General features: G+C 68.5%; 61 protein-coding genes and 3 pseudogenes (1 of these 64 cut by a window edge). 32 read left to right on the top strand and 32 right to left on the bottom strand.

Annotated elements, in window-relative coordinates:
• Both DDV73_RS02655 and DDV73_RS02650 read left to right on the top strand, forming a co-directional pair.
• A protein-coding gene (locus tag DDV73_RS02655) for a DUF2855 family protein (protein WP_161962267.1) crosses the window boundary here: on the top strand, positions 1-303 show its end. It extends 765 nt beyond the left edge of the window; the window shows 303 of its 1,068 coding nt (coding positions 766-1,068); its start codon lies beyond the left edge, outside the window; its stop codon occupies positions 301-303.
• 10 nt (positions 304-313) lie between these two features.
• Positions 314-865: an isochorismatase family protein gene (locus tag DDV73_RS02650; RefSeq protein WP_109505694.1), complete on the top strand. Its 552-nt coding sequence runs from the start codon at positions 314-316 to the stop codon at positions 863-865.
• Here the strand turns inward: DDV73_RS02650 and DDV73_RS02645 are convergent.
• Positions 852-1,574 (bottom strand): VOC family protein, encoded by a 723-nt coding sequence (locus tag DDV73_RS02645; RefSeq protein ID WP_109505693.1) that lies wholly within the window; start codon positions 1,572-1,574, stop codon positions 852-854. The two genes, DDV73_RS02650 and DDV73_RS02645, sit on opposite strands and share 14 nt — an antisense overlap.
• A gap of 95 nt (positions 1,575-1,669) precedes the next feature.
• On the opposite strand from DDV73_RS02645, the gene DDV73_RS02640 reads away from it, so the two are divergent.
• The 4 genes from DDV73_RS02640 (at position 1,670) to DDV73_RS02630 (ending at position 4,312) form a co-directional block, all read left to right on the top strand.
• A complete protein-coding gene (locus DDV73_RS02640; protein ID WP_109505692.1) occupies positions 1,670-2,659 on the top strand; it encodes an RNA polymerase subunit sigma-70 in 990 nt (329 codons plus the stop codon).
• 4 nt (positions 2,660-2,663) lie between these two features.
• Positions 2,664-2,918 carry a hypothetical protein gene (locus DDV73_RS28350; RefSeq protein WP_170126001.1) on the top strand — a complete coding sequence of 85 codons (255 nt, stop codon included), beginning with the start codon at positions 2,664-2,666 and terminating at the stop codon, positions 2,916-2,918.
• 21 nt (positions 2,919-2,939) lie between these two features.
• Positions 2,940-3,386, top strand: coding sequence for a DUF6069 family protein (locus DDV73_RS28345; RefSeq protein WP_206050668.1), 447 nt, complete (start codon positions 2,940-2,942; stop codon positions 3,384-3,386).
• Between the two features lie 155 nt (positions 3,387-3,541).
• Positions 3,542-4,312: a class I SAM-dependent methyltransferase gene (locus DDV73_RS02630; protein ID WP_206050667.1), complete on the top strand. Its 771-nt coding sequence runs from the start codon at positions 3,542-3,544 to the stop codon at positions 4,310-4,312.
• A 30-nt stretch (positions 4,313-4,342) separates the two neighbouring features.
• On the opposite strand, the gene DDV73_RS02625 is transcribed toward DDV73_RS02630, so the two are convergent.
• The gene (locus DDV73_RS02625) at positions 4,343-6,493 is read right to left on the bottom strand and encodes a PASTA domain-containing protein (protein ID WP_154402580.1); all 2,151 of its coding nucleotides are present in this window, start codon (positions 6,491-6,493) and stop codon (positions 4,343-4,345) included.
• Between the two features lie 195 nt (positions 6,494-6,688).
• On the opposite strand from DDV73_RS02625, the pseudogene DDV73_RS02620 reads away from it, so the two are divergent.
• Positions 6,689-7,254: pseudogene (locus DDV73_RS02620) on the top strand (dihydrofolate reductase family protein).
• A gap of 29 nt (positions 7,255-7,283) precedes the next feature.
• Here the strand turns inward: DDV73_RS02620 and DDV73_RS02615 are convergent.
• The gene (locus DDV73_RS02615; RefSeq protein WP_109505689.1) at positions 7,284-8,036 is read right to left on the bottom strand and encodes a class I SAM-dependent DNA methyltransferase; all 753 of its coding nucleotides are present in this window, start codon (positions 8,034-8,036) and stop codon (positions 7,284-7,286) included.
• Between the two features lie 137 nt (positions 8,037-8,173).
• On the opposite strand from DDV73_RS02615, the gene DDV73_RS02610 reads away from it, so the two are divergent.
• Positions 8,174-8,929, top strand: a complete 756-nt coding sequence (locus DDV73_RS02610) for a class I SAM-dependent methyltransferase (protein WP_109505688.1) — start codon at positions 8,174-8,176, stop codon at positions 8,927-8,929.
• A gap of 217 nt (positions 8,930-9,146) precedes the next feature.
• Positions 9,147-9,348: pseudogene (locus DDV73_RS02605) on the top strand (ISL3 family transposase); the annotation flags it as partial.
• Positions 9,349-9,397: 49 nt separating this feature from the next.
• Here the strand turns inward: DDV73_RS02605 and DDV73_RS02600 are convergent.
• Complete coding sequence (locus DDV73_RS02600; protein WP_015882578.1) at positions 9,398-9,904, bottom strand: DinB family protein; 507 nt, start codon at positions 9,902-9,904, stop codon at positions 9,398-9,400.
• 163 nt (positions 9,905-10,067) lie between these two features.
• Between DDV73_RS02600 and DDV73_RS02595 the strand changes: the two are divergent.
• A pseudogene (locus tag DDV73_RS02595) lies at positions 10,068-10,813 on the top strand (ISL3 family transposase); the annotation flags it as partial.
• Between the two features lie 124 nt (positions 10,814-10,937).
• On the opposite strand, the gene DDV73_RS02590 reads toward DDV73_RS02595, so the two are convergent.
• Both DDV73_RS02590 and DDV73_RS02585 read right to left on the bottom strand, forming a co-directional pair.
• Complete coding sequence (locus DDV73_RS02590; RefSeq protein WP_109505687.1) at positions 10,938-11,429, bottom strand: GNAT family N-acetyltransferase; 492 nt, start codon at positions 11,427-11,429, stop codon at positions 10,938-10,940.
• An 18-nt stretch (positions 11,430-11,447) separates the two neighbouring features.
• On the bottom strand, positions 11,448-12,875 hold the full coding sequence (locus tag DDV73_RS02585) for a recombinase XerD (RefSeq protein WP_170125999.1): 1,428 nt from the start codon (positions 12,873-12,875) through the stop codon (positions 11,448-11,450).
• 217 nt (positions 12,876-13,092) lie between these two features.
• Between DDV73_RS02585 and DDV73_RS28595 the strand changes: the two genes are divergently transcribed.
• From DDV73_RS28595 to DDV73_RS02565, 5 genes are all read left to right on the top strand, one after another.
• Positions 13,093-14,841, top strand: a complete 1,749-nt coding sequence (locus DDV73_RS28595) for a DUF4158 domain-containing protein (RefSeq protein ID WP_206050666.1) — start codon at positions 13,093-13,095, stop codon at positions 14,839-14,841.
• Between the two features lie 5 nt (positions 14,842-14,846).
• Positions 14,847-16,055, top strand: a complete 1,209-nt coding sequence (locus tag DDV73_RS28590) for a Tn3 family transposase (RefSeq protein ID WP_206050665.1) — start codon at positions 14,847-14,849, stop codon at positions 16,053-16,055.
• Between the two features lie 364 nt (positions 16,056-16,419).
• On the top strand, positions 16,420-17,157 hold the full coding sequence (locus DDV73_RS02575; RefSeq protein WP_109505685.1) for a recombinase family protein: 738 nt from the start codon (positions 16,420-16,422) through the stop codon (positions 17,155-17,157).
• Between the two features lie 20 nt (positions 17,158-17,177).
• Positions 17,178-17,669, top strand: a complete 492-nt coding sequence (locus tag DDV73_RS02570) for a SigE family RNA polymerase sigma factor (RefSeq protein WP_240617065.1) — start codon at positions 17,178-17,180, stop codon at positions 17,667-17,669.
• Between the two features lie 166 nt (positions 17,670-17,835).
• Complete coding sequence (locus tag DDV73_RS02565) at positions 17,836-18,324, top strand: hypothetical protein (protein WP_154402579.1); 489 nt, start codon at positions 17,836-17,838, stop codon at positions 18,322-18,324.
• A gap of 9 nt (positions 18,325-18,333) precedes the next feature.
• Here the strand turns inward: DDV73_RS02565 and DDV73_RS02560 are convergent, their stop codons facing one another.
• The 4 genes from DDV73_RS02560 to DDV73_RS02545 form a co-directional block, all read right to left on the bottom strand.
• Positions 18,334-18,930 (bottom strand): hypothetical protein, encoded by a 597-nt coding sequence (locus DDV73_RS02560; protein ID WP_154402578.1) that lies wholly within the window; start codon positions 18,928-18,930, stop codon positions 18,334-18,336.
• On the bottom strand, positions 18,923-19,507 hold the full coding sequence (locus tag DDV73_RS02555; protein WP_154402577.1) for a hypothetical protein: 585 nt from the start codon (positions 19,505-19,507) through the stop codon (positions 18,923-18,925). The genes DDV73_RS02560 and DDV73_RS02555 overlap by 8 nt, the downstream gene beginning before the upstream one ends.
• A gap of 444 nt (positions 19,508-19,951) precedes the next feature.
• Positions 19,952-20,284, bottom strand: coding sequence for a helix-turn-helix domain-containing protein (locus DDV73_RS02550; RefSeq protein ID WP_109505681.1), 333 nt, complete (start codon positions 20,282-20,284; stop codon positions 19,952-19,954).
• Complete coding sequence (locus DDV73_RS02545; protein ID WP_109505680.1) at positions 20,281-21,384, bottom strand: tyrosine-type recombinase/integrase; 1,104 nt, start codon at positions 21,382-21,384, stop codon at positions 20,281-20,283. Before DDV73_RS02545 ends, DDV73_RS02550 begins: the two co-directional genes overlap by 4 nt.
• Positions 21,385-22,107: 723 nt before the next feature.
• Here DDV73_RS02545 and DDV73_RS02540 point away from each other — a divergent pair.
• Together DDV73_RS02540 and DDV73_RS02535 are read left to right on the top strand one after the other, a co-directional pair.
• Positions 22,108-22,680 (top strand): dihydrofolate reductase family protein, encoded by a 573-nt coding sequence (locus DDV73_RS02540; RefSeq protein WP_109505679.1) that lies wholly within the window; start codon positions 22,108-22,110, stop codon positions 22,678-22,680.
• Positions 22,681-23,014: 334 nt separating this feature from the next.
• A complete protein-coding gene (locus tag DDV73_RS02535) occupies positions 23,015-23,671 on the top strand; it encodes an HAD family hydrolase (protein WP_109505678.1) in 657 nt (218 codons plus the stop codon).
• A 115-nt stretch (positions 23,672-23,786) separates the two neighbouring features.
• Here the strand turns inward: DDV73_RS02535 and DDV73_RS02530 are convergent, their stop codons facing one another.
• Both DDV73_RS02530 and DDV73_RS29655 read right to left on the bottom strand, forming a co-directional pair.
• Positions 23,787-24,473 (bottom strand): HAD family hydrolase, encoded by a 687-nt coding sequence (locus tag DDV73_RS02530; RefSeq protein ID WP_109505677.1) that lies wholly within the window; start codon positions 24,471-24,473, stop codon positions 23,787-23,789.
• Between the two features lie 266 nt (positions 24,474-24,739).
• Positions 24,740-26,185 (bottom strand): GTP cyclohydrolase I, encoded by a 1,446-nt coding sequence (locus DDV73_RS29655; protein ID WP_420818464.1) that lies wholly within the window; start codon positions 26,183-26,185, stop codon positions 24,740-24,742.
• A 261-nt stretch (positions 26,186-26,446) separates the two neighbouring features.
• Between DDV73_RS29655 and DDV73_RS02515 the strand changes: the two genes are divergently transcribed.
• Positions 26,447-27,070 (top strand): helix-turn-helix domain-containing protein, encoded by a 624-nt coding sequence (locus DDV73_RS02515; RefSeq protein WP_240617064.1) that lies wholly within the window; start codon positions 26,447-26,449, stop codon positions 27,068-27,070.
• On the opposite strand, the gene DDV73_RS02510 is transcribed toward DDV73_RS02515, so the two are convergent.
• Together DDV73_RS02510 and DDV73_RS02505 are read right to left on the bottom strand one after the other, a co-directional pair.
• Positions 26,958-27,455: a DUF488 domain-containing protein gene (locus DDV73_RS02510; protein ID WP_240617063.1), complete on the bottom strand. Its 498-nt coding sequence runs from the start codon at positions 27,453-27,455 to the stop codon at positions 26,958-26,960. The two genes, DDV73_RS02515 and DDV73_RS02510, sit on opposite strands and share 113 nt — an antisense overlap.
• Positions 27,456-27,476: 21 nt before the next feature.
• Positions 27,477-27,872: a RidA family protein gene (locus tag DDV73_RS02505; RefSeq protein WP_109505784.1), complete on the bottom strand. Its 396-nt coding sequence runs from the start codon at positions 27,870-27,872 to the stop codon at positions 27,477-27,479.
• Between the two features lie 118 nt (positions 27,873-27,990).
• Between DDV73_RS02505 and DDV73_RS02500 the strand changes: the two genes are divergently transcribed.
• Positions 27,991-28,977, top strand: coding sequence for a helix-turn-helix transcriptional regulator (locus DDV73_RS02500; protein WP_109505675.1), 987 nt, complete (start codon positions 27,991-27,993; stop codon positions 28,975-28,977).
• On the opposite strand, the gene vanX is transcribed toward DDV73_RS02500, so the two are convergent.
• The 3 genes from vanX to DDV73_RS02485 are packed head-to-tail and all read right to left on the bottom strand — an operon-like array spanning position 28,950 to position 31,657.
• The gene (vanX, locus tag DDV73_RS02495; protein ID WP_109505674.1) at positions 28,950-29,561 is read right to left on the bottom strand and encodes a D-Ala-D-Ala dipeptidase VanX; all 612 of its coding nucleotides are present in this window, start codon (positions 29,559-29,561) and stop codon (positions 28,950-28,952) included. The genes DDV73_RS02500 and vanX overlap by 28 nt on opposite strands.
• Positions 29,551-30,612 (bottom strand): D-alanine--(R)-lactate ligase, encoded by a 1,062-nt coding sequence (gene vanA, locus DDV73_RS02490; RefSeq protein ID WP_109505673.1) that lies wholly within the window; start codon positions 30,610-30,612, stop codon positions 29,551-29,553. Before vanA ends, vanX begins: the two co-directional genes overlap by 11 nt.
• Entirely contained in the window at positions 30,605-31,657 is a 1,053-nt protein-coding gene (locus DDV73_RS02485; RefSeq protein WP_109505672.1) for a D-isomer specific 2-hydroxyacid dehydrogenase family protein, read from the bottom strand. Before DDV73_RS02485 ends, vanA begins: the two co-directional genes overlap by 8 nt.
• A gap of 89 nt (positions 31,658-31,746) precedes the next feature.
• On the opposite strand from DDV73_RS02485, the gene vanR-Sc reads away from it, so the two are divergent.
• Positions 31,747-32,418 (top strand): VanSc-type vancomycin resistance response regulator transcription factor VanR, encoded by a 672-nt coding sequence (gene vanR-Sc / locus DDV73_RS02480; RefSeq protein ID WP_109505671.1) that lies wholly within the window; start codon positions 31,747-31,749, stop codon positions 32,416-32,418.
• Positions 32,411-33,514, top strand: coding sequence for a sensor histidine kinase (locus DDV73_RS02475; protein WP_109505670.1), 1,104 nt, complete (start codon positions 32,411-32,413; stop codon positions 33,512-33,514). Before vanR-Sc ends, DDV73_RS02475 begins: the two co-directional genes overlap by 8 nt.
• 16 nt (positions 33,515-33,530) lie before the next feature.
• Here the strand turns inward: DDV73_RS02475 and DDV73_RS02470 are convergent, their stop codons facing one another.
• The gene (locus DDV73_RS02470; protein ID WP_154402576.1) at positions 33,531-34,466 is read right to left on the bottom strand and encodes an SMP-30/gluconolactonase/LRE family protein; all 936 of its coding nucleotides are present in this window, start codon (positions 34,464-34,466) and stop codon (positions 33,531-33,533) included.
• A gap of 94 nt (positions 34,467-34,560) precedes the next feature.
• Positions 34,561-35,358, bottom strand: a complete 798-nt coding sequence (locus DDV73_RS02465) for an AfsR/SARP family transcriptional regulator (RefSeq protein WP_154402575.1) — start codon at positions 35,356-35,358, stop codon at positions 34,561-34,563.
• 444 nt (positions 35,359-35,802) lie between these two features.
• Here DDV73_RS02465 and DDV73_RS02460 point away from each other — a divergent pair, with 444 nt between their 5' ends.
• Both DDV73_RS02460 and DDV73_RS02455 read left to right on the top strand, forming a co-directional pair.
• Positions 35,803-36,885, top strand: coding sequence for a hypothetical protein (locus DDV73_RS02460; protein ID WP_109505667.1), 1,083 nt, complete (start codon positions 35,803-35,805; stop codon positions 36,883-36,885).
• A 44-nt stretch (positions 36,886-36,929) separates the two neighbouring features.
• On the top strand, positions 36,930-37,286 hold the full coding sequence (locus DDV73_RS02455; protein WP_109505666.1) for a hypothetical protein: 357 nt from the start codon (positions 36,930-36,932) through the stop codon (positions 37,284-37,286).
• A 59-nt stretch (positions 37,287-37,345) separates the two neighbouring features.
• On the opposite strand, the gene DDV73_RS02450 is transcribed toward DDV73_RS02455, so the two are convergent.
• Both DDV73_RS02450 and DDV73_RS29430 read right to left on the bottom strand, forming a co-directional pair.
• Positions 37,346-37,660 carry a hypothetical protein gene (locus DDV73_RS02450; RefSeq protein ID WP_154402574.1) on the bottom strand — a complete coding sequence of 105 codons (315 nt, stop codon included), beginning with the start codon at positions 37,658-37,660 and terminating at the stop codon, positions 37,346-37,348.
• Positions 37,661-37,751: 91 nt separating this feature from the next.
• A complete protein-coding gene (locus tag DDV73_RS29430; protein WP_276310076.1) occupies positions 37,752-37,877 on the bottom strand; it encodes a hypothetical protein in 126 nt (41 codons plus the stop codon).
• Between the two features lie 177 nt (positions 37,878-38,054).
• Between DDV73_RS29430 and DDV73_RS02445 the strand changes: the two genes are divergently transcribed.
• On the top strand, positions 38,055-38,453 hold the full coding sequence (locus tag DDV73_RS02445) for a VOC family protein (RefSeq protein ID WP_109505783.1): 399 nt from the start codon (positions 38,055-38,057) through the stop codon (positions 38,451-38,453).
• A 7-nt stretch (positions 38,454-38,460) separates the two neighbouring features.
• Positions 38,461-38,838: a VOC family protein gene (locus DDV73_RS02440; RefSeq protein WP_109505664.1), complete on the top strand. Its 378-nt coding sequence runs from the start codon at positions 38,461-38,463 to the stop codon at positions 38,836-38,838.
• A 17-nt stretch (positions 38,839-38,855) separates the two neighbouring features.
• Here the strand turns inward: DDV73_RS02440 and DDV73_RS02435 are convergent, their stop codons facing one another.
• From DDV73_RS02435 to DDV73_RS02410, 6 genes are all read right to left on the bottom strand, one after another.
• Positions 38,856-39,317 (bottom strand): GNAT family N-acetyltransferase, encoded by a 462-nt coding sequence (locus DDV73_RS02435; RefSeq protein ID WP_109505663.1) that lies wholly within the window; start codon positions 39,315-39,317, stop codon positions 38,856-38,858.
• A 13-nt stretch (positions 39,318-39,330) separates the two neighbouring features.
• The gene (locus DDV73_RS02430; protein WP_240617062.1) at positions 39,331-39,927 is read right to left on the bottom strand and encodes a TetR/AcrR family transcriptional regulator; all 597 of its coding nucleotides are present in this window, start codon (positions 39,925-39,927) and stop codon (positions 39,331-39,333) included.
• 54 nt (positions 39,928-39,981) lie between these two features.
• A complete protein-coding gene (locus DDV73_RS02425) occupies positions 39,982-40,389 on the bottom strand; it encodes a hypothetical protein (RefSeq protein WP_109505662.1) in 408 nt (135 codons plus the stop codon).
• Complete coding sequence (locus DDV73_RS02420) at positions 40,386-41,795, bottom strand: MFS transporter (RefSeq protein ID WP_109505661.1); 1,410 nt, start codon at positions 41,793-41,795, stop codon at positions 40,386-40,388. The genes DDV73_RS02425 and DDV73_RS02420 overlap by 4 nt, the downstream gene beginning before the upstream one ends.
• Positions 41,796-41,885: 90 nt before the next feature.
• On the bottom strand, positions 41,886-42,278 hold the full coding sequence (locus DDV73_RS02415; RefSeq protein ID WP_109505660.1) for a VOC family protein: 393 nt from the start codon (positions 42,276-42,278) through the stop codon (positions 41,886-41,888).
• 79 nt (positions 42,279-42,357) lie between these two features.
• Positions 42,358-45,468 carry an ATP-binding protein gene (locus tag DDV73_RS02410; protein ID WP_161962266.1) on the bottom strand — a complete coding sequence of 1,037 codons (3,111 nt, stop codon included), beginning with the start codon at positions 45,466-45,468 and terminating at the stop codon, positions 42,358-42,360.
• 96 nt (positions 45,469-45,564) lie between these two features.
• Between DDV73_RS02410 and DDV73_RS02405 the strand changes: the two genes are divergently transcribed.
• From DDV73_RS02405 to DDV73_RS02380, 7 genes are all read left to right on the top strand, one after another.
• Positions 45,565-45,945: a cupin domain-containing protein gene (locus DDV73_RS02405; RefSeq protein WP_109505658.1), complete on the top strand. Its 381-nt coding sequence runs from the start codon at positions 45,565-45,567 to the stop codon at positions 45,943-45,945.
• Positions 45,945-46,298, top strand: a complete 354-nt coding sequence (locus tag DDV73_RS02400) for a nuclear transport factor 2 family protein (RefSeq protein WP_109505657.1) — start codon at positions 45,945-45,947, stop codon at positions 46,296-46,298. The genes DDV73_RS02405 and DDV73_RS02400 overlap by 1 nt, the downstream gene beginning before the upstream one ends.
• 89 nt (positions 46,299-46,387) lie before the next feature.
• Positions 46,388-46,768 carry a VOC family protein gene (locus DDV73_RS02395; protein ID WP_109505656.1) on the top strand — a complete coding sequence of 127 codons (381 nt, stop codon included), beginning with the start codon at positions 46,388-46,390 and terminating at the stop codon, positions 46,766-46,768.
• Between the two features lie 154 nt (positions 46,769-46,922).
• On the top strand, positions 46,923-47,075 hold the full coding sequence (locus tag DDV73_RS28335) for a hypothetical protein (RefSeq protein ID WP_170125998.1): 153 nt from the start codon (positions 46,923-46,925) through the stop codon (positions 47,073-47,075).
• A gap of 16 nt (positions 47,076-47,091) precedes the next feature.
• A complete protein-coding gene (locus DDV73_RS02390) occupies positions 47,092-47,976 on the top strand; it encodes a PhzF family phenazine biosynthesis protein (protein ID WP_109505655.1) in 885 nt (294 codons plus the stop codon).
• A gap of 48 nt (positions 47,977-48,024) precedes the next feature.
• A complete protein-coding gene (locus DDV73_RS02385) occupies positions 48,025-48,471 on the top strand; it encodes a VOC family protein (RefSeq protein WP_109505654.1) in 447 nt (148 codons plus the stop codon).
• A complete protein-coding gene (locus DDV73_RS02380) occupies positions 48,468-49,043 on the top strand; it encodes a dihydrofolate reductase family protein (protein ID WP_109505653.1) in 576 nt (191 codons plus the stop codon). The genes DDV73_RS02385 and DDV73_RS02380 overlap by 4 nt, the downstream gene beginning before the upstream one ends.
• A 5-nt stretch (positions 49,044-49,048) precedes the next feature.
• Here DDV73_RS02380 and DDV73_RS02375 read toward each other — a convergent pair whose 3' ends face one another.
• The 5 genes from DDV73_RS02375 to DDV73_RS02355 form a co-directional block, all read right to left on the bottom strand.
• Positions 49,049-51,430 carry an ATP-binding cassette domain-containing protein gene (locus tag DDV73_RS02375; protein ID WP_206050664.1) on the bottom strand — a complete coding sequence of 794 codons (2,382 nt, stop codon included), beginning with the start codon at positions 51,428-51,430 and terminating at the stop codon, positions 49,049-49,051.
• Between the two features lie 30 nt (positions 51,431-51,460).
• Positions 51,461-51,901, bottom strand: a complete 441-nt coding sequence (locus DDV73_RS02370; RefSeq protein WP_109505780.1) for an iron chaperone — start codon at positions 51,899-51,901, stop codon at positions 51,461-51,463.
• 68 nt (positions 51,902-51,969) lie between these two features.
• Positions 51,970-52,608, bottom strand: a complete 639-nt coding sequence (locus DDV73_RS02365) for a VOC family protein (RefSeq protein WP_109505652.1) — start codon at positions 52,606-52,608, stop codon at positions 51,970-51,972.
• Between the two features lie 169 nt (positions 52,609-52,777).
• Entirely contained in the window at positions 52,778-53,188 is a 411-nt protein-coding gene (locus tag DDV73_RS02360) for a VOC family protein (protein ID WP_109505651.1), read from the bottom strand.
• Positions 53,172-53,774: a nucleoside/nucleotide kinase family protein gene (locus DDV73_RS02355; RefSeq protein ID WP_206050663.1), complete on the bottom strand. Its 603-nt coding sequence runs from the start codon at positions 53,772-53,774 to the stop codon at positions 53,172-53,174. The genes DDV73_RS02360 and DDV73_RS02355 overlap by 17 nt, the downstream gene beginning before the upstream one ends.
• Positions 53,775-53,878: the final 104 nt, after the last annotated feature.

The following is a 53,878-nucleotide window of genomic DNA, read 5'->3' as shown; positions in this document are numbered from 1 at the left end:
GGGGTCGGCATCACCCACGCCGCCGGCGCGGCCGAGCTGAGCGGGGGAGCGGCGGCGGAGTCGGAGTTTTTCTTCGCGCCGACCTACCTGGAGCGGCGTACTGCCGAGCTGGGTGCCGCCGAGCTCCGCGGTCGGATCGGCGCGGCCGAGTCGGCCTACGTCGACGCCGTCGCGCGCAGCTGGCCGATCCAGCGGGTGGCCGGGCCCGACGCGGTGCGCCAGGCGTGGCTCGACCAGGTCGCCGGCCACGCCGACCCCAGGGGAGGTGTCGTGCTCACGTTCGCCCAAGAACCGCTTGAGTAGAGGAGATGGCATGTCCACACTGGCCGACCGGCCCGCCACCGCGCTGCTGGTGATCGACGTACAGAACGGCGTCATCGACCAGTCCATCGAGCGCGACGCCACCGTCGCCAACTTCGTGACGCTCGTGGAGAAGGCGCGTGCCGCGGAGACCCCGATCGTCTGGGTCCAGCACTCCAGCGACGAGATGCCGAAGGGGAGCGATCCCTGGCAGTACGTCCCCGAGCTCCCGCACGGGGAGTCCGACGCGGTGGTTCACAAGAACTTCGGCGACGCCTTCGAGGCCACCGACCTGGAAGAGGTCCTGGCCGCCGCCGGCATCGGTCACCTGGTCGTCGCGGGCTCCCAGAGCGACGGCTGCGTGCGCGCGACCATCCACAGCGCCTTCACCCGCGGCTACGACGTGACGCTGGTCGGCGACGCCCACACGACCGAGGACCTGACGGCGTACGGCGCGCCGGCACCCGCCGATGTCGTCGCCCACACGAACCTGTACTGGCGATTCATGGGCGCTCCCGGCAAGACCGCTGCCGTGACCGAGACCGCTGAGGTCAGCTTCGGCTGAGGACGCAGAACTCGTTGCCGTCCGGGTCGGCAAGCACCACCCAGTCGACGTCACCCTGACCGATGTCGAGCCGGGTCGCGCCGAGTGAGATGAGCCGGTCGACCTCGGCCTGCTGGTCGCCGTCGGCAGGGGGAGCGAGGTCGAAGTGCAACCTGTTCTTCCCGAGCTTCGGTGCCACCGGGGGACCGCCCCAGGTGATCTTCGGGCCGCCGTGCGGGGACCGGATCGCGGTCTCCTCGTCCTGATCCCAGACCAGTGGCCAGCCCAGGGCCTTGCTCCAGAAGTAGCCGACCTCCTGGGTGCCGTCGGAGGCCAGCGCGCCGATGAACCCGCAGTCGGCGAGGAAGTTGTTGCCCGGCTCGATGACGCAGAACTCGTTGCCCTCGGGGTCGGCGAGCACCACGTGCTCCTCTTCCGGTAGCTGGCCGACGTCGATGTGCCGGCCGCCGAGGCTCAGGGCTCGGTCAACCGTCGCCTGCTGGTCCTCGAGCGAGGCGCTGGTCAGGTCGAAGTGCATCTGGTTCGGACCGGCCTTCTGCGCCTGACTCGGGTTGAAGCGGAGCCGGAACCCGGTGTCGTCGTTCGGCCACAGCTCGACGCTGCCCTGCGCGCCGTCGTGCACCTCGAAGCCGAGGACGCCGGCCCAGAAGGCCGCCAGCTGGGCCGGGTCGTTCGCATCGAAGCTGAGCGCAAAGAGCTGAGTGGTCATCGCAGCTCACGCTAGGGCCGGGAGCTCGCCGGAGCAACGCGATTAAGAGTGATGAGTTGTCGCGCCAGTACCCGTCATACGTACGACGGGACAGGATGAGACGGAAGGATGACGCGATGGATACGGACATGCGGCTGGTTGACGAGTCGGCGTTCTCGGGGCTCGCGGAGCGGCACCGGCGCGAGCTGCACGTGCACTGCTACCGGATGCTCGGGTCGTTCGAGGACGCCGAGGACACCGTGCAGGAGACGTTCCTGCGTGCCTGGCGGCGGCGGGAGACCTTCGAAGGGCGGTCGACGTTCCGGGCCTGGCTGTACCGGATCGCCACCAACGCCTGCCTGGACCTGCTCGCCAAGCGGCGCCCGGAGCCCGCGACCGGCGGCGAGGTGCTGTGGCTCCAGCCGTACCCGGATCGGCTGCTCGACGAGCTGGCCGCGGGTGAGGCGGACGAGCCCGAGGCCGTCGCCGTCGCGCGGGAGACGACCGAGCTGGCGTACCTGGTCGCGGTCCAGCACCTCGCACCGCGCCCGCGGGCCGTGCTCATACTGCGCGACGTGCTCGGCTGGCCGGCGAAGGACGTCGCGGAGCTCCTCGGGGACTCCGTCAACTCCGTGAACAGTGCGCTGCAGCGGGCCCGCGCAGGCATGCGCGAGCACTTGCCGGCTGAGCGGCAGGACTGGACCGGGGGCGAGGAGGACGCCGCGACCCGCGACCTCGTGCGCCGCTACACCGACGCCAGCGTGGCCACGGACGTGAAGAGCGTCGCCGCGCTGCTGCGCGAGGATGTCCGCTTCTCGATGCCGCCCACGCCGGGTCTGTACGTCGGCCGCGACGCGGTCGTGAGCAACTGGATCGGGGAGGGCTTCGGGACCATGGAGCGCCTCCGCAGCGTCCTCACCTCCGTGAACCGGCAGCCCGCCATCGCCTTCTACGACTGGCGGGAGCAGGAGGGCGCATACCTGCCCTTGACGATCGACGTGCTGCGCATCACCGGTGGGGCGATCGCCGAGATCGTCACCTTCCACGAAGACCAGTTCCCGCGGCTGGGGCTCCCGGAGCGCCTGCCGACCGACGGTACCGAGTAGTCCCGTGCGCACGATCGCGCTGCGCGGAGGGGCGCGGGTCGCGGTGGTCGCAGGGGAGTGGCACGACGCGTTCGGCGTCATCGCCCGTGGCCGGGTGCAGCTTGAGCTGCGCGACGGCGAGCTCGGACCGGTGCTCGGACGTGATGCCGGGTTCTGGCTCCGTGGCACGGGTGTCCGCGCCCTGCGGAACCCCGGCCGCCGTACGGCCGAGGTGCACATCGTCACCCCAGCCGCATCCCATCAATCAGCTATCGAATGACGGAGGAATGAGATGCACAGCATGAACGACACAGCAGTAGTCGCACGCCCGGCGTCGGGTAACACCAGCAACGTGCACCGACTACGTGGGCTGGCCGGCACCGGCCTGGCCGCCACCTGCGCAGCCATCGCGGCCACCACGATCGTCGCTGCACTGGCGCGGGCCGCCGGCGTCGACTTCGAGATCACCGAGGGCGGCGAGACGATCCCGTTGGGCGGGTTCGCCGTGGTGACCGGCTTCTTCTCGGTCGTGGGCATCGTCATCGCCGCCGGCCTCCTGCGCTGGAGCGCCCGCCCCGCCGAGAGATTCGTGCAGACCACGGTGTCGCTGACCGCGATCTCGTTGGTCCCGCCACTCATCTCCGGGGCCGCCGCGGCCACCGTCGTAGCCCTGATCGGACTGCACCTCGTCCCAGCTGCGGTGATGATCCCCGCCCTGGCGCGGAGCCTGCGCACCCGGACCGTCTGAGGATCCAGTGCCGCGCACCGCATGGTGCGCGGCACTGGCCGATCTCGCGGGCTATCGGAGCGGCTGGGAAGTGCCCGTGGTGGAGTCCCAAGGGACGCGCTAAGTTCTGCTTCGTGGCGACTGCAGACGACTCACGGGAGGCGACGAGCTCGCACATGAACAATCCTGGGGATCCGAGCCATGCTTGGCCAGAACTCGCTCCAGACTACGAGCGGGCGCGAAGCAGGGACGACTCGTTAGAGCGGCTTGTCGAATGGCCTGCGCAGCGAGCCATGCTGGGCAGCATCAGCGGGCGGTCGGTGCTCGATGTCGGTTGCGGCAACGGCGGCAAGCTCGCCGAGCTGGTCGGAGAGGGTGCGACCGCTGCCCTAGGTGTCGATGTCAGCGGCAACTTCCTGAGTGCGCCGCCGCCTGGAATGGAGTTCATTCGAGGCGATCTCAATGACCTGGATTCGATGCCAGAGCTCTCCGGTCGCACGTTCGACCGCATCTTGTTCCTGCAGTCCTTGGGATACGCGAGGGATCCCGTCCGAACCCTCCGAGCGGCCCGGGCGATGCTGGCCGACAATGGATTCATCCTGCTGACCAGGACCCAACCGGTCCGATATGCCGTCGAACGGGCCGAGCAGAACGGCACTTCGTTGGGCGAGGAGTACTTTTCCCAAGCCTCATACACCTACCGCACTGGATGGAACGAGCAGATCGCCCTTACGAAGCCCACCTACACAATGTCTGATCTGATCAACGTGTTCAGCGCGGCCGGGCTCTGGATCGAGACCGCAGACGAGCCGCAGTTGTCCGAGGCCGCCAGACGCCGTTACCCGCACAAGCAGGCGTGGATGAACAAGTACCTCGGCATCCTGATCTTCAAGCTCCGGCCCCATCACGGCCGGGGAGACCTCTCTCGTTCCTGCCACTCGGGATAGATGCTCCAGCCGTTGCCCCGACCTAGGTCGTCACTCCTCCGGTGTCCCGGTGAGCACCGGATCCACCAGGACTGCGTCACCGAACTGCGTGGACTCGACCGAGTCCACAACGATCCGGATCACCTCGGCACCCGCACCGTCGCTGAGGTCGGCCGAGAATTCGCGCACGATGCCGTCCGTGCCGTCGACGGAGGCCCGGACCAGCTCCAGGGTTTCGCCGTCCGGCATCACCGCCTCGATGACCACGTCTGCGGTTCCGGGGCCGTCGGCGAGGAAGCCCACGCGAGCGATGAGCAGGTCTCCGTCGATCAGCGCCGCGGGAAGCTCGAACTCACCGGCCACCACGCCGCCAGGTACCTCCTCGGGATGCATGCGCAGGTCGTCGGAGGCGGGGGTGCCGTCCTCGAGGTTGTCCGAGGTGAGCAGGGCTAGGCCCCGGGTGGGGTCGGAGTCATCGCCGAAGTCGATCTCTCCGGTTTCTGTCGACCAGGTCGCGTCCTCCGCGGCCTCGGCCAGGTCAAAGGGCGTGGTCGGACCGGTCGACACCAACAGGGTGATCGGATCATCGCCGACTGCCTCCGTGCCGTCGGCGGGGTCGGTGCCGATCGCATCACCCGAGGGGACCTCGTTGTGCGCCACCTCGCGTGTGTCGACCTCGGTAAAGCCCGTGTCTTCGAGCAGGTCCTCGGCGTCGGCCCCGGAGAGTCCACCGACGTCCGGCACGACGATGGGGCCGCCGCCGTCGCCGCCATCCTCCTTCGGGCCCTTGGAGATGACCAGGGCGACTGTTTCGCCGCGAGCCAGAGTGGTCCCGGCCTCCGGCGCCGACCTGATCACCTGTCCGGCAGGGACCGCGTCATCGAAGATGGGTTCGGTACGCCGGGCCTCCAGGCCCACGTCATCAAGTGCCTGCTCGGCCTCGTCAGCGGTCAGCCCCACAAGGGCGGGGACCACCGGCGCCTTGCCCTCCGGCCCGGAGGAGACGAACACCTTGACCGTCTCGCCGACCTCCACGTCCGTGTCGGCGGCCGGGTCGGTGCGGGTGACCAGCCCGGCCTTGACGTCTTCGCTCTTCTCCCGTTCGACGTCCGCCTCGAGTCCTGCCGCCTCGATCTTCTCCACAGCCTCGGCCTGCGGGTCGCCTGCCACGGCCGGCACCGCAGCTGTCTCAGCGCCGGTGAAGTACATGACCGCGGCGACAATCAGGCCGATCAGTGCGATGACCGCGACTGGGAGCCAGCGCGGGAACACCGGCTTCTGGATCCGGGTGCCGGTCAAGGTCTGGGTGTCGGCCTGACCGGGCTGCGCCGTACCCGCCCATGCTCCGGCGGCGTGGGTTGGCCCGCCGTCCGGTGGCCCGCTCGTGTACGGCGTACCGCTCAGTGACGTGCGCACGTCCACCGTGAACGGCAACGTCTGGGGCGCTCCGAACCAGCTCCGCTTGGTCTGGCCGGTCAAGGTCTCGGTGGCCATCTGGCCGGGGGCCAACGCGGTCGCGGTCGCACCACCGCGGAAGCCGATCTCCCGGGTGGGGTCGTCGGGGCTGGCGAACACCTGCACCAGGGCATTTCCCCGGTTCTCCAGGCGGAGGCTGTTGTTGAACCTGGTGCCCCGCCCCTTGGTGCGCGCGGGATCCAACGCCGCGGCGACGTCGGCGAACCCGGCCACGGTGACCGTGCCCTCGATCTGGTCGCGCTCCGGACTCACCGTGGAGGCGACCTCGACGATCCAGCGGTGCGATCCGGCGTTCGGCTGGACCGCCCGAGGAGGAGCGAACGTCACCTGGGTGCGCGCCTCGTTGCCTGGATAGACCTGAAGCTGGGGGACCGACACGGTCGCGAAGAAGGCGGCCTCGCCGCCGACCCGGACGACGAACTGCTCCACCAGCGAGCCGGTGTTGCGGACGATGACCTCGAAGATGCCAACCTCGCCTGGCGCCACGTCGAGGTGAGTGTCCGAGACCTGCATCGCCAGTCCGGTGGTGACCTTGCCGACTGGCGGGCGGTCGGCCGGCCTGCGCTCTTCGGCGGGCTGGCGGCCGACAGCTTCGGGCGACGGCCGGACGGGGTGGATCCGGGTCCCGATCCTCGTCTGGTCCCAGCCGACGTACACGCCGCAGGAGTCACAGAATTCCGCGCGCGGCTCGATCTGCCCACCGCAATCCGGGCAGACGTCAGGCATATGCACCCCCAAGGGACTGGAATCTCCATGATGATCTGCCCAATGTGATCCGGCATGCCCGATCAGGCGAAGTCTGGGGCAGTGCTAGGAGGAGGCTGGCGCGGTGGTCAACCAGGCGTCGTGTGGTCTGACCGATGAACTTTCCGCGCCATGTTGGCCTGTACGCCGATTGCCGACTCACGGGAGGCTGACGCCATGCGGACGCTGACCTTTGGCATGAACGTGAGCCTCGACGGCTACATCGCCGCGCCCGGTGACGACCTCGGCTGGAGCGTGCCAAGCCACGAGGTGTTCAAGTTCTGGTCCGACCGGGTAGGGGCGACGGACCTGGCGCTGTACGGGCGCAAGGTGTGGGAGGCGATGAGCTCCCACTGGCCGACCGCCGCCCAGCAGCCCGGCGCCACACCGGCGCACATCGAGTTCGCCGGCCGCTGGCTGAACATGCCCAAGGTGGTGTTCTCCTCCACGATCAGCACGGTCGACTGGAACGCCCGCCTGGTCACCGGTGACGCGGTCTCCGAGATCACCCGGCTCAAGGCCGAGGATGGCGGCCCCATGGACATCGTCGGCGCCACCCTTGCCGCGGCGGCGATGCGGGGCCGGGCTGATCGACGAGTACGTGTTTGGTCACCCACCCGGTCCTGGTGGGCAGCGGGATACCCTTCTTCACGGTCCTGGACAACTGGGTGAACCTGAAGCTGGTAGAGACCCGGACGTTTCCCGGCGGCGTGCTCCTGACCAGGTACGAGACCAGGCGCTGAGTACTGGGCCGCTGGCTCGCTGCGCCGGGTCAGGCTGACTCGCAGATGCACAGTTGAAGCGCCGAGGTTCCGGTGAACGGTTGACCGGACCAGTCGCCGAAGCGGTCAACGAGCTGTAGCCCGCCGAGCGAGATGACCAGGGGGAGTTCCTGGGGAAAGATGCTCCGGATCTCCAGCGGGACAACGACAAAGTCAGGCTCTGCCGCAGTCGAGAAGTGCCAAGTTCCACGAGTGACTTGGTCAGCTGCGTCGTACTTTTCCGCGACATCGACACTCACGTCGCCGCGGTCGGGGTCCACGAACGACAACGACTCCCGGGTACGCCGTACGCCATCAGCATCGGACAGGAGACCCACACTCGGATTGAAGACGTCGAAGACGAACCGCCCTCCGGGTGCCAAGTGCTTGCGCACCGACTCGAAGCAACTCGCCAGGCTTGCCGCTTCGTGCAGATGGAGCAACGAGTTTGCTGCGATGAACACGAGGTCAAATGTGCGTCCCAGATCGAACTCGCGCATGTCGCCCTGCACCCATTCGACCGCGACGCCGCGCTCGCCGGCCTTGCGCTCGGCCTCGGCCAGCATCTGCGCTGAGAGATCTACGCCGACGCTTGGTCGCCCATCCGCGGCGATCGGAATGAGCTTGTCTCCGGTGCCGCACCCGAGTTCCAACACGGTCCCGCCTTGCCGCTCGGCCTGAGCCCTGTAGAACTCAACCGCCGGCCCGCTGCCGGGGAACATCAGGTCATAGATCTTCGAGTGCGAGTAGAAGTCCTCACTCATGAAACGGACATCCCTTCGTTAGTTCGTGTGGCTGCCTCCATTGTTCCGGCGACCGCGACGTGTGGATGTGGGGGAGAGGCCAATTGGCCTCGGGATACCCGCTGTAGAGGTCGACGTCATCCATCCAAGATGGATCCATGGTGACCGGTGACATGCCCCATCGCTGGTACGAGGACTACGAGCGTGGCCGGCCGGGCTACCCGGACCAGGTCGTTGACCTCGCCGAACTCGCGTCGCCTGCGATGGTGCTGGAACTTGCTGCGGGCACGGGCAAGCTCACCCGTCAGCTGGCTTCGAAGATGGCGCACCTGGTGGTCGTCGAGCCGGACCCTGGCATGCGTCGCCTGCTTGTTCCGGCTTGTCCAGGCGTCGAGGCGATCGACGGCACTGCGGAACGGATCCCGCTCGCGAACGACGCGGTCGACGCGGTCTTCGTCGCCCAGGCCTTCCACTGGTTCGACAACGAGGCCGCATTGGCGGAGATCGCACGCGTCCTGCGACCGGGCGGGGCCCTCGTGGTGATGTGGAACGTGGCGAACGGACCGGTCGTCCCCTCCGTCACGGCCGTCGAAGAACTTCTCGCGCCGATCTGGCCTCAAGACTCCGGGTTTCCGCTCGACATGATGAGTGGCGCCTGGACACCCGGTGCCTGGAACCTGCCCTTCGCCGAAAAGACTTTCAACCAGATACGCGAGGCGCTGCTGGCGAATCGTCAGACCGTCGACCCGCAGGCCCTGGTGGCCTTCTTCGGCTCCATGGGCTGGATCGCGAATCTTCCTGACGAGGAACGGCAGCCACTCGTTGACGCCATGAGGTCTCACCTCACAGCCGCTGAGTATGTGCTGCCCTGGCAGACACGCGTGCAGTGGACTCGGCTCAGCGCACCGAGGTGACCGGCGCGTCGCTGCTGGGGTAGTGGTTCAAGCCCAGCCGCGTTGATTCATCTGACGCAATATGCAGACTACTGGACACGCTGCGTATCAAGTCCGATCGTATTCGGCCCTGATCAGACGGAGGAGCAAACTGGCTCTTCGCAGTTGAGGGTGTAGTCCGGTCGGCGCGTCGGTGGCCGGGTAGGGGTCGAGGTCTCCCGAGGATGGAGGTGACTATGATCTTGGGCTCGAAGTGCTCGGGCAGCGGTTGGAGCCCGATCGGGCGATTCTCCGGTGCCGGGTTGTCGAGCCCGTCAGATGGTGTCGTCGCTGCGGATGCCAGGGCGCGGCCAGGGACACGGTGGTCCGGCGGTTGGCGCACGAGCCGTTCGGGTGGCGGCCCACGGTGTTGGAGGTCAGCCTCCGCCGATACCGGTGTAACGCCGCCTCCGACGACCGGAACACGGACCGACGACGTGCCGCGAGCCGTCAGTCGCCGACGCTGCCGTCGATCATCTCGCGCAGGATGTCCGCGTGGCCCGCGTGCCGGCCGGTCTCCAGGATCACGTGCAGGTACACCCACCGCAACGTCAGCTCCCTGCCCCGCGGTGCGTAGTCGAGGCTGTGCTGGGCGGCGATCTCGCGGGAGCGGTCGCACTCCGCCTGGTAGGCGCCGATGACGTCGTCGAGCTTCTCGTTCGGCTCCAGCCGCAGGTCGGCCTCCGGGTCTGCGTCGGTCCACGGCGGCGTGGGCAGCTCCGCGGCGGGGATCTGCCCGATCTGCTCGGCGAACCCGCCCAGTTCCACCCACCGCAGGTGTTTGATCAGGCCGCCGAGGTTGGTGCCGGTCGGCACCGGGCTGCGCCGGGCGTCCTCCTCCGACACCCCGCGGGCCTTGCGCACGACGGCGTCGCGCAGGTAATCCAGGAACGTCTCGAGCTGCTCGCGCTCGCTGGCGGCGACCACGCTGCCGAGGATCTCACTGGGTCTAGTCATGGCCCGAACGTAGCACGCGGGCCGACCCTCGCACCGGGGGCTATTTGGGCTCTTCGCAGTCGCAGTTGAGGGTGTAGTCCGGTCGGCGCGTCGGTGGCCGGGTAGGGGTCGAGGTCTCCCCGAGGATGGAGGTGACTATGCCGTCCATCTGGAAGACCTCGACGTGTCTGACGCTACCTTCGCCCGCCCTGACCTGACCACGTTCGCTCGTCTTGATGATCTCGGGCTCGAAGTGCTCGGGCAGCGGTTGGAGCCCGATCGGGCGATTCTCCGGTGCCGGGTTGTCGAGCCCGACAGATGGTGTCGTCGCTGCGGATGCCAGGGCGCGGCCAGGGACACGGTGGTCCGGCGGTTGGCGCACGAGCCGTTCGGGTGGCGGCCCACGGTGTTGGAGGTCAGCCTCCGCCGATACCGGTGCACCGGGTGCGGTCACGTGTGGCGCCAGGACACGTCGCGGGCCGCCGAGCCGCGGGCGACGCTGTCGCGACGTGGCCTGTGGTGGGCGCTGGAAGCCCTGGTTGCCAACACCTGAGTGTCGCCCGCGTCGCCGACGCTCTGGGGGTCTCGTGGAACACCGCCAACGACGCGGTCCTGGCCGAGGGCCGCCGGGTCCTGATCGACGATCCGCACCGCTTCGACGACGTGCAGGTCATCGGCGTGGACGAGCACGTCTGGCGGCACACCCGGCGTGGCGACAAGTACGTGACCGTGATCATCGACCTGACGCCGATCCGCGACGGCACCGGGCCGGCGCGGCTTCTGGACATGGTCGCCGGCCGCCCCAAACAGGCGTTCAAGGCCTGGCTCGCCGAACGGGACAAGTCCTGGCGCGACAATATCGAGGTCGTCGCGATGGACGGGTTCACCGGGTTCAAGACCGCCACCACCGAAGAGCTACCCGAGGCTGTCAACGAGTTCAGCGCGGCCGGGTTCTGGATCGAGACCGCAATCGAGCCCCAACTGTCGGAGGAAGCCCGAGGCCGCTACCCGCACAAACAGGAGTGGATGAACAAGTACCTCGGCATCCTGATCTTCAAGCTTCGGCCCCGTCCCGGCCTCCAGCCGCGTTCTTAGTGCTCGCTATGGATGTGCCGGGCCGGGCCAAGTAGGCACTCTTCGCGTCGGGGGAGAAGCCGCAGCTGCGGTAGAAGGCGTGAGTCGCGGGTGTCTGCGAGCCAGTGAGCAGCATGGCCTTGTAGCAGCCTGCGTCCCAGGCAGCATCGAGGGTCGCCGCCATGATCTGCTTACCGAGCCCCGTTCCGCGGACAGCCTGGTCGACAATCACATTCTCGATCACGGCGTACGGCGAGGCGCTGCGGGTCATGTTCGGGATGACGTTGAGGTACGTCGTGGCTACCACCGCGCCGTCTGCTTCAAGGACAAGCAGCGCGAGTCCGGGGGTCTTCAGGATCTCCTCGAACGCGGCGCGGTCCGCGCCGTCCTCCAGAATCGGGTCTTGCGGGTGCAGTTGGCGGTAGAGCCTCACGATGGCGTCGAAGTCCTCGGAACTGGCCTCACGGATCACCGCTGAACCGTACTGCGTCTAAGGTGCTGAGAGCCGCCGGCCGGCGTAGCGGGCCCAGGGCTCAGCAGCCTTGCTGGCATGCAGGAAGGCGACCTGGGCGCTGTAGCCGAGCGCGTCCGCCACGAGCGAGGGCGGGCATTCGAGGACGAGCTCGCCGATGGCTCGGTTGCGGGCGCCGAGGAGGTTGACCCCGAGGTCGCGGAGCCGGTCCATGACGGTGTTCGGATGCAGGTGTCGGCCAGCCCTGATGCTCGGAAATAGCCAGGGACTATCGGGACCGGCGCCGGTGCGCAGGTTTGGTCGCGCGGCGAGGTGTTCGCGTAGGAGTGATGCGAACGGCTCGGGGACATCCGTCGCGTGCTTTCCGAGCGTGATGGTCATGCCTTCGTCGCCGTCGTCGATGACGCTGGTCTGGAGCTCAACAACTCTCACCAGCGGTTGGGCGTAGAGCAGCAGGAGCATGCCGGCGATGCGGTAGGGGAGTGACTCGCTGGTGCCGGTGAGGAGTTCGTGGATCCACGCGAGTCGCTGGTCCTGGCTGAGTGATCGGCTCGTCTTCGCCGCTCGGTGTTGAATCGTGACCTTGGTGTTGAGCCGCGACTTCTTCGCGAGCACGAAGAACGTCCTGATCGCGCTGCGCGTCGTCGGGCCCGTGGCCAGCCACTCATCGACGTCTTGCTGGGTACACGTGGCGGCAGTGCGCTGGTAGCTCTCATGGAGCCACACGAGGAATTTCACCGTTTCGGTGATCTCCTGCTTGGCCGAGTGCACCGGACCACGCATCGACGCGCCGGCTGCTGCCTTGGCACGGATGCGCCGAAGGTGGTGCCAGGTCGCGAAGTGCTGGACGGGCTGGCGGACCTCGTCGGGGAGGCCGTCCAGCTTGGCGTCGATCCACCGTTCGAACCGCGGCAGGTACGGGTCCCGCGGTGGAAGGTGGCCGTGGTGTTGGAGTAGTGCACGGAGGTGTTCAGCCTGCTTGTTGTCGACCGAGTCGAGTCCTTCGTGGGTCATGGGTACTGTGCCGTCGCCGAGGCCACCAAGGAGGGCCTGGACTTTGGGGGAGCGCTTCCAGACGAAGATCGATTCGGGCCGTTCCGATGCACAGAGGGAATCCACGAGCCCGACGCGTGCGGGACTGCCCGGTGGGCCGCCCAAGAGCCCGTGGAGGTCGTCCCGCAGGGCACAGCGGGCGCACAGTCGGCCGCGATGGTGTCCGGCTTCGACATCGCACCGTTCGCAGTGGAAGTCGTAGGGGATCTGGGCGCAGGTTGCGCAGGTGGGTTGGCCGTCGGCATTGCGCGGGCCGGGCAGCAGTCGGTCTTGAAGGCACTCCGGGCATGTTCCACGGGTGTGGACGGCGTCGTAGTAGCAGGTGAAACACACAGCCGGCCCTCTGGCCACCGCTTCGCGATGCGCGGGATGTTCCGGCTGCAGCGTGCGCATGGGTCTTGGGGCGCTGGTAAGAAGCGTGTCACCAGCCGCCACATTTCGGAGTCCCGAGGGTGCCTGGATGTGATCCGTCTTCGCTCAGATCGGCGCTCTGCGAAGCAAGTGCCTGTGATTTGGGTGCCGGCCGGGTCTGGATGCTGATGGCGGCGATCTGACGCGATCAGCGGTGAGGGGTGGTCGGCGGCCACGCGGCGCGGAAGTATGGCCGATCGTGCATCGGGCGATCGAGCTGGACGAGTTGGTTGAGCACTGGACTCTGCTGAGCGACGAGCGGGCGGCCCTGAGCGGCAAGGGCGGTGCCGGCAAGCTGGGGCTGGCGCTGCTGCTGAAGTTCTACGGCCAGCATGGGCGGTTCCCTCGTGGCCGTGGCGAGCTACAGGAAACCGTGGTGCAGTTCGTTGCTGACCAGGTGGACGTTCCCGCATCGGAGATCGGCCTCTATGAGTGGTCGGGCCGCACACTCGAGCGGCACAGAGCGCAGGTTCGCAGCCACTTCGGCTTCCGGGTGTGCTCGGTGGAGGACGCGGACAAGCTGACTGCGTGGTTGGCGTCCGAGGTGTGCGAGGCCGAGCGGCACCACGATGTGGTCCGTGAGCAGCTACTGATCCGGTGCCGCGAGGAGCGGGTCGAGCCGCCGACACCGGGCCGGCTGGACCGGATGGTGCGCTCGGCTCTACACCAGGCTGAGGTTGCGTTGTCGTGCCGGATCGCGGGCAGGCTGCCGCGGGCGACTATTGAGCGGCTGGAGGCCCTGGTCGGCGCCGGCGCCGGCGTCGACGACGTCGACCAGGACGACGCCGGCGAGGAGTCGGTGCTCGCGCTGGTGAAGACCGTTCCGGGCAACGTGAGCCTGGAGTCGATGCTGACCGAGGTCCGCAAGCTCCGTGCGGTCCGCGCGATCGGACTTCCGGGCGGCCTGTTCGCCAATGTTGCGCCAAAGGTGCTGGCCGGGTGGCGTGGCCGCGCGGCGGTGGAGTCGCCGTCGCACATGCGTGATCACCCGACCGAGCTGCGGCTGACGCTGTTGTCGGCACTGATGCACGCGCGTGAGCGGGAGATCACCGACACCCTGGTCGATCTGCTGATCTCCACGGTCCACAAGATCAACGCACGGGCCAGTCACCGGGTGACCCAGGAGCTGGTCAACGCGTTCAAGAAGGTCACCGGCAAGGAGAACATCTTGTTCGCGATCGCCGAGGCCGCCCTGGACGCGCCGGACGATCCGGTCCGCGAGGTGGTGTTCCCGGCCGTGACCGGAGGCGAGCAGACCCTGCAGGAGCTGGTACACGAGTACAAGACGAAGGGGCCGGTGTACCGACGGACGGTGCAGACCACGCTGAAGGCCTCCTACACCAACCACTACCGGCGCGGGCTGATCGAGCTGCTCGACGTGCTGGAGTTCCGCTCCTCCAACACCACCCACCGCCCGGTACTCGACGCGCTGGACCTGGTGGCTCGGTACAAGAACGGCCGGGTGACCTACTACCCGCGCGGCGAGCATCTTCCGACCAGCCGCGTGGTGGCCGGCGACTGGGAAACCTTGGTGTACCGGACCGACAAGCGCGGCCGGCAGAGGGTGGTCCGGTCCACCTACGAGATCTGCGTCTTCCAGGCGCTGCGGGAGCGGCTGCGCTGCAAGGAGATTTGGGTGGTCGGCGCCGACAAGTGGCGTAATCCCGACGAGGACCTGCCCCGTGACTTCGAGAGCCGCCGCAGCGACCACTACGCCGCGCTCCGCAAGCCGCTGGACCCCTCGGCGTTCATCGACCAGCTGCGCACCGAGCTGCAGGCCGAGCTTGCCGCGCTCAACGAGCAGCTGCCGACGCTGGACTGGGTCGAGATCCGCGACCGTGGCAAACAGGGCCGATCAAGCTCTCCGCACTCGACCCGGCGCCGGAGCCGCGGAACCTGCGGGCGCTCAAGGCCGAGGTGGGCTCCAGGTGGGGAACCGTCCCGCTGATCGACATGCTCAAAGAGGCGGTGCTGCGCACTGGCTGCCTGGACCGCGTCACCTCGAGCGCGGGCCGCGGCGACCTGGCCCTCGAGGTCCTCGCCGAGCGGCTGCTGCTTGCGGTGTACGCCTACGGCACCAACACCGGGATCCGCGCGGTCGCCGGCGGCGAGCACGGGCACTCCGAGGACGACCTGCGCTACGTCCGCCGCCGCTACCTCACCGTCGATGTGGTTCGGGCGATGGCCACCGAGATCGCCAACGCCACGTTCGCGGTCCGCCAGGCGGGCGTGTGGGGCGCCGGCTCCTCGGCGGTCGCCTCAGACTCGACCCACTTCGGGGCGCTCGACCAGAACATCTTCACCGAGTGGCACTCGCGGTACGGAGGCCGCGGCGTACTCATCTACTGGCACGTCGAAGAGAAGTCGATGGCCATCCACTCCCAGCTGATCAGCTGCTCGGCCTCCGAGGTCGCGGCGATGATCGAGGGCGCGATGCGTCACGGCACCACGATGGAGGTCGAGGGCAACTACACCGACTCCCACGGCCAGTCCGAGATCGGCTTCGGACTCACCCGGCTGCTCGGATTCGACCTGCTCCCGCGGATCAAGCGGATTAACCACGTCAAGCTTTACCGCCCTGCTGCCGGCGAACCGGACGCCTACCCGCACCTGGCGCCGGCGTTGACCAGGCCGATCCGGTGGGAGGTGATCGCCGAGCAGTACGACCAGATGATCAAGTACGCCACCGCGATCCGATCCGGCACCGGGTCGACCGAGGCGATCCTGCGCAGGTTCACCAAGGCCAACGCGATCCATCCGACCTACCAGGCGATGATCGAGACCGGCCGCGCCCAGAAGACCCTGTTCGTGGCCCGCTACCTGCGCGAGCGCGACCTGCAGCGCGAGATCAACGCCGGCCTCAACGTCGTGGAGTCCTGGAACGGCGGCAATGACGTCATCTTCTTCGGCAGGGGCGGTGACCTGACCACCAACCGCCGCGAGGAACAGGAGCTGTCGGTCCTCTGCCTCCGCGTGCTCCAGTCCGCGCTGGTCTACGTCAACACCCTGATGGTCCAAGACGTCCTCGCCGACGACGAGTGGGCCAACCGGATGACCAACGTCGACCACCGCGGACTCACACCCCTGTTCTGGACCCACGTCAAGCCGTACGGCGAGGTCCGCCTCAACATGGGCCGGCGGCTATCGCTTCGTGAGGCATGAAACCCGGCCGGTTGAATCGGGGAATCTGCTACCGGTCCAACCTGATAGGTGGATACTGCAAGCACCGGGTCAGGTGCGGAGCGACTCGTGGCTTGGGCTCCGCGCCAGATCTTCGGGGGGGAAGAACTGGCACTGATCCGGGTGTGGAGACTGCGGGACTGGCCTCCTTTTTCCCACCGGTCCCGCAGCCGCCACGCCCGCCGGCCCTCGCCACATCACGCCTTCAGCAAACGTTCCTTTGTTGAAGGCGGCCGAGTGCGGTGATTTGAGAGCGCGATCGCGCCTGGCCGGATCTTCAAAAACCCCTTCACGGCGTCGAGTGTCAACAACCTCCGGTGGACCGTTATCTGACAGGCTCGGCACCATGACCGCGGTCGATGTCCCCTCCGACGAAGTCCCTGATGCTCTGCTCGCGGCCGAGCCGGCCGTCCTCACCGAGATCCGGATCGGCTACGCCCGGGTCTCCACCACCGAGCAGAACCTTGAGCGGCAGCTCGACGCGCTCACCAGGGCCGGCTGCCGGCGGATCTTCGCCGAGAAGAGGTCCGGCAAGAACGACGACCGCCCCGAGCTGGCCGCCGCGCTCGAGTTCATGCGGCCCGGCGATACCCTGGTGGTCGCCTCCCTCGATCGACTCTCTCGATCGCTGCAGGACCTGATCACCACCGTGGGCGACCTCCGCGGTCGCGGCGTCGGGTTCACCTCGCTGCACGAGAACCTCGACACCACTACCCCCGGAGGCCGGCTGGTGTTCCACGTCTTCGCTGCCCTCGCCGAGTTCATCCGCGAGCTCATCGTCGCTGGCACCCACGAAGGCCTCGCCGCCGCCCGGGCCCGCGGCCGCGTCGGCGGCCGACCCACCGTGGTCGACGCCGACCTCATCCGCGCCGCCCGCGACCTACTGCCGAACCCCGAGCACAGCGTGACCTCGATCGCCAAGCTCCTCGGGATCAGCCCCGGCACCCTCTACAACCACATCCCCGACCTCCGCGAACTGCGCGCCGCGGCCCGCACACAAGCGCCGCCCTCGGCGACCACGCGCGGGTCAATTTCGCCTCAGGATGCAACGTTTGCCGACCCTGCAGGATCAGACATGTTGTAGGTGCCCGAAAGGACCCCAGCGTGAGCAAGCACGAGTCGTTTGAGCAGTTCGCGGTCGAGACGACCCCGATGCTGTACCGCACGGCCTGGCTCCTCGTGGGAGAACAGCAGGCCGCCGAGGACCTGGTGCAGGAGACCTTTGCCAGGCTGTTTCCGCGCTGGGAACGCGGCTCCAGGCTGGACAACCCCGCCGGATATGCGCGGACGGTGCTTGTCCATCAGTTCATCAAGGGCAAACAGCGCCGGAGCTCCACCGAGGTGCCGACAGAGGTCCTACCCGAGCAGGCGGTGGAGCCGGATGTCGCCGCGTCGCTGGCGCTGCATGCAGCGATCGTCGGCCTTCCCCGCACGGATCGGGCGATCATCGTTCTCCGCTATTACGGCGACCGCACGGTAGCCGAGGTCGGCCACGACCTAGGGCTGTCCGACTCGGCCGTGCGGAGCCGAGCCTCACGGGCGATCGCGAAGCTGCGTGACCAACTCGGCGCCGATCTTCTCATCCCATCACTTTGACCGGAGGCAAGTCATGCCACACGAGATGGAAGCGTTGCTCCACGAGGCCGCGGACCGGGCCCCGCAGCCGAGCCCCGACCTGGTGCGCCGGAGTGTGCAGCGACGGGCCCGGTACCTACGGCGCCGACGGACCCATCTGATCCTCGGGGGAGGTGCTGCGGCGGCCGTGGCGCTGCTGGCCGGAGGGGTCGGGGTGTTGGGCATCATCGAGGCCGGCTCACCGCAAACCGAGCCACCGGTCACTATCGAGCCCGATAGCTCCGACGCCGCCAGCTTCCCGGCCTGCCCCAGCGAGGCTGAGGTCACCCAGATGAAGGCCGACGGCATTGAGATCCCGCCCTGTGACCCACTTCCCGAGAATGGGGACACCTCGTCGCCCGATGCCGAGCAGCCCGGTTCCGGACAGCCCGGCTCCGACGGGAACCAGACATGTCCGGCTGTGACGATCGGCAAGATCGCGGGATTGACCGTTGCGCTGCCGTGCGCTGAGGGAGCGGTGATCCTCGACACTAGGCTGGTCAAAGTCGACGGCGAGTGGTGCGCGCGGGTCACTTACGTCGCGAAGACGGGTGAGGACCAGGTGACCGAGACGCTGTGTGAGGGTGATCGTCCTTCGGTCGGCGGGCCGCCCGTCAGCGGCCCGCCGACACCCTAGCCCGGTCGTTTAGCCGGGGTCGTCGTGGTTGTAGCTGAAGAGCAGCACCTCGAAGTCGTGCCCGTCCGGGAACTGCTCGCCGACCATGTCGCCGGAACGCATGCAGGTATTCGTGTTGGACGGTCGGTCATCCAGGCCGGTGCTGTGGCCTAGTTCGTGGCAGACGAGTTCGCGCCGGTCAGCAGCGCTCCGCGCGTCGCACTGCGCGTCGATACGGACCTCGGTAGCCGAGAAGTAGTGCCCCGCTGGGCCGGTCACGTGGAGGACCTCACCAAGCCTCCCAGTGCATCCCGGATCGAGGTCGGCCTCGCGCACGGTGACGCAGTGGTTGGATGTGCAGCTCCCGGTGACATAGACCGCGTCCAGTCGACTGGCCCTGTCCCACTGAACAGCCGACGAGAACACCGGCCACTCCGCGCCAGTCTGGTCCTGCCAGAAGACGTAGCCGCGCGGAAAGCTTGGGTCATTGTCGGACCAGTGCATGCGGTCGCCGTCAGGTTGCACCATCGGGTGGCTCGCATTGGCCGCTGCCACCGCCGCCAGGAGGAACACCGAAGCCAACAATGCGACGAGCCCCCACCGCCGCACACCGAATAGGTCATTCATGAGCGTGCTCCTCCGTTTCGGGGGAAACCACCGACACGCGAGTGGACGATGGCTCCTCGCCGGGGCACACCGTTTCGGTTCTCGGCGTCGCAGCGGTCCGTGCGACGTACGAGACTCTCGCGCAGTAGGTTCCGTTCACCTGCACAGCTTGTACAGCGGTGATCTCCGCACCAGGCGCGCACGGTACAAAGACGGTCAGGCTCACGCCCTTCCCGAGAGTGGCGCCGGGACACACGTCGTCGTCCGGGCCGGGTTCAGGTCTCTCAAACCGGGGGTCGGGAATGATCACCGGCTGACCCTCCTCGGGAACCGGGTCGCACGGACCGAACGGCAGACCCGCGGTCTTGAGTCGGGCCACCGTGGCCTCATCGGGACACGGCGGCGCAACCTCCCCGACCTTGCCCGTAGCTGCCGCCTGGACCTCTTCCAGGGTCATGCCGTCGTGGTACACCTCGGCGCGCGTCAAGGGCGCGCCAGTGCCCTCCGAACCCATTGCCATCGCGCCGCCCACAAGGGCTCCGGCGCCTGCTGCCGCCAACACCAGGGCCAAGACAGCCCGCTTCTTCCCCGCTCTCACGATTCTTCACCTTCCCCGTTGGTGGTGTGCGAGAGCGCACCCCCGCACCGTCCTCCCGCCGCCGTCCTCATCAGATTCCGCTAACCCCGTACCGACTGCGAACCGGCATCTGCGGTGACCGGAGGCGACTCTCCAGCGTGATTCAGGTCACACGAATCGGCAAGCGCTTCGCTCAAACTTTACGTTCGAACGCCCACCTCCGTAGCGCGCGAGCCGCCGCCGCGCCACCCCGGCGGGCACGACCTCAGCGCGGCCCACACAACGGACGCTCAGCGGCTCTCAGCAGCGGGCCCGACCGTCACCGAAATGTGGCGGCAGGTGACAGCGTTCTTACCGACACCCCGTCTTCGCGGCCGCTGCGGCTTCTTGGTGTGCGCGGTCGACCGCGCACGGTGGAACGAGGGGAGAGGCCGACCGGTTTCGGATCCATCGCTGCTCCCTGAGCTACTCGTCGAGGATGTTCGCGCGACGTGGCCGCACGGTGCGGTCGAGCGAGACAACGTTGGGCGGGGAAGCGGTGCCGGTCTTGCGCACACGAACGTCCGCAGCGGTGGTGGTGAGCAGGTCCGCGGGCGTGCAGTCGAAGATGTCGCACAGCGCCGCGACCACCTGAAGGGACATTCGCTCCGGGCGCTGATTCACCAGGCGATAGACCTGGGGCCGGGACAGGGTGATGTCGCGTTCAGCCAAGAGGGGGATGAGGTCTGTGGTGTTGTGCAGGCCGCGGGCTGCCATCAGCTCGGCGAGCCTCCAGGTGTAGTCGACCTTGCGCTTCATGATGTGCCGTCCTCGGTCCTGCGTGCCATGGCTTCCTTCACCGTACGGTCCAGCGCGCTCCTGAGCGTGGAGCTCCGGAACTCGTCGGAGACGAACTGGTAGATCCCGGTCGTCGACGCGTACTCGTGGCCCATCTGGTCCTGTACGAAGCGTGGATCCCATTCGTCCTCGAGCAGATGAGTGGCGTACGACCGTCGAAACGAGTGGAGGTCGAGTCCTTCCGAGAACCCCAGCTCTTGGCAGTAGCGGCGCACTCGGCGGATCAGTGTGGACTCGACGACGAGGCCGCCACGCTCGCTGGGGAAGAGGTCGAGCGTGCCTGGTTCGCCCCGGCCGTTGGCGAGCCAGTCCTCGAGGATGCCGGGTGTCCATCGCCAGACGGTGAGCACGCTCCGCGGTTTGTGTGGGGACGATCGCTTGGCCTTGCCGTAGCGGACCTTGCAGATCCCGAAGGCTCCGAACTCACGGACGCGTGGGTTGCGAGCGAAGTCGACGGTCTGAAGGTGGCGGAGCTCGTTGAATCGGAGGCCGTAGGCGTATGCGATCTTCATCATGGTTGCGTCGCGATACGCGGCCTGCCAGCCCTTGCGGCTGGACTTCCCGATGAGCTCGACCTCGTCGTCGGCGTGGTCGAATAGTGCGCTGATCTCTTCGCGGGTGTACGGACGTTTCGTGGGCCGGCCGTCGTACTCCTCGACGTGAGGAGCGGTGTTCCAGTCGAAGAAGACCTGGGCCGGGTGTGTGCCGAAGTACTTCTCGCAGATCCGGTCCCAGCCGTAGTCGGGGTTGCTGTAACTGGTGAAGCCCCGCAAGGCGGAGTGGTAGCCGCGCAGCGTCGAGTGGGACACGTGTTTGACGGTGCGCAGGTCGGCCGAAAACTCCTCGACCATGGCCGGCGTCCAGTTCCAGGGGTCTTCGTTGACGTGGTCCAGGAACCGCTTCACACAGCGGAGGCGCTGGTCGATCGTGTCGAACCGGAGGTTGCGGGACAGTTGCTGGTTGCGCCAGCCGTCGAGCATCAGCTGGAGCACCTGTTCGTCGGGCCGGAGGACCGGCATCGACTGCACCAGCTGCACCCGTCCTGCGCCGTCAATCTGCATCAAGTACCCCCCCAAATCCTGTTACAGCCAGTGATTCAATGATGCATCTGATGAGACGCCCAGTGTGTATGTGCAGGTCAACGGCGTGTCGTGTAGGTCGTCAGGTGCACCGACTTGGTGGGTGCGGGTCGCCGAAGGAGCACTCCAGGCGCCGTTCCGTCACGTGTTTCCGCAGGTCAGGAGGCGATTCCTCGTTGACAGCGGGGTAGTGGATCCAAGCTGCGTGGGTGATTCATCTGATGCAATACGCAGACTAGTAACTGACATAATGTCAGTTATCGGCGATGACTGCCGTGCTTCGCCATGAGGCTCGTCAGCTGCTTGAGGCGGCCGCACTGTCCTCGCGGGTCGTGACTCGGCTGACTGGGTCGGACTGACGTGCTGAGTGACCGGGGAGCTTTCCACGACGACACCGGCTCGACCGGTTGCTCACGACGTTGGGCTTGCAGTCCGTCGTCCATGGTCACAGCCCGACCCACCAGTACTTCGGAGTTCCCGCCACCTTGAGCGGCCGCCCGCACACGTACGCGGGCGGCCGCGCCACCGCCATCGACGGCGGAGTCTTCGACAAGGGGCAGCTGGTCGTCGCGCGCCTCGACGCCCCTCCCCCCAAGCACAGCCGAGACACAACCCTTCCCAACTGTCGAAAGTGGCAGCCCCCATTCGTAGTAGAGACAGCGCCGGCAAACCGCCGGTGCACGCAATTCCATGGAAGGCAATCAGATGAGCGAGCTCGTCAACTCCACCTACATCAGCCTCGACGGCGTCATCGAGAGCCCCCAGACGTGGCCGGACACCGGCGGGTTCGGCGCGGAGGGGAACAAGATCCAGACGGACCTCGTGCTCTCCTGCTCGGCCGTGATCATGGGCCGGCACACCTACGAGGTCATGGCACCGGTGTGGCCCACCATGTCCGGCAACCCGCTGGCCGACAAGATGAACGCGATGCCCAAGTACGTCGCCTCCCGCACGCTGGTCGACCCGGAGTGGAACAACACCCACGTCATTGACGGCGACCTGGCTACTGGGGTGAAGAAGCTGAAGGAAGAGTCGGACGGCGACATCGTCCAGTTCGGCTTCGGACAGGTGACCCACACCTTGATGTCCGCCGGGCTCCTGGACCGCCTGCGGCTGTGGGTCCACCCGTTCATGATCGGCCGTGGCGGGCCCGCCGACCTTCTCTACCGGGACACTCCGACGACCGGCTTCGAGCTGGACAAGGTCACCGCGCTCGAGTCAGGGATCGTGATCCTGGACTATCGCACCCTCGGCGACGAACCGGACGTGCAGTCATGATGCCCGTGCACGACACGGAGACGGATTCGCGCCCCGGCTCTCGCACAGGTCTCCTGCTGGTCTGGGCGCTCGCCGGCCCCTCTACGTCGGCACCGGGACCGCGGAGGCCCTGATCCGCGAGGTTTCGACATCACCCTCTGGACGTTTCCGCTCCCTTGAGCAATCCGGACGAGCCGAAACGCCCAGAGTCAGCGCGGCCGGCTCAGTGTGTCCGGTCGGCATGGGCTACTTGCGAACGAAGTTCAAGACAAATCCTCTGAGTTTCGGCAACCGAGGATCTCTAGCTTCTTGCGGCGGGCTGAGTACGTCGAGGGGCGATGAGAGGATCGGCCGCATGACATCGTTGCCGCTCGCCATCATCTTCGACTTCGACGGGCTGCTGATGGACACCGAGTCCACGATGCTGGCGAGCTGGCGCTACGAATGGCAGCAATGGGGCCTGGAGCTCGAGCTCACCGGATTCTTCGCCGACCACGGCGGAGACATCACCAACCAGCGGTACGACGTGCTCTCCGGCGCCGTCGGCAGTACCTACGACCGGGAGCTGAGCCATCAGCGGCGGGTGCGCTACCGCGACCAGCTGCACCGTTCGCTGGACCTCGCGCCGGGCCTGCGCGACTGGCTGGACGAGACGGCACGGCTTGGGATCGAGGCGGCGGTCGCCTCATCCTCGCCGCGCCCCTGGGTAGCCGGGCACCTCGAACGAGTTGGCCTTCTGGAGCGCTTCACGGTGATCGCCACCGGTGACGAGGTGCCCCGACACAAGCCGGCGCCCGACATCTACGAGCTGGCGCTGACCCGGCTCGGCATCCCCGCGTCGGACGCGATCGCCGTTGAGGACACCGCCCACGGCGTGACCGCCGCCCAGGCTGCCGGCCTCCGCTGCATCGCCATACCCAATCCCTTTGTCGATCCGGGACGCGTCGCACACGCCGACGTCGTACTCACCTCGGCAATCGACCGCTCGCTGTCCGACGTGCTTCAACACTGAGTGGGTGCGGCGTGCGACGCGCGGCCATGACAGTCGCGACGCCGCATGGTGTGGTGGTCCGGGGGCCTGAGTCGACGGCGGCCCGCGGGGTGTCCGGGTGAATCGTCGTGCGTGCTCACCACCCAGTCGGGCTCTGAGATTCAAGGAGCCATTCTTCGATCGGCGGAAGTGCGTCGACGAGCGAGGTGGAGTCCACGGTCGTTGTGGCTTGCGCCCGAGCGTCGGGAGATGCGTTGAACGCGACGCTGAAGCCGACTGCCTCGAAGAGCGGGAGATCCGAGCGGCTGTCACCGATCGCGATGCACCGAGCAGGCAGGACCCCAACTCGACGGCAACTGGTGATGGCAAAGTCCCGTTTGTCGTGCTCGTCAAACGTCGCGGCGACCTCGCCTGTGTAGGTCGCGTTGGTCGTATCGAGTTTGGGCCCGCAGTGTGCCGCGAAGCCGAAGCGGCGCGCGAGGTGAGCGCCGACGGGATCCCATGCGAGGGAGGCCAGCATGGGGACGAGGTTCTGTGACTTGCACCAGCGCAGGGCCTCATCGATCCCATCGATGAGCGGCAGGTCCTCGAGCCAGGCGGACACTTGGGCCGCGCTGGTGCCGGACCAGCCATGCGCATCGATGATGCACACCGCATGGTTGTCGATGTCTCCTGCGGCGTACCTTGCTTCTGCTTTGTCCACCTCGTGTGCGTGTCCGAGACGTTGGGCAATAAATGACCCGGAACTGGTCCCAGTGACCAGGGTCCCGTCGATGTCGAAGAACACGATCCCGGCCGGCCGAGCGCGTCCTGAGTGGCTCATGAGCGGAGGATATGTGGTGGACAATGTGCCGGGCATGTGGCCTGCGTGGAGCGTCACCTTCGCCACGTCGATGCAGTGGATCGACTCGTAAACGCAACTGGCACCAACGGGAGTTGAGGAGCCGGGAGTAGCCGCCAACGGCGGGCTCGACGCCGCCGCCGAGGCCGGCCGGTACAAACGAACTCAGCGACGACGCCAGCCTCGCCCCGACGATGACGTGGGTCTGTTCGGTGGCCATGAATCCTCCTCGTTGATTCGGGTGGTTGTTACGCTGCCGGTCGGCGGGGGCTGGCGGGGACGGCCGGGGTCGGGCACCCGCCGGCCATCGGGTCTGGTCGGTGGTGGTCGTGCAGCGCCAGGAACCGCTGGGGTGCCGGGAGCCGGTCGCCGCCGTCGGCGAGCCAGGCGCGGGTGGTCCGGTGGGCCCGCTCGATGAGGTCGGCGCTGTGGCTGAAGTCGATCGGGGACACCGACACCGGGCACAGTGGCGGGAGCACGTGCAGGTCGACCCGGGCGGCGAGGTCGGCGACCTCCCAGAGCAGCCGCTGGTGGGTGAGCAGCGACACCGCGTGCAGTGCGGCGGCCAGCGCGCCGGCCGGTGGTCGGGTCAGAGCGCACGCGTACCCGGCCGGCAGCACCCACACCTCGTCGGCGCCCAACGCCACCGCCCGTGAGATCCCGGCGTTGTCGGCCACGCCGCCGTCGACCAGCACCAGGCCGTCGATCTCGACGGCGGGAAACACCGCGGGGACGGCCGCGCTGGCCAGCACCGCGGTCACCGCGTCGCCGCGGCCCAGGCACACCGCATCTCCGGTGAGCACGTTGGTGGCGGTCACGTGGATCGGGACCGTGGCGTTTTCCAATCGCCGGTAGGTCAGGGTGTCCGCGATCAGCCGCCGCAGCCCCTGGTTGGAGCTCAGCGAGGGTCGGCGGCCGGCCAGGGCGAGCAGCTGCCGGACCGGGTCGATCGGGAACACGTCGCGGCGCCGCACCCGCCGCCACAGCCGGGTCAGCTCGTCGAGAGTTTCTGCGCTCGGCCCGTGGCCGGCGAGGTAGGCCGCGTTGAGCGCACCCACCGAGGTACCGACCAGAAGGTCCGCGGCGATGCCCCGCTCAGCGAGCGCAGCCAGCATCCCCACCTGGACCGCGCCCAGGTTGCCGCCCCCGGACAACACGAACGCCCTAGTCATCGCGGTCTCACGCGACCAGGCCGGTGAGCGCGAAGAACTCCTGCCGCGAGCCCGGGTTCTCGCGCAGCAGCCGTCCAGCCAGTCGGCGACCTGCTTGGTCAGCCGCTCCTGGACCTGCAGGTCGCAAACGAACAGCTCGACCACCCGGGCCAGCTTGGCGAGCCCCAGGATGCGCGCCCCGGGCAGGTAGCCGACATGGGCGATCCCCCGAAAGGGCAGCAGATGATGCTCGCACGGCGACTGCACCGGGATGCTCTTGGCGAGCACCAGCTCGTCGTATCCGTCGTCGTTGGGGAAGGTGGTCAGGTCGAACTCCCGCGGCGTGAGCAACTCGACGTAGGAGCTGGCCACCCGCCGCGGGGTGTCGTAGAAGCCGGGGATGGTGAGCAGGTTGAGGACGATCCCGGCCAGCCAGACCGCCACCAGCAGGCCACCGAACCGGGGCGCCAGGGCGACCACGATCCCGGCCACCACCTCGACCACCCCCACCGCGTACATCGCCTGCTGCGCTGTCCCCGGCACGGTCTGGTCGATCCACCCCGGCCAGGTAGCCCGGCCAGTCGACCAGCAGGTTCGCGAACTTGTCGAGCCCGAACAGGATCGGTGCCACTGTGAACATGGTCCGCAGCGCCAAGAACGCCTGGTACCCCGGGTCGGCCAGCGCGGCTCGGTCGGCCGCACGGGAGGTGGACAACTCAGCGTTCATGATCCGCCCTTCTAAAATGAAGATATACGAATTTTAGAACTTCGAAGGCTATTCCGTCAACACAGGTTGGTTTTCGAATGGTGGTCGTGGAGAACCCCGAGGCCGGCGTCTCTGCCGACTCCGTGCTCGACGAGCCGACCCGGCGCCGGCTGTACGACCACGTTGTACGCCAGGCCGAACCCGTGAGCCGCGACGAGGCCGCCGCCCTGGAGCTGCTGCGCACCACCGCGGCCTTCCACCTCGAACCGCTCGCCGCCGCCGGGCTGCTGGACGTCGTCTATCAGCGCCGCACCGGCCGGTCCGGCCCCGGTGCCGGACGGCCCACCAAGCACTACCGGCGCTCGCACCGACAGCTCGCCGTGTCGCTTCCGGAACGTCGCTACGACCTAGCTGGGCGGCTGCTCGCCGCCGCCCTCGAAGACGCCGAACGCTCGGGCGAATCCCCGGAACCGCCCTCGACCGACGCGCGCGCGACCTGGGCAAGGAGCTCGGTGAGGCAGCAAGCGAGGCACGAGACAACGCCGAGAGTCGGCACACCGTCCTGCGCATTAAGGCGTGATTTGAAGACCTGCGTCAGATTCACTGCTGCTACATCGGGCGTAGATGCTCGACGGACACGTCATTGTCCTCAGTCAGCCGCTGGGCGATCAGCGAACGGTGACAGGCCTCAGGATCGCGCTCGACACAGAACAGCGCTGTAGTTCCTTGGTTCGGCAGTCCAGCCACGATCGGCTTGAGGTCGGCGCTGTCGAGGATCTCGTTGACATAACGTCGTGCGTACTCCGGCGCCAGCTCGCGACGCGAGCGCTTGCCGACGCCCTGGCGGTCGTCCTCGGCGTACTGGAGCTGACGCAGCTCGGTGGTCGGCGCGAGCTCGAGGTGATGCTCGTAGCCGATCCCGGCTTCGGCGAGCGCCGCCTGCAGGCGAGCCGAGTTCGCCCAGGCGTACTCGGGTCCGCGCACGCCACGGCGCTGGCGTACGTCGAGCAGCAGGTGGGCGTCCGCATGCCGCAGACGTTCCACGAAGGATTCGGCATCGAAGCCATAGACGCCGATCGTCACCATTCTGAGCACCGGATCACCCACCTGCCTGCTACTCGCATCGCGTCACGCGACAGCGGTGCCCTCGAGCTCGACCATCAGGTCCGGGATCGCCAGCCGCGACACTCCGAGCAGCGTGCTGCTCGCCGCCACGCCCGCGGCGCCGAGCCGCGCCGCCAGCACGCCGTAGTGCTGGAACAGCAGGTCGACGTCGGTGGTGTAGACGTTAAGCCGGACCAGGTTCGCCAAGGACATGCCGGCCTCGCTGAGAACGGCCTCCAGGTTATCGAGGCTCAGTGACAGCTGGGCCGCCATGTCGCCGGCGTGCTCGGGCTTCCCCTCGCCGCTCATCGAGGTCTGCCCCGCGCAGTACAAGGTCCGGGTCTCCCCGGAGACGACCTCCCCCTGGTTGTAGCCCAGCTCCACCGACCACGGCCACGGGTTGACCGTCGTGCGTTCGATTCCCACATCAGCTCCGTTCGATTCATCGCGAGTACGACGTCCGTCGTTGACGCCGTACCGATGAATCTGCCAGCAAATCACGACACCTTGTGTCGTGTATTTCTGTAACGTTTTCCGTATGCGCGCTGACCGGCTGGTATCGCTCGTGCTGCTGCTGCGGCAGCAGGGCCGGATGTCCGCATCCGCGCTGGCCAGCGAGCTGGAGGTCTCCACGCGCACCGTGCTGCGCGACATCGAGGCGCTGTCGGCCGCCGGCGTCCCGGTGTACGCCGAGCGTGGCCGGCACGGCGGGTTCGCCCTGTTGCCCGGCTTCCGGACCGAGCTCACCGGACTCAACCAGGACGAGGCGCTGTCCCTGCTCGTCGCCGGCGCGCGGTCCGGCGCGCAGGCGTTCGGCCTCGGCCCGGCCCTCACCACGGCGATGCTCAAGGTGGTCGACGCGCTACCCGAGAGCCATCGGGACGCCGCGGCCGGTGCTGCCGAGCGGCTGCTCGTCGAGCCGGAGACCGACCTGCTGTCGCGCCGGCTGGTCGCTGAGGACGTGCCGGAACACGTTCTCGTCGAGGTACGCCGCGCGGTCCTCGCCGGACGCAAGCTGCGCATCCACTACGCAGCAGCCGACCAGGATCCGCGGTGGCGCACCGTGGACCCGATCGGCCTGGTCACCGTGCGCGACAAGGGCTATCTGCTGGCCATCAGGTCCGGCGCGGACCGCACCTACCGGCTGTCTCGGATCCTGGCCGCCGAGGCCCTCACCGAGCCCGCCGATCGACCGGACCGGGTCGATCTGGACCAGGCCTGGCAGGACCGCAGCGCCCGGTTCCGCACGGGCGGTGATGACCAGATCGCCGTCGTGGCGCGGGTGGACCCGGCCCGGCGGGAAGAGCTGGTCGGCACCGCCCTCGCCCTGCGGTCCGAGGAGGCTGAGCCCGACGGCTGGCTCCGGCTGGAGCTGACCTTCCAGGACCTGCGGCACGCGGTATGGGCCCTGTGGCAGCTCGCGACGGCCGCGGAGGCGCTGGACCCGCAGCCGCTGCGCGACGCCCTCCGCAAGCGCGCCGTCGAGATTGCCACCCGCTACGAGGTGATGGGGAAGTCGAAGTAGGAGTCCGGGTACGGCTCGTCCCTCAGCGTGTAGTGCCACCACTCACTGTCGTACCGGTCGAAGCCGCTGGCCTCCATGATCGAGCACAGATCGCGCCGGTTCCGGGCTTCGACCGAGGTGACCCCTGGTGCCCCGTGGTGCGAGATCGGGTCCATCAGGTCATGGTCACCGCCCATCGGAGCCAGCTCGCCGGTCGCCAAGTCGAAGAGCGTCAGGTCGACGGTGCTTCCCCGGCTGTGGCCCGACTTCGTGGCGACGTACCCCTGCTCGAACATCTCGGCCCGCGCGATGTTCGGGTAGTGCCGCAGCTTCGTCCGGCCGTCCTCGGGCTGTGCCGACCAGCGCAGGAAGCAGTCCACGGCGCGCTGGGGGCGATAGCCGTCCCAGAGAAGCAGGCCGAAGCCCAGCGACTCGGCCTTGTCTCTCGCCTTTTCCAGGGCGGCGCACAATGCCGTCGTGCCGACTGTTCGATTGGCGAGATATCCGTCCACCGGCTTACCGGTGAAGTTGTCCCAGGTCGCATATTTCGCGTCCCACCGGATTCCGGGAACGTGCTCGTCCACGAATACGAAGTCAGACTGCATCGGCCCCTCCCGTCAAAGCCTTGCCCGTCAGGGTCAGCGACACCATGCGGTCGATGACGTCCGAGAGCGGCACGCCAGCGGCCGCCATCATTCGCGGATAGCGGCTGTACGACGTCAGGCCGGGCAGCGTGTTGACCTCGTTGAGCACGACCGTCCCGTCGTCCTTGAGGAACAGGTCCACCCTGGCCAGTCCCCCGCATCCCAGGGCGCGGTACACGGCTCTGGCCGTCTCCAGCACCAGCGACCGGGCCTCCGGCGAGATGTCGGCGGGCACGATGGCGACCGAGTTGTCGGAGCCGCTCTCGGGCTGCTTCTCCTGGTGGATCTTGAAGAACCCGTGAGACAGCGCGATCCGGTCGACCTCACCGGTGGTCAGGTCCAGGTCGTGGCCCAAGATCGCGCATCCGACCTCGCTGCCGACGACCGCCTCCTCGATCAGCACCTTCGCGTCGTACTGCCGGGCGACGTCGACGGCAGCCTGCAGATCTTCGGCTCGCGAGACCTTGCTGACGCCGAACGACGATCCCGAGCGACACGGCTTGACGAAGACGGGATAGGTGAGCTGGTCCGCATCGACGTGCTCATCCGCGGTCACGATCCAGAAGTTCGGCGTGGCGATGCCGGCGTTTCTGGCGACGAGGTAGGCAAGAGACTTGTCCATGCACAGCGCCGAGCTCTGGATGTCGCAGCCGACGTACGGAATCCCGGAGAGCTCCAAGAGACCCTGGATCGCGCCGTCCTCGCCGAGCTTTCCGTGCAGCACCGACAGGACCAGGTCCACGCCGACGGTTTCGTACCGCCCCTCCCCCAGCACCAGCAGGCCCTGCGCACTCCGGTCCGGTGACAGTACGGCGGGACGCGACGTGCCGTTCTCCCAGTTCTCCCCTGGGCCGTCGCAGAGCCTCCACGCGCCACTCTTGGTGATGCCGACGTAGTACGGGTCGTACTTGTCGGGATCGAGGTTGCCGGCGACCTGCCGCGCGGACTTGACGGAGACGGGGTGTTCTTCGGAGGCGCCTCCGAAGATGATGGCGATCTTCAGTTTATCCACAATGATTTCTGCTTTCGAATTTCAGACAATTGAGAATTGAGTTTTCAACGGTGTCGCTCAATGCGTGGTCTGTGTAATAGGCGGTATGCGGACTGATCAGCACGTTAGGCATGTCTTGTAGCCGCGACAGGGTTTCGTTTCCGAGGGCTTTCTCGCTGCAGTCGGCGTAGAAGATTCCTTCCTCGCCTTCGAGGACGTCCAATGCAGCGCCACCCAGTCGGCCGCTTTCCAGTGCCGAGATGATCGCCTCGGTATCGAGAAGCGACCCGCGGCCGGTGTTGACGATGAACGCGCCGTGCTTGAGCTGCTCGACGCGCCGCCGGTCCAGGAGATGGCGGGTGTCAGCGGTGAGCGGGACGTGGAGCGTGACGATGTCGCTCAGCCGCAGCAGCTCATCGAGAGGCAGGTACTCCGCGGCGGCCGTGCGTCGGCTGTCGTAGGCGAGGACCCGGCAGCCGAAGCCCCGCAGCCTCGCGATCACCGCAGTACCGATGCGTCCGGTGCCGATGACCCCGACGGTCAGGTCGCGCAGCTCTCGTCCCGGTGTGTCGTGCAGCCGGTAGTCACGAGTGTCGGTTCGCCGGATGGTGGCCGGGGCGTTCCGCAGCGACATCAGCATCAGCATCAGCGTGTAGTCGGCAACGCTGTCGGGCGAGTAGGCGACGTTCTCGACACAGATGCCGAGACTCTCCGCATAGGTCACGTCGAGGTGGTTGTAGCCGATGCTCCGGCTCGAGATGTACTGCACGCCGGCCCGGCTGAGTGCCCGGAGCGTGGCGTCGGTGATCTCGGTCTTGTGGCCGACGCTGATGCAGCGGTTCCCGAATGCCAGATCGGCGTTGCCTTCGGACGCCGGTGCCTCGGTGATGGTCGGCCTGACTCCCAGGCGAGGGGCCATCGCTCGGAGCAAGCCGGCCTCGTGCTGCTCGCATCCGTACACCGTGATTCCGGTCGTGGTCCCGGTCCCGCTCCCCCGGGCGGTCAGCGTGCTGGTCACGGCGGGAACGCTGACGGCGACAGCGGCTGCTGGTTGTCTGTAGGACATGCCCGCCAGTCAAGGCAGCGCCGTGTTGCCAGCACGTATGCGGATTTCAATACACGGGCGATATGCGGCGTACTCGTAACATTCAGGGCGTGCGTGTGCTGATCGTCGAGGACGAGCCCTATATGGCCGAGGCCATCCGGGACGGGCTGCGGCTCGAGGCGATCGCAGCCGACATCGCCAGCGACGGCGACACGGCCCTCGAACAGCTGAGCGTCAACGCCTACGACATCGCCGTACTCGACCGCGACATCCCCGGGCCCTCCGGCGACGAGATCGCCGAACGCATCGTTGCCTCCGGCAGCGGCATGCCGATCCTGATGCTGACCGCGGCCGACCGGCTCGACGACAAGGCATCCGGGTTCGAGCTCGGCGCCGACGACTACCTCACCAAGCCGTTCGAGCTCCGGGAGCTGGTGCTCCGGCTGCGTGCGCTCGACCGCAGGCGCGCGCACAGCAGGCCACCCGTCCGAGAGCTGGCGGGGCTGCGGGTCGACCCGTTCCGCCGTGAGGTCTACCGCGACGGCCGGTACGTCGCACTGACCAGGAAGCAGTTCGCGGTCCTCGAGGTGCTCGTGGCAGCCGAGGGCGGCGTGGTTAGCGCCGAAGAGCTCCTCGAGCGGGCCTGGGACGAGAACGCCGACCCGTTCACCAACGCCGTACGGATCACAGTCTCGGCCCTGCGCAAGCGCCTCGGCGAGCCCTGGCTGATCGCCACCGTGGCCGGCGTCGGCTACCGCATCGAGGAACCAAGTCATGGATAGGCGGCCCGGGCTGAGCGTCCGCCTCAAGCTCACCCTCAGCTACGCCGGGTTCCTGGTGCTCGCGGGTGCCGTGCTGCTCATCTTGTGGCTGGTTCTCGTGGAGCTCTTCCCTCACGCCGTGATCGTCAGGGACACCAGGGTCGGCATCGGTGGGATCGCCACACCGGGCCGCACCAACTATCAGCAGACCTTCGGCAAGGTTGCGGCCGCGGCGCTGGGCTTCCTCCTGGTCTTCGGACTCGTGGGCGGCTGGATCCTCTCGGGCCGGATGCTCGCCCCGTTGAACCGGATCACCGACGCCACCCGGATGGCCGCGGACGGATCGCTGTCCCACCGGATTCGGCTGGAGGGTCGCAACGACGAGTTCCGCGAGCTGGCCGACAGCTTCGACACCATGTTGGCGCGGCTGGACGCACAGGTCGCCGAGCAGCAGCGGTTCGCGGCCAACGCCTCGCACGAGCTGCGCACGCCACTGGCGGTCACGCAGACGCTGCTCGAGGTGGCGCGCGACGATCCGCGGCGCGACGTCGGCGAGCTGCTCGACCGTCTCCAGTTCGTCAACACCCGCGCGATCGACCTCACCGAGGCGCTGCTCCTGCTCAGCCGCGCCGATCGCCGGGCCTTCCCGCGCGAGCTGGTCGACATGTCACTCGTCGCGGAAGAGGCCACCGAGACGCTCCTCCCCCTCGCCGAGGAGCGCGACCTCACCATCGAGACCTCCGGCGAGGTGACGCCCACCGTCGGCTCCTACGCGCTCCTGCAGCAGCTGGCGACGAACCTCGTCCACAACGCGATCGTCCACAACCTGCCCGAGCAGGGCACCGTGTGGGTCACCACGACCAGCGCTCATCCCGCGACCGTCGTACTCACCGTCGAGAACACCGGCAAGAAGCTCTCCCGGCAGCTGGTCGCCACGCTGGCCGAGCCGTTCCAGCGCGGCAGCGAGCGCGTCCGCACCGACCACGCGGGCGTCGGCCTCGGGCTGGCGATCGTCAAGAGCATCGCCGAGGCGCACGACGGCAACCTCATCCTGACTCCGCGCCCCGACGGCGGGCTCCGCGTCACCGTGCAGCTACCGGCCGCACCACCTGACTGATCGCTGGGCCGGCGCGCTACTTGTGCACGAGTACGACGTCGAACTCGGTTCCCGGAGGGGCGCCGGGCCCGAACGGCGGCGGGAAGCCGAGGTCGAAGCGGGCGTTGATGGCGGCGATGGTGCTGCCGTGGAGGGCGGCGGTGGCCGGCACCCGGAACAGCGGCGTGGTGATGGTCTTGACCGTGACGCCGGACGACAGGTCGGCGGCAAGGTCGACGACGGCGATCGAGTTGGCGAAGTTCTGGACGACGTACACCGTCCGGCCCTCGAGCTGGAGCCCGTCGAGGGTGCCGGGGACGAGTCCGTCTCCGCCCACAGGGATCTCGGTGCTGACGCCGGTCGTCGGGTCGACCAGCGCGATCATGCCGAGGTGGGTGTGGTTGACGATCAGCGTCCGGCCGTCGTTGGTGGCGTCGATGCCGTTGAGGCCGAAGGTCCCGGGTTCGCTGAAGGCGGCCGGTCCGGTGACCGTGATAGTCGACGGCGTCCCGAAGTCGCCCTTGCCGTACGGAAGCTTGTAGATGGCCGGTGCGAACGTGTCGGTGAAGTACGCCGCGTCACCGGTCAGCGCGACGTCGTTGGTGAACGCGGAGGCGGGTCCAACGGCGATGTCCGCGACCTCGGAGCCGTCACGAGTGTCGTAGACGTAGACGTGGCCCCCCGGCCCCCCGGCCACGAAGAGCAGTTTCCGCGCCTCGTCGACGCGGATTCCTGCTGCGAACCGCCCGGAGACGTCCACGAGGACCGAGCCTTCGCCGGTCGACAGGTCGCCGCGGTAGATGTCACCGCCCCGGAGCGACGACACGTAGAACGTGTCACCGGTGCCGATGGCGATGCCTTCGGGCTGGAAGTCGGTGGGAACCGGGATCGAGGACGGCTGCTGGGTGGCGGCGGCCGGGACGGCGTACACAACTGCACATGCAAGAGCGAAGGCGAGGACGAGTCGGCGCATGGCGGACCTCCGGTGACGGACATGGACCTATCCACGATGCGCCTGACGTTCCCGGCTGTCGATGACGCGTTCGCACCATGGCGAAACCTAGGGTCTAGGTCGGCGGGCGGGTCGGGCTGGGGACGCGGGGCTCCACGAGCGGGTTGCCGAACGGGTAGAGCTGGCGGATGGCGGCGATCATGTCCGGGCCAGGTTGTACGCCGAGCTCGAGCTCCAGGGCGCGGCGGAAGCGACGGAAGCGGCGCAGCGCGTTGCTGGGGTCTCCCCTGCGCGCGTAGATCTCGATGATCAGCCGGTTGGCGCTCTCGGACCAGGGCTGGAGCTCGACCGCGGACAGCGCGTACGGAAGCGACTCGGCCGCGTGACCGGCGGCCAGGAGCCGCTCGGCGGCGGTCTCCAGAGCCTGCGCCTGCAGGACCTGCAGCCGCTCTCGCGGCTCCTCCAGCCAGACCTCGTCCCACCCCGGCAGCAGCGGCCGGCCGATCGAGGCCGGCGGCGGGCTGACCGCGGGCCGGCTGGTCTCGTAGATGACGTCGTTGATCCAGCTGAGCGCGGCCTCCAGGTCGACGACGACGTCGTCGGTCAGGGCCATCACCTCGCCGGAGATCTGGATCAGCTCGTCGGCGACCAGACCCAGCCGGGACAGAGCGGCCCGCAGGTTCGCGTTGCCTCGGCTCGCCGGTGCGTCGGGCCACAGCAGCGCGCTCGCGTGCGATCGGGCAACCGGACCGACCAAGGCCACCATCGCGACCACGCGCTTGACGCTGTGCGGCATCGCGACCACATGACCGCTGAGCCGGGCCTGGAACGGACCGATGACGCGCAGCTCCATCGGGGCGGACACCGGGTGCTCCCTGGTGCCCTCCCCCTCGCCCCCCGTCTCCGCTCCCACGGATAACAGAATAGACAGGACAAACAGGGCATTTCGCCATAATCGAGCGGCTCATGGAGACATCGCCGTGCATCCGTTCGTGAACGCGCGATTCTGCGATGAGTACGCCGGAACCGTGGGCTGACAGACGCCGACGACGGGAACCAGATCGAGGTGCGGTTCGGCCACGCCGCGGTGCGACGGCCGCCGCCTCAGCACGGTCGACCGCATAGACGACCGCCGCTCTCCGACGTCCCTCGTCGTCACGGGCCGGGAACGGCGCCGGAGTGATTCGGTGCGCATCTGCCCCGGCGTGGTGCCGGCCGTGATCCGGGTGCGTGCGGGGTGCCAACGCGTACGTCGCGGCTCGGCCACGTCGTACCCCGCTGAACGGTGCGCGCACTTCGGTTCGCTGGCGGCGTCCACCTCCCCGTGGGCGCTCCCCCACCACGAAAGGCGCAGCTCATGAACACCAACTGGAACCTCGGTTTCACCCAGATGCTTCGCAACACCCAGCCGTCGTACTGGGGCAACTGGAGCCTGGACGCTCACGTTGCCGCCGGCGCGGTCGGCATCCTCAACACCTCCACCGGTGCCTTCCAGTACGTCTCGACCCTGCCGTCGGCCGCGGTCGCGACGACGCACGCACCGTCGAACGAGTGGAAGGTCCAGTCCTCCGACGTCGCCCAGTCCACGTCGTCGGTCGACCTCAGTGGTTCGGTCGTCGACCCGGACACCGGCACCAAGGTCACCGCGGGCCTCGAGATGACCTGGTCCTTCGGACACGAGGGCTCGCTGAGCTCGACGTTCCTGCTGGCCAACCAGGCCTACCTGACCGACCCGCTCGCCCAGATCGCCGCGAACAAGGACTGGCTGGTCCAGCAGGCCCAGGCCGCCGGTATGTACCAGAACGGCGAGATCACGCAGGGCTTCGGCGTCGTCACGCAGGCACTGATGGCGGTCAGCGGCCTCAACCTCGGCTCCCAGTCGGACAAGTCGACCTTCTCCATCACCGGGTCCGCGGGCGCGACCAACGCCATGGCCGGCAACGCGGGCGGCGACGCCAAGGGCTCCTACGCACAGACGAAGGCGTCCTCGGCCTTCGAGCAGCACCTGTGGCCGGCCGACGCGAACATCGTCGCCACCGACCTGATGCCGGTCGCCTACCAGTTCGCCTCGTTCGTCGGGCAGACCCCGGTGCTCGGCTGGGTCACCAACCTGTCGGGCATCTCGATCCTGCTCGACGACGCCCACGGCGGGACGTACATCGTGGAAGCCACCGCGTCGTACACCGTCGACGGCAAGAAGCAGTCGACGTCCGCGACGGTCTCGGGCGGCCGGTCGACGATGATGAACTCGATCCCCGTCAACGCGACCGGCTTGGAGCTGGACCTGACCTTCAAGGGCATGTTCAGCGACGAGAAGCACCGCTTCAACTGGCCCTCGCCGATCGGGCAGTTCCCCAACGGGCAGATCGCCATCGACCTGTACGGCGTGTGGCCCGGCTCGAGCCGCGCGATCGAGCGCACCAGCGGCGCCGTCGGCTGACCTTCCTCATCCATCGGACTTCGCCAACCAGTCAGGAGAGAACCATGCCCTGGGACCCGGTTACGACCGCCGCGAATGGCGCACCTGCGGGGTTCACCAACGTCGACGCGGCCAACTGCGTCAAGGCCGCGAACTTCGCCAACTCCGTCTACGTCAACACGTCCGCCACTACCGGTGCCACGCGCCAGGCGTTCACCTACGTCCCGTTCGGCGGGATGACGCTGTGCGTGGTCGGACACATCCACATCGACCCGACCACAGGCGCCTTCACCGGCGCCGGCAACTGCTACATCCCGGGATGGCTGAACTGGGACATGGCCACACCCGCCGTGCAGTGTGCCGCGATCGCGGCCATGCCTGACGGTGGCGCCTTCCCCGGCGCCAACCGCTATCCGCACTGATCACCGTTCAGCAAGCAAGTCGAGGGTCCGGTCGTACCGGGCCCTCGACGCTGCCCGGGTCATGAAGGGCTGATCACTCGCAGCAGATCTGCGCCGTCGGCGACGAGTACCACGGCCGCACCGAGCTCGTCCGGCAGGTGGTTGCGCTGTTCGTCGTCAGTGATGCAGGTCGGACAACCTGGAGGCATGATCACCCAGCCCGCCGCGCGCGCCCCGGCCACCAGGAGTGCCCACGGATCCTCGCCGGCCACGTGGTTGGCCATCATGTCGTCGTCATCCAGGTAGACATCGGCAGAGCCGTCGCCGTACTCGACCAGCGCGAACTTGTACATCGGCTCCTCACGCACGATGAACGGTTGCAGAACCTTGCGCATGCGATCGCCACCTCCGGGCTGAGGCTCGCCGTCAACGAAGCGCTGGAAGAAGACATCGAACGACACGAGGACGACCCTCCCACGGTCTAGGTCAGTGGTGACTCTCTGCCGCCCCGTGTGCGGCCAGTCGCTCCTCGAGCTTCTCGCCCTCGATATCGGGGTCGGGCACGTAGCGGGCGAACCACTGCGGGTGGTACCAGAGCTTGGCCTGGACCATTGCCATCACCGCCGGCACCAGCGTCAGGCGTACGACGAACGCGTCATATGTCCGGTTACGGCAACGGCCCTGATCGCGAGCGTGTCGCGATCCGCGATGAGTCTCGGCGTACCCACCGGTCTACCTATGTACGGCGGCATCCCTGCGCGCCGTACCAACCGAAATGGAGTGAACGTCGTGTCCACACCAAGCCTGACCAGCATCATGTTGTCGAGCACCGACCCCGAGCGGTTGCACGAGTGGTACCGGTCGGCGTTCCCGCCACAGACCGACGACGTGAACGAGGAGTACCGCGTCCTCGGCTACGGCGGCGTCTATCTGTTCATCGACACCCGCGACGATGTCGGGCCGAAGACGGCCGAGCCGGGGCGGGTGCTGCTCAACTTCGAGGTCGACGACGCCCACGCTGCCGTCGAGCGGGTGGAGCGATGCGGCTGTGAGTGGCTGGCGCCGCTCGAGGACCGCGACGGCAGCCTGTTCGCGACCGCGATCGACCCCGACGGCAACTACGTCCAGCTGATCCAGCTCAGTGAGGCCCACCGCGTTGAGACGGCTACCGCGGCCGGCCAGGAGTGAGGCGGCCATGTTCGGATCAGTGAAGGCATTCAGCGGCTTCGCGGTCGACGACCTGGACGCCGCCCGCAGGTTCTACTCCGAGGTGCTCGGCTTGAACGTCGAGGCCCTCGGCGAGGAGCTGCTCTCGCTCAATCTGGCCGGCGGCACCAACGTCCTGGTCTACCCGAAAGCCGACTACACGCCGGCGACGTACACGATGCTCAACTTCCCGGTCCCCGACGTCGACGCGGCAGTGGACGAGCTGACCGCGAAGGGCGTCGCGTTCCTGCGGTACGACGGGTTCGACCAGGACGAGAAGGGCATCTCGCGCTCGGGCGGTCCGACGATCGCGTGGTTCACCGACCCCGCCGGCAACATCATGGCCGTGCTCGACGACGACATGTAGGACGTGTGGATGGTTGGTCAGCTGGGCCGCTGGGACGCGGGCCAGCTGACCACCACCTTGTTCCGCAGGTAGGCGCCCAGCCGGTCGTAGAACCGGATCGCGCCCTCGTTGTGCGGCTCGACGCCCCAGGCGATGGTGAGCTGCTCGGGCTGCGCGAGCCGCGAGAGCTCGAGCATCAGGGCCTTGCCGACACCCAGGTCGCGGGCCGCCTCGCGCACGTAGAGGTCGTCCAGCCCGATCACGTCGCCGCCGCTCCACAGGTGGAGGCGGCGTACGGCGGACACGTAGCCGAGCGCGGCGCCGTCGCGCTCGGCGATCAGCACCGTCACCTCGGGCCGCGCCAGCAGCTCGCGCCAGCGGTCGGCGGTGATCGTCACGTGCTCGCCCTGGTCCTGGTGGTCGGCGATCTCGCGCACCATCGCAAGCACCAGCTCGGCGTCGGCGGGCGCAGCCTCGCGGATCCTCAGCTCGGTGCTCATCGCGTCTCCTCGGTCAGTCGCTGGGCGGGGTGAGCGCCCCAAGTACGGTGTCGCGGATCAGCGCCGGTGCCTGCTCCGGCGTGATCTCGCCGCGGTGTACGGCGGCCGAGGCGCCGTGCAGGATCGCCTGGATCAGCGAGACCTGCCAGTCCAGCGGCATGTCCTTGCGGAACGCACCGTCCCGACGCCCGCGCCGCAGCAGCCGCTGCCAGCGCGCGATCGGCTTGCTGTGTGCCTCGCGCACCTGGTCCGGCGGCAGCGCCTGCTCGGCCGCGATCACGAGTGCGCCGTACCGATGGGTGAGCTGCCAGGAGGTATCGATCAGCCGGGCGAGCGCGGCGCGCGGGTCGCCCTCGAGGTCGAGCGCGTCGAGCGCCTCGTCGGTCTGCTGCATCGCATGCTCGACCACCACGCCGACCAGCGCGGCTCTCGACTCGAAGTGCCCGTAGAGGGTCACCCGGCCGACCCCGGCCGCCTTGGCGATCTCGTTGATGCTCACGTCCGGATCGCGCGCCAGGCAGCTGATCGCCGCCTCCACGATCGCCGCGATGTTCTTGCGCGCATCGGCGCGCTTCCCGGTGGTCTTCTCCCCCAGCTCGCTGACCGGCACGCTCGACTCCTTCGGTGACGCGTTCGCAGTACTCGAACATCAGCGTACGTGTTATCAGGCAGCGCACGAGGCACCTCGCGGGTGAGCGTGGCTGTACTCGCGGTAGCGGGCGAGCATGGCCGCCAGCATCAGCACCAGCATCAGCACGTGGCCGATCATCATCACTCCCCCGGCGTCCAGGACGCCCAGCCACAGCAGCGGGAACAGCGTCACGAAGCCGGCGTACATGGCGAGCGACATCTCCACGATCGGCGCCAGCCGGTGCCGACGGAACCGCATCCACAGCGCCATCGGCACCGCCATCGCGGTGGCCATCACCAGCGACTCCACCTCGGCGCGGTTGACCCATGAGGCATCCGGCCGGTCACCGGCGGCAAGCTCCCACAGCGGCATCAGGGCGGCCATGCCGACGGCCATCGCGACCAGCATCTCCAGGTAGTGGCGAAGGAAGGACCAGTTCACGAAAGCGCCTCCTTGGCCGAGATCGTGTCGGCCGGTGCCGCGGCGGGGCGGCCCGGCACCAGGACAGCGGTGACGACCGCTCCCCCGGCGGCGACCAGGGCCGCGACCAGGTAGGCACGCTCGAAGCCTGCGGTTGTGCCGGCGACCAGGCTGGCCGCGGCCACGCCCGACATCACCGCGGCACCCAGCGAGGCGCCGAGCTCGTGGAAGGTGCTGAGGATCCCGGACGCGACGCCCGCCAGCTGCGGCTCGACCTGGCTCAGCGCGGTCACCGAGGCCACAACGAACAGCGCGCCGAGCCCGGCCGCACCCAGACTGACCGCGACCACGGTGGTCAGCGTGCTCGGGCTGAGTGCCGGTCCGAGCAGGCCGGCCGCCGCGACCAGCAGGCCGATGACGCCGATGCCCCGCGCGCCGAGCCGGCCGACCAGTCGGCCCGCGACCTGCGCGCCGGCCATGGTGGTGGCCGCGACCGGCAGGAACAGCAGGCCGGTGACCAGCGGGCCGTGGTCGGCGACGCCCTGCAGGTAGAAGGTGCCGAGGAAGAACACGGCGATCATCAGAGCGGTCGCGACGAACAGCACGAAGGTGCCGGCCAGGACCGGACGTCGGGTGAACAGCGCCGGGTCGATCAGCGGGGTGCTGGTGCTTCGCAGCCAGAGGGCGAGTACGCCGTACCCGACGACGCCACCGCCGACCAGGGCGGCCGTGCGGGCCGAGGTCCAGCCGCCGTCACCAGCCTCGATGAAGCCGAGGATGACCAGCGCGGTAGCAGCGGTCACGAGCGTCGCGCCGACCAGGTCGAGGCGGCCGCTCGAGCCCCACGCCGGCAGTGGCGGGAGCAGGCGGAGCAGCGCGATCATGACCACCACGCCGACCGGCACGTTGATGAAGAAGACCCACTGCCAGCCAGGTCCCGAGGTGAGCAGCCCGCCCAGCAGTACGCCGATCGCGGCGCCGCCGGCACCGAGCGAGGACCAGATGCCGAGCGCCTTGTTGCGCTCCTCCCCCTCGAACAGTCGGACCACCACCGACAGCGCGGCCGGCGACAGCATCGCGGCTCCGGCGCCCTGGCCGATCCGGCCGCCGATGGCCAGTTCGGGACCGGTCGCCAGTCCGGTGACCAGCGAGGCGGCGGTGAAGACCAGCAGCCCGGCGATCACCACGGGCTTCGGCCCGAGCAGGTCGGCGGCCCGGCCGCCGAGCAGCATCAGGCCGCCGAAGGTCAGCGTGTAGGCACTGACCACCCAGGTCAGCGCGTCGCGACCGAGGCCGATGTCGCTGCCCATGTGCGGCAGCGCGATGGCCACGACCGTGACATCGAGAATCAGCATGAACTGCGCCAGGCCCAGCAGCCCGAGGGTGTGCCAGCGGCGGGGGTGCGGCGTCGCCGTCGTCGTACTCATGACCTCTCCTAACTCGTACAGCAATGTTCAGGTTGTGCCAGGGTAGCACAACCTGAACACGCGTGTTCGAGTTAAGTTGGAGCGGTCGGGTCAGGCGGAGGTGGCGACCTTCCAGAGGTAGCCGTCCGGGTCGCTGAAGTAGCCGAAGTACTCGCTCCACTCATCCGCGGCGGCCGCTGTCCTGACCACGGTGGCGCCGGCTGCCCCGGCCGCCTTCATGGTCTGGTCGACCTCCTCGCGCGAGTCGGCGAGGTAGTGCAGCGAGATGCCACGGAACCCCGAGCCTTCCGCGGCCACCCCGGCGTCCTCCGCGACCGCATCCCACGAGTACAGCGCGAGCTTCGTGGACCCGTCGCCGAGGCTGAGCCGGACGAAGCCGGGGAAGTCCTGGTCCGGCTGACCGCCGAGTCCGTCGACGTAGAACGCCTTCGCCTTGTCCACGTCCTTGACGCCGAGCATGACGAGGCTCATCTGCAGTGACACGGTGTGTCTCCCTTCGATCTGCTGACTGATGTTCGCGACGCTACGGCGGCGCGGTGGCACCGTGCTTCTCGATTCCTGATCAGTCTGAGTACGTCGCGGCGACGGCCAGCAACCGCTCGCGCGCCTGCTGGACGCCGCCAGCCTTCAGCAGGTCGCACGCCGCCTGGGCGAGCGCGGGAGCCGCCGCGTCACCCAGGGCTACGGCCAGCTCCACCTGGGCCCACCGTGCCTCGTAGTGCCCGAGCGGCGGCCCCTCGCGAAGCGCGCGTGCGACCAAGGGGACGGCCGGCTCGGGTCGGCCCTGCGACACCAGCACCATGGCGGCGCGAGCCGCGGCCCAGGAGGCGAACAGGCCGAGGTGCTCAGAGAGATCCAGTGAGCGACGGAACGCCTGCAATGCTTCGTCGAGCTCGCCACGCTGCTGGGCAGCCAGGCCCACGGCCCGCCATCCGGTGGCGGTCCAGCCGCGGTGGCCGATCCGGGTGGCGATGGCGAGCGCCTCGGCCGCCTCCGCCGCTGCCTCCTCGCCGCGGTCGAGCGCGGCCAGCGCCTCGGTCCGGTGCCACAGGGTGTACGCCTGTCCTTCGGGATGGCCCAGGGTCCGGGCCAGCTCGAGCGCGGCGGTGACCTGAACCAGGCCCTGCTCGGGGTGGCCGGCGAACACCAGGGCGTGACCGGCGGTCGCTCTGGGCGTCACGACTCGGACCAGGTCGCCGGAATCCTCGAAGAGGTCGGCGACCCGTCGCAGCGCGGCCTCGCCACCACGGACGTCGCCCTCCAGGAACTGGGCCATGGCCCGCGCGTCGAGGATCCGCGCCATCCCGTTGGCGTCCCCGAGACTCTCGTACAGGCCCAGGGCCTCGGACGCACGCTCGGCCGACCGCCGGCCGCGCTCGAGGTTCATGTCGAGCACCGACGCGACCTCGAGGGCGCGGGCCCGGATCGGCGCGTCCTCACCCGCCTCCACGACCGCGAGCTCGGCCAATTGGGCCGCCCGGACGATGTCCTCGGCTCCCGAGGAGACCATGGCCAGCCGGGCCAGGACTCGGGCGCGGGCCGGTCCCGAGGTGTGTACGGCGAGCGCCGACCGCAGGTCCTCCCGGGCTCCGGCATAGTCACCGAGCCGCTGCCGCGCCTGGCCACGGATCTCCTGTAGCTCAGCGCGGACCGCTGCCGTCGGCGACAACCCCAGCCCGACGCCTGCCAGCTGCGCCGCCTCGTCGTCGGCCACGGTGTCGAACGCCCGCTGGGCGGCGACGGCGTACGCATCAGCCGCGCCACGCGAATCGCCGGCCTCCCGCAGGTGGTGCGCCAGCAGCAGCGGGTCGTCCTCGGACCGAAGCGCTCGGGCCAGGCTGGCATGCAGCCGGGCCCGCTCGACGATGTCGAGTCCGGACGACACCACCTCGGTCACCATGTCGTGGCTGGTACTCCAGCCCTGGTCACCCAGCTGCGCCAGCCCGCTCCGGAACAGCCGCGACAGCGAGTCGAGCACCTGGGGCTCGGGCGTCGCCGTCGCTGCGGCCAGCGTCGAGGCATTGGTCTCGCGCGCCACCAACGCCAGCAGCGCCAGCAGCTCGCGGTCCGCATCGCGCTGGGCGGCCGCACGCGCGTGGATCGCGAGCCGCTGCCCTTCCCGCGCCAGCGCCACCGCCCGCGCGGCAGCATCGCCGCTGGACTGCCAGGCGCCCTCGGGCGCGGGCGCCACCAACCCCTCGGCGGACAGCGCCCTGAGTACTTCCGCCACCGCCATCGGCGTCCGGTCGGTGTGCTGGCGCAGCGCCTCGACGACACCGGAGTCGGCGACCAGCTGGGGAAGCGACTCGTCGGGCAGCGCGCCGAGGTCGACGCGCAGAACGCAGTTGGCGCGGCCGACGAAGGCACGGACGTCATCGCGGTCGGCGACCTCCTCGGGCCGGTACGCGAGCACCGTCCTCAGGTTCGCGATCCGGGCGGTCGCCGCCTCCAGCACGCCCAGGCTGCTCGGGTCGCACCACTGGAGGTCGTCGACGGCGATCACGCCGGCGGCCTCGAGCAGCCGCAGCGACGCCTCGTGGAGCAGGATCCGCCGGCTCTCCGGATCGAGGTCCGCTCCCCCACGACCGTCGTGCTCCGGTAGGAGCCAGGCGAGCGCCGAGGCCATGGGCGGCGGCAGCCGGTCCACGTGCGCGATGTCCTGCGCCGCGACCTCGCGGAGCAGGGTGCGCAGCAGCGTCCAGGGCTCGGAGCGCTCGGACGGGTGGGCGCGCGCTCGGACCATCGGCACCTCGCGGGCCAGGCTGTCGAGCAGGCGAGACTTGCCTGCGCCAGAAGGCCCGCTGATCGCCACGAACACACGGCGTCCGGCAGCCTCGGTGAGGGCGGTCCGGATCTTCCTGAGCTCGGCGCCGCGGCCCACGAAGGGAAGCTCGGCGAACTCGCGGGACCACCGTCGCCGAGGCGCCTGGTCCGGCGGTGGCGCCTGCCGGAGCAGGCTCTGATGCAGGGCGACCGCCTCGGCGGACGGGTCGACGCCCAGCTCGTCGGCCAGCGCTCGCCGGTAGTCGTCGTACACCTGCAGCGCGGCCGCGCCGTCGCCGGCAGCCGCCAACGCACGGATGAGGGTCAGTACGGCGATCTCGCGCAGCGGTTCTGCCTCCACCGCGCGACTGGCGAGCTCGACGGCGGTGCCCGCGGCACCATCCTCCATCGCCAGGAGCGCGGCCCGCTCGAGTGCGTCCTGGTGAGCACGCAGGAGCCGGGCGCGGTAGCCGACGGCCCAGTCGTCGTACGCCTCCTCCGGCAGCGGCTCCCCCTGCCACAGCGAGAGCGCCTCTTGAAGTCCCGGAGCGGACAGCGATCGGTCGCTCAGCGCGTCAAGGAACCGCTCGCTGTCGACCGAGCACGCGGCACTCCTCACGAGCGTGTAGCCGCCCCGGTCGGTCACGATCAGTGCGGCGTCTCCCAGCGCGCGGCGTGCGCGGTTGACCAGGACCTGGAGGTTCGCCACCGGATCCGACGGGGGCTTGGTGGGCCAGAGCGCCTCGGCCAGCGTGTCGTTGCTGACGAAGCGGCCCTGCCGGCAGGCGAGCACCTTCAGCAGCGTGCGGACCTTGCGGCCCGCAAACGCCGCCGGCGGGATCTCGACGCCGTCGCGCAGCACAGCGAACCGACCTAGCAGTCGGAGCTCGATCCGCCCGGCCCCTGCCACCGGCTCATCATCGCAACCGCAAGAATTCTGCAAGGACGGATTCCTACTTTTGGGTCACCGCCACTGGGGTGGAGAACCGAGAGCACAGGAGCAGAGATGAGCATCGAGACGAACACCGAGCAGCTGATCGAGCAGCGCGACTTCGCCGAGCCGGACGAGGTCCGGACCTTCGACCACGGCCGGGCCGAGATCCTCTCGATGGGCGGGATGGAGATCGGGCGCCTGGTCCTCGCACCGGGCTGGCGCTGGTCCGAGCACGTCAAGCCGATCGCCGGCACCGACCTCTGCGAGGCCCCGCACTTCCAGTACCACGTGTCCGGCACGCTGAGGCTGCGGACCGCCGATGGCCGGGAGTTCGACGCGACGCCGGGCCAGGTGACCTCGCTGCCCGCCGGGCATGACGCCTGGGTCGTCGGCGACGAGGACGTCGTGGTGGTCGACTGGTTCGGCGCCAGCCACTACGCCAAGCAAACCTGATGGACGCGGCCACGGACGGGACGGCTGCCGCGGTCGCCCGGTTCGCCTACGCATTCGACCGGCAGGACGTGGACGCGGTGATGGCAGCCATGACCGTGGACTGCGTGTTCGAGAGCACGGCGCCGCCGAACGGTGGCCGGTACGAGGGCCAGGACGCCGTACGTGCTTCGTGGGCGGCGTTCTTCCGCGACTCGGCGGACGCCGTATTCGAGGCCGAGGAGCAGATCGTGAGCGGCGACCGTGCGATCGTGCTGTGGCGCTACAGCTGGGCCGGTGGGCACGTTCGCGGAGTGGACGTGTTCCGGGTCCGGGGAGGTCTCGTCGCCGAGAAGCTCTCCTACGTCAAGGGCTAGCCGATAGCCGAGCGCGAGCCGCTCGCCAGGTCTACATTCCAAGAAGAAGGAGCTGCTCGGGGGTTCCCCGACCAGCAAGGAGAATCACCATGTTGCAGGACAGTCAGGTCACCGCGAACATCCCGGCCGCCGATCTCGATCGGGCGCGGCGCTTCTACGCCGACAAGCTGGGGCTCACCCCCGCCGACGAGAACCCGGCCGGGCTCATCTACAAGGCCGGCGGGACGGTCTTCTTCCTCTACCAGACCGAGTACGCCGGGCAGGCCGGCCACACCATCGCGCAGTTCCACGTGACCGACGTCGGCGCCGAGGTGAAGGAGCTTCAGTCGAAAGGCGTCACCTTCGAGCACTACGACCTGCCGGGTGTCACCTGGGACGGCGACGTCGCGACCATGGAGGGGATGGGAAACGCCGCCTGGTTCAAGGACAGCGAGGACAACATCCTCTGCATCGACGACGAGACTCAATAGCTCGGATATGTGACTCTGACCCCCCGCTCAACGTCCGTTGAGCGGGGTGCCAGAGAATCTTCATGGATTTTCGCCGGCCGGATGTCGTATCCGCCGTCTGCCCTTCGTGGTGTTGATGAGGCCGCAACATTCGACACCACCAAGGAGGCCGGCCATGTGGAACACCGTCCAGACCAACGAGGTTCACCTGTCACACGACCTGCCCTGCTTCGAGTGCGGTCACGCGTCCCACACCTTCCTGCCGTGCAGCGACACCTGCGAGTGCCCGAGGAACCTGATGCCGGGCATGGTCGCCATCGCCGCCTGACACCTAGGCTCGACGGGTGACTACTCCCTCAGCTGCGCCCCGGTTCTTCTACGTTGACGTGTTCGCACGCCACCCGCTCTCCGGCAATCCACTGGTGGTGGTTCCCGACGCGGATGAGCTGCCGGTGCCGCAGATGCAGGCGATCGCGCGTGAGTTCAACCAGTCCGAGACGACGTTCATCGTCGAGCCCGACCTGGAGGGCGCGGACTGGCAGCTCCGCTCGTTCACTCCGATAGGCGCGGAGGTCGGCGGTGCGGGGCACAACGCCCTGGGTGCCTGCCTGTGGCTGGCTCAGACCCGGCTGCCTCGCGACCGCGAGCGGTTCGTGCAGCAGATCGGCGCGGACCTGATCCCGGTGCTGATCGACCGGCGGGACGACGGGGTGGTGGTGTCCATGGACCAGGCACCGCCCAAGTTCGGAGACGTCGTCCGGGATCGCTCGGAGCTCGCCGCCTCCCTGGGCATCGGTGTCGGCGATCTCGCGCCGGAGGATGCCGTGGTGGTCGACACCGGGGCGGGACACCTGTTGGCTCCGTTGCGGTCGAGCGAGGTCGTCGACCGGGTGCAGCCGGACCCGGCGCGGCTGTCCGCGGTGCTGCGTGACGTCGACGGTGAGGGTTGCTACGTCTACAGCCTGGAGAGCGGGCGCGAGGTGGCGGCGTACGCGCGGTTCTTCAACCCCACGATGGGGATCGCGGAGGACCCGGCAACCGGGACCGCAGCCGGGCCGCTTGCCGCCCGGCTGGTCGCCGACGGGGTCGTCCCCGACGGCAGCACCGTCGTCATCGAGCAGGGCCACGCCACCGGCCGGCCGAGCTTCCTCAGCATCTCCGTAGCGGGAGACCTCGTCCGCCTCAGCGGCGGCGGTCTGGTCGTGGCCGACGGCACCCTCCATCTCTAGGACGCCGCCGGCGATGAGTTTGCACGACGCCGGCGGTCTGCCCCGACCATGAGGACACTGTTCGCCGCCTACCGCGTCGCCGACCTGGAGCGGTCGCTCGACTTCTACACTGCCCTCGGCTATCGGGAGCTCGGCCGGGTCGGGTTCGACAACGGCAGTGGTCTGGTCGTCCTGAGCTTCCCCGAAGAGGAGGAAGCCACCTTGGAGCTGGTCCACCGGTCTGAGGCAGGCCCGGTCGAGGTCGGTGGCTTCGACCACCTGGCGATCCAGGTCGACGACCTCGCCGCGACGCTTGCGACCCTGACCGACCGCGGCCTCGAGCCCGGCCGGCCCGAGCTGCCGGGCGGGCCCGACGGCCCGAAGACCGCCTGGCTCCAGGATCCGGACGGCTACCGGATCGAGCTCGTCCAGTGGCCGGCCGGCCACCCGACAGGCCTCACCGCCGCCGACTTTCCCAACCAGACCAGCGACGCACGAGGAGACGCACAGTCATGAGCGCACCGATCCGGTTGTACATGTCGATGTCCCTGGACGGCTTCATCGCCGGACCGGACGACCGCCCCGGGCAGGAGCTGGGCGAAGGTGGCGGCCGGCTGTTCAACTGGCTCGACGACCGGCGGTCGGCGGGGATAAACGGGCAGGTGTACGGCGAGGCGCTGGCCACCGGCGCGGTGCTCTCGGGCCGGCGTACCTTCGAGCTGGCGGGAGGCTGGGGCGGCGACCACCACGACGGTGTACCGATCCACGTGCTGTCCCACCAGGACGGCGACGCCCACGAGCTACCGGACGGCACCAGCTTCCACTCCGACGTCCGCGAGTGTGCCGCGGCCGCCCGCGCGTCTGCGGGCGACCGCCCGGTCCTGGTGCACGGTGCGGGCGCCGCGCAGGCGTTGGTCGATGCCAACGAGCTCGACGAGCTCGAGATCCACCTGGTGCCGGTCCTGCTCGGCGCCGGCCGCCCACTCTTCACCTCGCGGCACCCGAACACCGTCGAGCTAGAGCTGGTACGGCGCCTCGAGGGCCGTGACGCGACCCACCTGCGCTACCGGGTGCACCGACAGGGCTGACGAGGTCAGCCGCCGACGTACTCCGCGAGATGCTCGCCGGTCACGGTGGAGCGGCCGGCGACCAGGTCGGCGGGCGTGCCCTCGAACACGATCGTGCCGCCGTCGTGACCGGCGCCGGGGCCGAGGTCGATGATCCAGTCGGCGTGCGCCATCACGGCCTGGTGATGCTCGATCACGATCACCGACTTGCCGGCGTCCACGAGCCGGTCGAGCAGCTTGAGCAGGTTCTCGACGTCGGCGAGGTGGAGGCCGGTGGTCGGCTCGTCGAGGACGTAGATCCCGCCGTCGCCCTTCATGTTCATCGCCAGCTTCACCCGCTGCCGCTCACCGCCCGACAGCGTGTTGAGCGGCTGGCCGAGCTTGAGGTAGCCCAGCCCGACGTCCTCCAGGCGGGCCAGGATCGAGGCTGCCGCAGGCGTCTTCGCACCGCCGTCGGCGAAGTAGGCGCGCGCCTCGGCGACCGGCAGGTCGAGCACCTCGGCGATGTTGAGCCCGTTCACCCGGTACTCCAGCACCGACGCCTGGAACCGCTTGCCGCCGCAGTCCTCGCACGGCGTCGACACGGTGTCCATGAACCCGAGCTCGGTGATGATCACACCGGCGCCCTTGCACGTCGGGCAGGCGCCCTCGGAGTTGGCGCTGAACAGCGCCGGCTTCACGCCGTTCGCCTTGGCGAAGGTCTTGCGGATCGGCTCCAGCAGTCCGGTGTACGTCGCGGGGTTGCTGCGCCGGGAGCCCTTGATCGCGCCCTGATCGATGGTGACCACGCCTTCGCCACCGGCGACCGAGCCGTGGATCAGCGAGCTCTTGCCGGACCCGGCCACGCCGGTCACGACGGTGAGCACGCCGAGCGGGATGTCGACGTCGACGTCCTGCAGGTTGTGGGTGTTGGCACCGCGCACCTCGAGCACGCCGCTCCGCTCGCGCACCGTCTCCTTCACCGCCGCCCGGTAGGACAGGTGCTCGCCGGTCAGCGTGCCGCTCCCCCGCAGCCCGTCGACGGTTCCCTCGAACACCACCTCACCACCGCCGGTGCCGGCCAGCGGCCCCATGTCGACCACGTGGTCGGCGATCGCGATGGTCTCGGGCTTGTGCTCGACGACCAGCACCGTGTTGCCCTTGTTGCGCAGCTCCAGGAGCAGGTTGTTCATGTTCTGGATGTCGTGCGGGTGCAGCCCGATCGTCGGCTCGTCGAAGACGTAGGTGACGTCGGTCAGCGCCGAGCCGAGGTGCCGGACCATCTTGGTGCGCTGCGCCTCTCCCCCGGACAGCGTGCCTGAGGGCCGGTCCAGCGAGAGGTAGCCGAGGCCGATCTCGACGAAGGAGTCGAGCAGGTGGAGCAGCTTGCCGACCAGCGGCGCGGCGCCGGGGTCGTCGATGGTGCGCAGCCAGTCGGCCAGGTCGGTGACCTGCATCGCGGCGACCTCACCGATGTCCAGCCCCTTGATCTTCGAGGACCGCGCCGACTCGTTGAGCCGGGTGCCGCCGCAGACTCCGCACGCCTGGAAGACCGCCGCCCTCTCGACGAACGCCTTGATGTGCGGCTGCAGCGACTCCGGGTCCTTGCTGAACATGGCCTTCCGGATCTTCGGGATCAGGCCCTCGTAGCTGATGTTGATCTTCTCGACCTTGACCTTGCGAGCCTCTCCGAACAGCAGGTCGTCACGCTGCTCCTTCGTGAGCTTGCCGATCGGCACGTCCGGCGGCACGACCTCCTTGTACGGCGCGACCATCCAGCCGTCCGCGGTGTAGCCAGGGACCAAAATCGCCCCTTCGACCAGCGACTTCGACTCGTCGACGATCTGGCTGAGGTCGAGATCGGAGACGGTGCCGCGGCCCTCGCACTTCGGGCACATGCCGCCGAGGTAGACCACCTGCTTGACCACGTTCTTCTTGCCCGACTCGGTGACCGACGCCCCGCCGACCGTGGTCGTCGGGATGTTGAACGAGAACGCCGTCGGCCCGCCGATGTAGGGATCGCCGAGCCGGCTGAAGAGGGAGCGCAGCATGGCGTGCGCATCGGTGACCGTGCCCAGCGTCGAGCGGGGGTTGGCGCCCATCCGCTCCTGGTCGACCAGGATCGCGGTGGTCAGGCCCTCGAGTACGTCGACCTCCGGGCGCGGCAGGTTCGGCATGAACCCCTGGACGAACGTCGAGTACGTCTCGTCGATCAGCCGCCGGGACTCCGCCGCGATGGTGCCGAAGACCAGCGAGCTCTTACCCGATCCGGAGACCCCGGTGAACACCGTCAGCCGGCGCTTCGGCAGCTCGACGCTGATGTCCTTCAGGTTGTTCTCGCGGGCGCCCTGTACCCGGATCAGGTCGTGGCTGTCGGCGGCGTGCTCCGCAGGCTGCGGAGCAGGCGAGGTCTCGTTCATGGTGGTCATGGTCCCTATCTATAGCGCAGGCCAGGTTGCCTAGCGCGCCGCCTTCTTGACGAGCTCGGCGAGCTGCTGCTCGTGTGCGGCGCTGAGCTGCGTCACCGCGAAGACTGTCGGCCACATGGTGCCGTCGTCGAGGTTCGCCGGGTCCTCAAAACCGAACTGGGCGTACCGCATCTTGAACTTCGCCGCGGCCTTGAAGTAGCACACGACCTTCCCGGCCTCGTTGGTGTACGCCGGCATGCCGTACCACGTCTTGGGCATGAGCCCGGGCGCGTTTGCCGTGACGATCTCGTGGATCCGCTCGGCCAGCACACGATCGGTCCCGTCCATCTCGGCGATCTTCGCGAGGAGGTCGGCCTCCCCGTCCTTCTTGCTCTTGTTGCGGCGCGCCTCCGCCTTCAGCTCCTTGGTCCGCTCCTTCATCGCGGCCTTCTCGTCGTCGCTGAGTCCGGTGTACTTCGGGTCGTCTGCCATGGTCTTTCCTTCGTGTGTGTTGGTCGGCTGTGGTTCGAGGTAGTTCCAGTAGTGGTGTCGCATGGCGGTCAGACCGCGGCTTCCCAGGGGAACCCGTCGGGGTCGGCGCCCGACACCACCGTGCTGTTGACAACGACCCGGTGCGAGCCGGTGCCCTCCGGGTCGATCCCGGCGTCCTTGGCCGCGGCCCGGCGGGTGTAGAGGGCCAGCTTGAGCTGTCCCGCCGGAGCCTCGAACTCGACGTACTTGCTGCCGAAGCTCCGGGACACGGCGAGGCCCTGCTCGACGTAGAACTGCTTGGTCGCCTTGACGTCCGCGACGCCGAGCAGGAGCACGAAGTCGTCGACCTGCTTGGTGGCGGGGCCGGTGTTCTTCTTCGACGAGGAAGCGATCTTCCAGACGGTCCCGTCCGGCGCCTGGACGCTGCCACCGTAGCCCCAGAAGGACTTCGCGACCGGCTTCAGCACCGTCGCGCCGGCCTCGATCGCCGCGTCGACGAGGGCGTCGACGTCGGCCGGCTGGGACACGACCAGGGACAGCGTGAACCCGCGGAAGCCGGTGCTGGGCGAGTCCGAGGCGCGCAGCCGCAGCTGGTCGCCCAGCCCGAAGGCGTCGGCGTAGAAGCGGGTGGCGGCGTCGAGGTCGGTGACCTCGAGGGTGACCGCGGTGATGGGGGTGGTCTGCTGAGTGTTGGCTGCGGTGGTCATCTCTGCTCCTTGGTTCGGGTGGTTTTCTCCGTTGACCAGAACGCTACGAGCGGGACGGCACCTGGTGCTTCTCGATTCCTGATCGGTTCCGGCCCGCCCCCGCCGGGTCGCAAGACAGCAGTAGCCCCATCCCGAGATGCTCGGGATGGGGCCACAGCGGAGTCCTGGGTCAGAGGTTCTGCTTGATCCGGACCTGGTTTCCGGCGGGATCGCGGAAGGCGCAGTCGCGTACGCCGTACGGCTGGTCGATCGGCTCCTGGATCACCTCGGCGTCGCTGGCCTGCACGCGCTCGAAGAGGGCGTCGATGTCCTTGGTGTCGAGCAGGATCCAGCCGTAGGTGCCCTTGGCCATCATCTCGGAGATGACGCGGCGCTCGTCGTCGGTGATGCCGGGGTCGATGGCCGGCGGCGCCAGCAGGATCGACATGTCGGGCTGGTTCGCGGGGCCGACCGTGATCCAGCGCATCGTGCCCTCGCCGACGTCGCTGCGGACCTCGAAGCCGAGGACGTCGCGGTAGAACGCGAGCGACTCCTCCGGGTCGTCGTGCGGGAGGAACGCGGTGTCAATGGTGATGTCCATGGCGCCACGCTAGCCGCGGCGCCGGGGTGCTGCTTCTCGATTCCTGATCGGTCAGGACCCAGGTGGCACGCTCCCGCGGCCGGCAGCGCTCCCGGTAGAGCCGCTGCCCCTCGACGTACCGCATGGTCAGTGCGTCGGACTCACCCAGGCTCACACCGTCTCTCGCGGCCTTCCGCCGGAGGGCGACCTCGATCTCGACGTCGAGGAAGATCGAGCAGTCCCACCAGTCGACCAGCTCGTCCCTGAGCAGGAAGAGCCCCTCCACGATGACCACGGTGCCCGCGGGCGTCGGCCGTTGGACGTTTCGACGCAGCGCCCCGTAGTCGTAGCTGTCGTCGAGGTAGCCCTCGGGCGAGTTGCGGCCTCGTCGATGGCGCACCGCCGGCCCGTGCATGAAGTCGTCGACATGGATGACCTGGCTGCTGCGACCGGCGTCGTCGATCGCGGCGGCCAGGCGCGCCGCGAGTGTCGTCTTCCCGCTGCCGTCTCCGCCGTCGATCGCCACCCGCAGCCGACCCGAGGGGGCACGAGCCGCGATCTCGGCGACGACATCGTCGAAGGCCGGCGCTCCGGCCGGAGAGGTCACGTCTAGACGCAATGCCGTCAACTTAAGATGTCGTGGCTGGTGTCACGGCGGCGCGCCGGTGTTGATGTCGATTCTGATCGTGGTGTGGTGGCTGGGGCCGCGTA

The organism is Nocardioides speluncae, assembly GCF_003121585.1.
In the GTDB taxonomy this organism is placed as follows: domain Bacteria; phylum Actinomycetota; class Actinomycetes; order Propionibacteriales; family Nocardioidaceae; genus Nocardioides; species Nocardioides speluncae.
The sequence above is the reverse complement of the archived record's forward strand: the minus strand, read 5'-3'. Positions and strand labels throughout refer to the sequence as shown.

Excerpts from the sequence above, each read along its gene's own strand:
- DDV73_RS02500 (WP_109505675.1), top strand. The coding sequence starts at position 27,991 with ATGCGCGCTGACCGGCTGGTATCGCTCGTGCTGCTGCTGCGGCAGCAG.
- DDV73_RS02625 (WP_154402580.1), bottom strand. The coding sequence starts at position 6,493 with ATGCCTGACGTCTGCCCGGATTGCGGTGGGCAGATCGAGCCGCGCGCG.
- DDV73_RS02640 (WP_109505692.1), top strand. The coding sequence starts at position 1,670 with ATGAGACGGAAGGATGACGCGATGGATACGGACATGCGGCTGGTTGAC.
- DDV73_RS28590 (WP_206050665.1), top strand. The coding sequence starts at position 14,847 with ATGCTCAAAGAGGCGGTGCTGCGCACTGGCTGCCTGGACCGCGTCACC.
- DDV73_RS02370 (WP_109505780.1), bottom strand. The coding sequence starts at position 51,901 with ATGGCAGACGACCCGAAGTACACCGGACTCAGCGACGACGAGAAGGCC.
- DDV73_RS02535 (WP_109505678.1), top strand. The coding sequence starts at position 23,015 with ATGACATCGTTGCCGCTCGCCATCATCTTCGACTTCGACGGGCTGCTG.
- vanX (WP_109505674.1), bottom strand. The coding sequence starts at position 29,561 with ATGCAGTCTGACTTCGTATTCGTGGACGAGCACGTTCCCGGAATCCGG.
- DDV73_RS02470 (WP_154402576.1), bottom strand. The coding sequence starts at position 34,466 with ATGCGCCGACTCGTCCTCGCCTTCGCTCTTGCATGTGCAGTTGTGTAC.
- DDV73_RS28335 (WP_170125998.1), top strand. The coding sequence starts at position 46,923 with ATGTGGAACACCGTCCAGACCAACGAGGTTCACCTGTCACACGACCTG.
- DDV73_RS02585 (WP_170125999.1), bottom strand. The coding sequence starts at position 12,875 with ATGCGCACGCTGCAGCCGGAACATCCCGCGCATCGCGAAGCGGTGGCC.
- DDV73_RS29430 (WP_276310076.1), bottom strand. The coding sequence starts at position 37,877 with ATGGTCCAGGCCAAGCTCTGGTACCACCCGCAGTGGTTCGCCCGCTAC.
- DDV73_RS02375 (WP_206050664.1), bottom strand. The coding sequence starts at position 51,430 with ATGACCACCATGAACGAGACCTCGCCTGCTCCGCAGCCTGCGGAGCAC.
- DDV73_RS02440 (WP_109505664.1), top strand. The coding sequence starts at position 38,461 with ATGTTCGGATCAGTGAAGGCATTCAGCGGCTTCGCGGTCGACGACCTG.
- DDV73_RS02450 (WP_154402574.1), bottom strand. The coding sequence starts at position 37,660 with ATGCGCAAGGTTCTGCAACCGTTCATCGTGCGTGAGGAGCCGATGTAC.
- DDV73_RS02455 (WP_109505666.1), top strand. The coding sequence starts at position 36,930 with ATGCCCTGGGACCCGGTTACGACCGCCGCGAATGGCGCACCTGCGGGG.
- DDV73_RS02475 (WP_109505670.1), top strand. The coding sequence starts at position 32,411 with ATGGATAGGCGGCCCGGGCTGAGCGTCCGCCTCAAGCTCACCCTCAGC.
- DDV73_RS02610 (WP_109505688.1), top strand. The coding sequence starts at position 8,174 with ATGGTGACCGGTGACATGCCCCATCGCTGGTACGAGGACTACGAGCGT.
- DDV73_RS02630 (WP_206050667.1), top strand. The coding sequence starts at position 3,542 with ATGAACAATCCTGGGGATCCGAGCCATGCTTGGCCAGAACTCGCTCCA.
- DDV73_RS02365 (WP_109505652.1), bottom strand. The coding sequence starts at position 52,608 with ATGACCACCGCAGCCAACACTCAGCAGACCACCCCCATCACCGCGGTC.
- DDV73_RS02645 (WP_109505693.1), bottom strand. The coding sequence starts at position 1,574 with ATGACCACTCAGCTCTTTGCGCTCAGCTTCGATGCGAACGACCCGGCC.
- DDV73_RS02460 (WP_109505667.1), top strand. The coding sequence starts at position 35,803 with ATGAACACCAACTGGAACCTCGGTTTCACCCAGATGCTTCGCAACACC.
- DDV73_RS02615 (WP_109505689.1), bottom strand. The coding sequence starts at position 8,036 with ATGAGTGAGGACTTCTACTCGCACTCGAAGATCTATGACCTGATGTTC.
- DDV73_RS02360 (WP_109505651.1), bottom strand. The coding sequence starts at position 53,188 with ATGGACATCACCATTGACACCGCGTTCCTCCCGCACGACGACCCGGAG.
- DDV73_RS02540 (WP_109505679.1), top strand. The coding sequence starts at position 22,108 with ATGAGCGAGCTCGTCAACTCCACCTACATCAGCCTCGACGGCGTCATC.
- DDV73_RS02380 (WP_109505653.1), top strand. The coding sequence starts at position 48,468 with ATGAGCGCACCGATCCGGTTGTACATGTCGATGTCCCTGGACGGCTTC.
- DDV73_RS02550 (WP_109505681.1), bottom strand. The coding sequence starts at position 20,284 with ATGAAGCGCAAGGTCGACTACACCTGGAGGCTCGCCGAGCTGATGGCA.
- DDV73_RS02420 (WP_109505661.1), bottom strand. The coding sequence starts at position 41,795 with ATGAGTACGACGACGGCGACGCCGCACCCCCGCCGCTGGCACACCCTC.
- DDV73_RS02400 (WP_109505657.1), top strand. The coding sequence starts at position 45,945 with ATGGACGCGGCCACGGACGGGACGGCTGCCGCGGTCGCCCGGTTCGCC.
- DDV73_RS02560 (WP_154402578.1), bottom strand. The coding sequence starts at position 18,930 with ATGAATGACCTATTCGGTGTGCGGCGGTGGGGGCTCGTCGCATTGTTG.
- DDV73_RS02485 (WP_109505672.1), bottom strand. The coding sequence starts at position 31,657 with ATGTCCTACAGACAACCAGCAGCCGCTGTCGCCGTCAGCGTTCCCGCC.
- DDV73_RS02435 (WP_109505663.1), bottom strand. The coding sequence starts at position 39,317 with ATGAGCACCGAGCTGAGGATCCGCGAGGCTGCGCCCGCCGACGCCGAG.
- DDV73_RS02600 (WP_015882578.1), bottom strand. The coding sequence starts at position 9,904 with ATGACTAGACCCAGTGAGATCCTCGGCAGCGTGGTCGCCGCCAGCGAG.
- DDV73_RS28345 (WP_206050668.1), top strand. The coding sequence starts at position 2,940 with ATGAACGACACAGCAGTAGTCGCACGCCCGGCGTCGGGTAACACCAGC.
- DDV73_RS02395 (WP_109505656.1), top strand. The coding sequence starts at position 46,388 with ATGTTGCAGGACAGTCAGGTCACCGCGAACATCCCGGCCGCCGATCTC.
- DDV73_RS02385 (WP_109505654.1), top strand. The coding sequence starts at position 48,025 with ATGAGGACACTGTTCGCCGCCTACCGCGTCGCCGACCTGGAGCGGTCG.
- DDV73_RS02650 (WP_109505694.1), top strand. The coding sequence starts at position 314 with ATGTCCACACTGGCCGACCGGCCCGCCACCGCGCTGCTGGTGATCGAC.
- DDV73_RS02405 (WP_109505658.1), top strand. The coding sequence starts at position 45,565 with ATGAGCATCGAGACGAACACCGAGCAGCTGATCGAGCAGCGCGACTTC.
- DDV73_RS02530 (WP_109505677.1), bottom strand. The coding sequence starts at position 24,473 with ATGAGCCACTCAGGACGCGCTCGGCCGGCCGGGATCGTGTTCTTCGAC.
- DDV73_RS02545 (WP_109505680.1), bottom strand. The coding sequence starts at position 21,384 with ATGCAGATTGACGGCGCAGGACGGGTGCAGCTGGTGCAGTCGATGCCG.
- DDV73_RS02515 (WP_240617064.1), top strand. The coding sequence starts at position 26,447 with ATGGTGGTCGTGGAGAACCCCGAGGCCGGCGTCTCTGCCGACTCCGTG.
- DDV73_RS02575 (WP_109505685.1), top strand. The coding sequence starts at position 16,420 with ATGACCGCGGTCGATGTCCCCTCCGACGAAGTCCCTGATGCTCTGCTC.